The 57,671-nt window shown below is 72.7% G+C and carries 43 protein-coding genes and 1 pseudogene (1 of these 44 only partly in view); 22 read left to right on the top strand and 22 right to left on the bottom strand.

The window, feature by feature from the left end; genetic code table 11:
* Window positions 1-1,969, bottom strand: a 1,969-nt coding sequence (locus EAO73_RS03160) for a nitrate- and nitrite sensing domain-containing protein (protein WP_147970006.1), incomplete at its 3' end; no start/stop codon positions are given.
* 318 nt (window positions 1,970-2,287) lie between these two features.
* On the opposite strand from EAO73_RS03160, the gene EAO73_RS03165 reads away from it, so the two are divergent.
* The 7 genes and pseudogenes from EAO73_RS03165 to EAO73_RS03195 all read left to right on the top strand — a co-directional run.
* Window positions 2,288-5,200 (top strand): Na+/H+ antiporter subunit A, encoded by a 2,913-nt coding sequence (locus EAO73_RS03165; protein ID WP_147969909.1) that lies wholly within the window; start codon window positions 2,288-2,290, stop codon window positions 5,198-5,200.
* Window positions 5,197-5,817 (top strand): Na(+)/H(+) antiporter subunit C, encoded by a 621-nt coding sequence (locus tag EAO73_RS03170; RefSeq protein WP_147969910.1) that lies wholly within the window; start codon window positions 5,197-5,199, stop codon window positions 5,815-5,817. Before EAO73_RS03165 ends, EAO73_RS03170 begins: the two co-directional genes overlap by 4 nt.
* Window positions 5,814-7,469, top strand: coding sequence for a Na+/H+ antiporter subunit D (locus tag EAO73_RS03175; protein WP_147969911.1), 1,656 nt, complete (start codon window positions 5,814-5,816; stop codon window positions 7,467-7,469). The genes EAO73_RS03170 and EAO73_RS03175 overlap by 4 nt, the downstream gene beginning before the upstream one ends.
* Window positions 7,466-8,110, top strand: a complete 645-nt coding sequence (locus tag EAO73_RS03180) for a Na+/H+ antiporter subunit E (protein ID WP_147969912.1) — start codon at window positions 7,466-7,468, stop codon at window positions 8,108-8,110. The genes EAO73_RS03175 and EAO73_RS03180 overlap by 4 nt, the downstream gene beginning before the upstream one ends.
* Window positions 8,107-8,427 (top strand): monovalent cation/H+ antiporter complex subunit F, encoded by a 321-nt coding sequence (locus EAO73_RS03185; protein WP_147969913.1) that lies wholly within the window; start codon window positions 8,107-8,109, stop codon window positions 8,425-8,427. The genes EAO73_RS03180 and EAO73_RS03185 overlap by 4 nt, the downstream gene beginning before the upstream one ends.
* A complete protein-coding gene (gene mnhG, locus EAO73_RS03190; RefSeq protein WP_147969914.1) occupies window positions 8,424-8,777 on the top strand; it encodes a monovalent cation/H(+) antiporter subunit G in 354 nt (117 codons plus the stop codon). Before EAO73_RS03185 ends, mnhG begins: the two co-directional genes overlap by 4 nt.
* Window positions 8,778-8,987: 210 nt before the next feature.
* Window positions 8,988-11,756, top strand: a pseudogene (locus EAO73_RS03195) (molybdopterin-dependent oxidoreductase); the annotation flags it as partial.
* 108 nt (window positions 11,757-11,864) lie between these two features.
* Here EAO73_RS03195 and EAO73_RS03200 read toward each other — a convergent pair.
* From EAO73_RS03200 to EAO73_RS03210, 3 genes are all read right to left on the bottom strand, one after another.
* On the bottom strand, window positions 11,865-12,836 hold the full coding sequence (locus tag EAO73_RS03200) for an aldo/keto reductase (protein ID WP_147970007.1): 972 nt from the start codon (window positions 12,834-12,836) through the stop codon (window positions 11,865-11,867).
* A gap of 307 nt (window positions 12,837-13,143) precedes the next feature.
* Window positions 13,144-13,758, bottom strand: coding sequence for a DUF4232 domain-containing protein (locus EAO73_RS03205; RefSeq protein ID WP_147970008.1), 615 nt, complete (start codon window positions 13,756-13,758; stop codon window positions 13,144-13,146).
* 220 nt (window positions 13,759-13,978) lie between these two features.
* Window positions 13,979-15,451 carry a hypothetical protein gene (locus EAO73_RS03210; protein ID WP_224756154.1) on the bottom strand — a complete coding sequence of 491 codons (1,473 nt, stop codon included), beginning with the start codon at window positions 15,449-15,451 and terminating at the stop codon, window positions 13,979-13,981.
* Between the two features lie 228 nt (window positions 15,452-15,679).
* Here EAO73_RS03210 and EAO73_RS03215 point away from each other — a divergent pair, with 228 nt between their 5' ends.
* Window positions 15,680-16,453, top strand: a complete 774-nt coding sequence (locus EAO73_RS03215) for a VOC family protein (RefSeq protein WP_224756155.1) — start codon at window positions 15,680-15,682, stop codon at window positions 16,451-16,453.
* Window positions 16,454-16,486: 33 nt separating this feature from the next.
* Here the strand turns inward: EAO73_RS03215 and EAO73_RS03220 are convergent, their stop codons facing one another.
* Complete coding sequence (locus EAO73_RS03220) at window positions 16,487-17,257, bottom strand: uracil-DNA glycosylase (protein ID WP_147969915.1); 771 nt, start codon at window positions 17,255-17,257, stop codon at window positions 16,487-16,489.
* Between the two features lie 131 nt (window positions 17,258-17,388).
* Here EAO73_RS03220 and EAO73_RS03225 point away from each other — a divergent pair, with 131 nt between their 5' ends.
* Both EAO73_RS03225 and EAO73_RS03230 read left to right on the top strand, forming a co-directional pair.
* Window positions 17,389-17,595 (top strand): DUF2945 domain-containing protein, encoded by a 207-nt coding sequence (locus EAO73_RS03225; protein WP_147969916.1) that lies wholly within the window; start codon window positions 17,389-17,391, stop codon window positions 17,593-17,595.
* A gap of 12 nt (window positions 17,596-17,607) precedes the next feature.
* Window positions 17,608-18,132, top strand: a complete 525-nt coding sequence (locus EAO73_RS03230) for a DUF488 family protein (RefSeq protein WP_147969917.1) — start codon at window positions 17,608-17,610, stop codon at window positions 18,130-18,132.
* Here the strand turns inward: EAO73_RS03230 and sigJ are convergent.
* Window positions 18,114-19,082 carry an RNA polymerase sigma factor SigJ gene (gene sigJ, locus EAO73_RS03235; protein WP_147969918.1) on the bottom strand — a complete coding sequence of 323 codons (969 nt, stop codon included), beginning with the start codon at window positions 19,080-19,082 and terminating at the stop codon, window positions 18,114-18,116. The genes EAO73_RS03230 and sigJ overlap by 19 nt on opposite strands.
* 168 nt (window positions 19,083-19,250) lie before the next feature.
* On the opposite strand from sigJ, the gene EAO73_RS03240 reads away from it, so the two are divergent.
* The 3 genes from EAO73_RS03240 (at window position 19,251) to EAO73_RS03250 (ending at window position 23,128) form a co-directional block, all read left to right on the top strand.
* On the top strand, window positions 19,251-19,682 hold the full coding sequence (locus tag EAO73_RS03240) for a hypothetical protein (RefSeq protein WP_147969919.1): 432 nt from the start codon (window positions 19,251-19,253) through the stop codon (window positions 19,680-19,682).
* Between the two features lie 63 nt (window positions 19,683-19,745).
* Entirely contained in the window at window positions 19,746-21,059 is a 1,314-nt protein-coding gene (locus EAO73_RS03245) for an ATP-grasp domain-containing protein (RefSeq protein WP_147969920.1), read from the top strand.
* A gap of 35 nt (window positions 21,060-21,094) precedes the next feature.
* The gene (locus EAO73_RS03250; RefSeq protein ID WP_147969921.1) at window positions 21,095-23,128 is read left to right on the top strand and encodes a CocE/NonD family hydrolase; all 2,034 of its coding nucleotides are present in this window, start codon (window positions 21,095-21,097) and stop codon (window positions 23,126-23,128) included.
* Window positions 23,129-23,149: 21 nt separating this feature from the next.
* Here EAO73_RS03250 and EAO73_RS03255 read toward each other — a convergent pair whose 3' ends face one another.
* On the bottom strand, window positions 23,150-24,343 hold the full coding sequence (locus EAO73_RS03255; RefSeq protein WP_147969922.1) for a PP2C family protein-serine/threonine phosphatase: 1,194 nt from the start codon (window positions 24,341-24,343) through the stop codon (window positions 23,150-23,152).
* 179 nt (window positions 24,344-24,522) lie between these two features.
* Entirely contained in the window at window positions 24,523-24,876 is a 354-nt protein-coding gene (locus tag EAO73_RS03260) for a PRC-barrel domain-containing protein (RefSeq protein WP_147969923.1), read from the bottom strand.
* A gap of 238 nt (window positions 24,877-25,114) precedes the next feature.
* On the opposite strand from EAO73_RS03260, the gene EAO73_RS03265 reads away from it, so the two are divergent.
* Both EAO73_RS03265 and EAO73_RS03270 read left to right on the top strand, forming a co-directional pair.
* Window positions 25,115-25,717, top strand: coding sequence for a flavodoxin family protein (locus EAO73_RS03265; RefSeq protein ID WP_147969924.1), 603 nt, complete (start codon window positions 25,115-25,117; stop codon window positions 25,715-25,717).
* A 147-nt stretch (window positions 25,718-25,864) separates the two neighbouring features.
* Complete coding sequence (locus tag EAO73_RS03270) at window positions 25,865-26,746, top strand: RNA polymerase sigma factor SigF (RefSeq protein WP_147969925.1); 882 nt, start codon at window positions 25,865-25,867, stop codon at window positions 26,744-26,746.
* Window positions 26,747-26,761: 15 nt separating this feature from the next.
* On the opposite strand, the gene EAO73_RS03275 is transcribed toward EAO73_RS03270, so the two are convergent.
* From EAO73_RS03275 to EAO73_RS03325, 11 genes are all read right to left on the bottom strand, one after another.
* Window positions 26,762-27,217 carry an Asp23/Gls24 family envelope stress response protein gene (locus tag EAO73_RS03275; RefSeq protein WP_147969926.1) on the bottom strand — a complete coding sequence of 152 codons (456 nt, stop codon included), beginning with the start codon at window positions 27,215-27,217 and terminating at the stop codon, window positions 26,762-26,764.
* A gap of 142 nt (window positions 27,218-27,359) precedes the next feature.
* Window positions 27,360-27,638 carry a gas vesicle protein K gene (locus EAO73_RS03280; protein ID WP_147969927.1) on the bottom strand — a complete coding sequence of 93 codons (279 nt, stop codon included), beginning with the start codon at window positions 27,636-27,638 and terminating at the stop codon, window positions 27,360-27,362.
* Complete coding sequence (locus EAO73_RS03285; RefSeq protein WP_018524463.1) at window positions 27,635-27,862, bottom strand: gas vesicle protein; 228 nt, start codon at window positions 27,860-27,862, stop codon at window positions 27,635-27,637. The genes EAO73_RS03280 and EAO73_RS03285 overlap by 4 nt, the downstream gene beginning before the upstream one ends.
* A gap of 2 nt (window positions 27,863-27,864) precedes the next feature.
* Window positions 27,865-28,659 (bottom strand): GvpL/GvpF family gas vesicle protein, encoded by a 795-nt coding sequence (locus tag EAO73_RS03290; protein ID WP_147969928.1) that lies wholly within the window; start codon window positions 28,657-28,659, stop codon window positions 27,865-27,867.
* Between the two features lie 29 nt (window positions 28,660-28,688).
* Window positions 28,689-29,054: a gas vesicle protein gene (locus tag EAO73_RS03295; RefSeq protein ID WP_147969929.1), complete on the bottom strand. Its 366-nt coding sequence runs from the start codon at window positions 29,052-29,054 to the stop codon at window positions 28,689-28,691.
* Window positions 29,047-30,105 carry an SRPBCC family protein gene (locus tag EAO73_RS03300; RefSeq protein WP_147969930.1) on the bottom strand — a complete coding sequence of 353 codons (1,059 nt, stop codon included), beginning with the start codon at window positions 30,103-30,105 and terminating at the stop codon, window positions 29,047-29,049. The genes EAO73_RS03295 and EAO73_RS03300 overlap by 8 nt, the downstream gene beginning before the upstream one ends.
* Before the next feature lie 6 nt (window positions 30,106-30,111).
* A complete protein-coding gene (locus tag EAO73_RS03305) occupies window positions 30,112-30,951 on the bottom strand; it encodes a histone protein (RefSeq protein WP_147969931.1) in 840 nt (279 codons plus the stop codon).
* Entirely contained in the window at window positions 30,944-31,213 is a 270-nt protein-coding gene (locus tag EAO73_RS03310) for a gas vesicle protein GvpG (protein ID WP_147969932.1), read from the bottom strand. Before EAO73_RS03310 ends, EAO73_RS03305 begins: the two co-directional genes overlap by 8 nt.
* Before the next feature lies 1 nt (window position 31,214).
* A complete protein-coding gene (locus EAO73_RS03315; protein WP_147969933.1) occupies window positions 31,215-31,964 on the bottom strand; it encodes a GvpL/GvpF family gas vesicle protein in 750 nt (249 codons plus the stop codon).
* Between the two features lie 3 nt (window positions 31,965-31,967).
* On the bottom strand, window positions 31,968-32,411 hold the full coding sequence (gene gvpJ / locus EAO73_RS03320) for a gas vesicle protein GvpJ (protein ID WP_147969934.1): 444 nt from the start codon (window positions 32,409-32,411) through the stop codon (window positions 31,968-31,970).
* Window positions 32,412-32,444: 33 nt separating this feature from the next.
* Window positions 32,445-32,765: a gas vesicle protein gene (locus EAO73_RS03325; RefSeq protein WP_147969935.1), complete on the bottom strand. Its 321-nt coding sequence runs from the start codon at window positions 32,763-32,765 to the stop codon at window positions 32,445-32,447.
* Window positions 32,766-32,890: 125 nt separating this feature from the next.
* Here EAO73_RS03325 and EAO73_RS03330 point away from each other — a divergent pair, with 125 nt between their 5' ends.
* From EAO73_RS03330 to EAO73_RS03340, 3 genes are all read left to right on the top strand, one after another.
* Entirely contained in the window at window positions 32,891-33,607 is a 717-nt protein-coding gene (locus EAO73_RS03330; RefSeq protein ID WP_147969936.1) for a TetR/AcrR family transcriptional regulator, read from the top strand.
* A complete protein-coding gene (locus EAO73_RS03335; RefSeq protein ID WP_147969937.1) occupies window positions 33,604-34,974 on the top strand; it encodes an MFS transporter in 1,371 nt (456 codons plus the stop codon). The genes EAO73_RS03330 and EAO73_RS03335 overlap by 4 nt, the downstream gene beginning before the upstream one ends.
* A gap of 117 nt (window positions 34,975-35,091) precedes the next feature.
* Window positions 35,092-36,213 (top strand): lipid II:glycine glycyltransferase FemX, encoded by a 1,122-nt coding sequence (locus tag EAO73_RS03340; RefSeq protein ID WP_147969938.1) that lies wholly within the window; start codon window positions 35,092-35,094, stop codon window positions 36,211-36,213.
* 13 nt (window positions 36,214-36,226) lie between these two features.
* Here the strand turns inward: EAO73_RS03340 and EAO73_RS03345 are convergent, their stop codons facing one another.
* Window positions 36,227-37,774 (bottom strand): FAD-dependent oxidoreductase, encoded by a 1,548-nt coding sequence (locus EAO73_RS03345; protein ID WP_147969939.1) that lies wholly within the window; start codon window positions 37,772-37,774, stop codon window positions 36,227-36,229.
* A 174-nt stretch (window positions 37,775-37,948) separates the two neighbouring features.
* On the opposite strand from EAO73_RS03345, the gene EAO73_RS03350 reads away from it, so the two are divergent.
* Complete coding sequence (locus tag EAO73_RS03350) at window positions 37,949-38,476, top strand: hypothetical protein (RefSeq protein WP_147969940.1); 528 nt, start codon at window positions 37,949-37,951, stop codon at window positions 38,474-38,476.
* Window positions 38,477-38,492: 16 nt separating this feature from the next.
* Here EAO73_RS03350 and EAO73_RS03355 read toward each other — a convergent pair whose 3' ends face one another.
* On the bottom strand, window positions 38,493-39,053 hold the full coding sequence (locus EAO73_RS03355; RefSeq protein ID WP_147969941.1) for a hemerythrin domain-containing protein: 561 nt from the start codon (window positions 39,051-39,053) through the stop codon (window positions 38,493-38,495).
* Window positions 39,054-39,204: 151 nt separating this feature from the next.
* Entirely contained in the window at window positions 39,205-39,822 is a 618-nt protein-coding gene (gene thpR, locus EAO73_RS03360) for an RNA 2',3'-cyclic phosphodiesterase (RefSeq protein WP_147969942.1), read from the bottom strand.
* Window positions 39,823-40,377: 555 nt separating this feature from the next.
* On the opposite strand from thpR, the gene EAO73_RS03365 reads away from it, so the two are divergent.
* The 3 genes from EAO73_RS03365 to EAO73_RS03375 all read left to right on the top strand — a co-directional run.
* On the top strand, window positions 40,378-40,596 hold the full coding sequence (locus tag EAO73_RS03365) for an MbtH family protein (protein ID WP_147969943.1): 219 nt from the start codon (window positions 40,378-40,380) through the stop codon (window positions 40,594-40,596).
* A 398-nt stretch (window positions 40,597-40,994) separates the two neighbouring features.
* On the top strand, window positions 40,995-55,292 hold the full coding sequence (locus tag EAO73_RS03370; protein WP_147969944.1) for a non-ribosomal peptide synthetase: 14,298 nt from the start codon (window positions 40,995-40,997) through the stop codon (window positions 55,290-55,292).
* A protein-coding gene (locus tag EAO73_RS03375; RefSeq protein WP_147969945.1) for a non-ribosomal peptide synthetase crosses the window boundary here: on the top strand, window positions 55,289-57,671 show its 5' end (the start). Its footprint extends 5,147 nt past the window's final position; only the first 2,383 of its 7,530 coding nucleotides appear in the window; its start codon is at window positions 55,289-55,291; the stop codon falls past the right edge of the window. The genes EAO73_RS03370 and EAO73_RS03375 overlap by 4 nt, the downstream gene beginning before the upstream one ends.

Here is a 57,671-nt window from a genome sequence, read left to right on the forward strand (position 1 = left end):
GGGCCGGTGCCGGGGCGGTGTCCTCGGCCGCGGGGGCCGGGACGGCGACCGGACCGGAGTGCGGGCCCGGGACGGTGAGCGCGTCGGGGACGAGCACGACGACCCGGGTGCCGCCGAAGGCCGAGTGGCGGAACTCCACCCGCAGCCCGTGCTGGGCGGCGAGGCGCGCGATCACGTACAGGCCCAGCCGGATGTCGTCGGCGTGCGCCAGCACGTCCATCCGGGGCGGCCGGCTCATCAGCTCGTTGGCCGCGGCGAGCTGGTCCTCCTCCATGCCGAGCCCGCGGTCCTCGACCTCGATGGCCAGGCCCCGGCTCACCTGGGCCGCCCTGACCTCGACGGGGCTGGGCGGCCTGGAGAAGGTGAGGGCGTTCTCGATCAGCTCCGCCAGGACGTGCGAGACCGGGCCGACGGCCCGTGCCGCGATCCACGGGGCACCGTCCAGGTCCAGCACCACGCGCTGGTAGTCCTGCACCTCGCCCTGGGCGGACCGCATGACGTCCAGCAGCGGTACGGGCTTGCGCCAGCGCCGGTGCGGGGAGCCGCCCGCGAGGATCACGAGGTTCTCCTCGTAACGCCGGAGGCGGGCGGTGAGGTGGTCGAGGTCGAAGAGGCCGTCCAGGATCTCCGGGTCCTCGTGCTTGCGCTCCAGCTCGTCCAGCTTCTTCAGCTGCTGGCCGATCAGCTGCTGGGTGCGGCGCGCGATGCGCTGGAGCAGCCGCTCGAAGCCGCGGTGCTGGTCGGCCTGTTCGACGGCGGCGCGCAGGGCGCTGGTGCGGGCCAGGTCGAGCGCGTTGCCGAGCTGGGCCAGTTCGTCCGACGTACCGCTCTCGCCGTCGTTCCCGATGGCGCGGGCCTCGGACTCGACGTCGATGCGTTCGCCCCTGCCGAGCCGTTCGACGACGTCGGGCAGCGCGCGCTCCAGCTCCTCGGCCCGCTCCTGGAGCCGGCTGATCCGGCGTCGCAGGGTGCGGGAGAGGCGCCAGGTGAACCAGATGACGGCGATGACGGCGGCGAGGCCGACGACCGTGGTGACGACCACCTTGATCAGCAGCGAGATGACGCTGTCCTTGCCCGCCGCGACCACACCGTCGGTGCGCTGCTCCATCAGCTTCACCAGCTGGGGCGTCACCTCGTCCATGGCGCCGCGCCAGTCCGCCTCCTTCGCGCCCAGCGTGACGAAGCCGGCCCGGTCCGGGTCGGCCGGCCGCAGCACCTGGTTCTCCACCCGGGTCTTGGCCTTCCAGGCGGAGCCGGCGAAGACCTCCTGCCACCTGGCCCGCTCGTCCGCCGGAAGGAAGGGGACGATCTGCGTCGAGTACTGGAGCGACTGGCCGGAGACGGCCTGCCGGACCTCCCTGAGATCCGCGGTGCTCAGCTTTCCACTGGTCCAGCCGCGGGCGAGCAGGGCGTCCGAGCGGGAGATCATCTCCTTGGCCCAGAAGAGGCCGACCAGGGGCTGCGAGAGCGTGGTGATCCGGCCGTTGTCCACGTGACTGAGCGCGGTGAACAGCTTCAGGTCCACGGCGATCAGGTCCGTGTAGTAGCCGTACACGGCCTTCTGCTGGTCGTTGTCGCCCTCGTCGACGAGCGTGCGCTGCGCCGGGAGTTGGGTGATCGCCGTACGGGCCGAACGCACCGCGTCCCGCACCTCGCCGGGGGCGTCGTCGGTGGCGATGTCCGAGAGGGACTGGAAGCCGTCGATCGCCTTGTCGGTCAGCTTGCGCTGCTTGCGCAGCGCGTCGGTGGGACCGCCGCCACGGGCCAGCGCCTCGGCGCTGAGCCGGCGCTCCTCCTGGAGGTTGTAGTACACGATGTTGGACGGCTGGCCGGCCTTCTGGGCCAACTGCCCCTGGGCCGCCTGCCTCTGGAAGTCGAGCAGGGTCTGACCACTGGTGACGGCCCAGAGGGCTGCCAGGGCTACACCGGGGACGACGGCCAGTACGAGCAGGGCCGTCCGCAGCGACATGGTGGTCGAGCTGCTACGCCGTGACGCGCGCGTGCGCAGGGCATGCTCCTTGACGTGATGCCAGCCTCATGACTGGTCAAATCCGTTGAGAACCAGGACGGATAGATATTAGTCACAGTGCAAAAACGGAGTGGAACTGGGCTCACATGTGCAACACCGGTCACACACAGGTTGATCACGGACCCGCCGTTCGGCCCCGGTCGCGGCGCGCCGTACGGGTGAAGCGCGACCGGGGATATATCTGTATTCAGTGCTCCTTGTCCGTTCCGCAGTCCCGCGCACCCCGTCACCCGCCGCCGCGCCCCGCCGCGCCGTCGTATGACCGCGCTCATCGTCTGCCACTTCGTCCTCGCGGCCTTCGCGCGTCCGCTGGTGCGACGGCTGGGGGTGCGCGCCTTCCTCGTCCTCGCGCTGCCGCCCGCCGCCACCACCTGCTGGGCCTTCGCCCAGTGGGACACGGCCGCCGCCGGCTCCTCGGTCGACTGGTCGTGGGCCTGGATGCCCGACTACGGCGTCTCCGTGGACCTGCGCCTGGACGCGCTGGCCGAGCTCATGGTGCTGCTGGCGTCCGGCATCGGCACGCTCGTCCTGCTGTACTGCGCCTCCTACTTCAGCGACGCGACCCCGAACCTGGCCGGATTCGCCGGGAACCTGCTCGCCTTCGCCGGGGCCATGCTCGCCCTCGTCCTCAGCGACGACCTGATCTCGCTCTACGTCTTCTGGGAGCTGACCACCGTCTTCTCGTACCTGCTCATCGGGTACGACAGCGAGCAGCGGCACAGCAGACGCTCCGCGCTCCAGGCGCTGACGGTCACCACGCTCGGCGGCCTCGCCATGCTGGTCGGCTTCCTGATCGTCGGTCAGGAGGCCGGGACCTACCGGATCTCCGCGATCCTCGCCGACCCGCCCCCGGCGACCACCGCCGTCCAGGTCGCCGTCCTGCTGATCCTGTGCGGGGCCCTGTCCAAGTCGGCCGTCTGGCCCTTCAGCCTCTGGCTTCCCAACGCCATGGCCGCGCCCACCCCCGTCAGCGCCTATCTGCACGCCGCCGCGATGGTCAAGGCCGGGGTCTACCTGGTCGCCCGGCTCGCCCCCGCCTTCGCCGACGTGCCCGGCTGGCGGCCCGTGGTGATGGTCCTCGGCGCGGCGACGATGCTCCTCGGCGGCTGGCGTGCCCTCAGACTCCACGACCTCAAGATCGTCCTCGCCTACGGAACCGTCAGCCAGCTCGGCTTCCTCACCCTGCTCGCGGGCGTCGGCAACCGCGACGCCGCACTGGCCGCCGCCGTCATGATCCTCGGCCACGCCCTCTTCAAGGCCCCGCTGTTCCTCGTCACCGGCATCGTCGACCACGCGGCCGGCACCCGCGACCTGCGCAAGCTCTCCGGTGTGGGACGCGCGCTGCCCCACGTGTGCGCCGTCGCCGTGCTCGCCGCCCTCTCCATGGCCGCCCTGCCCCCGCTGCTCGGCTTCGCGGCGAAGGAGGCGGCGTTCGAGGCGCTGCTGCACGGCGACACGGCGGACCGCTGGGCGCTCGGCATCACCGTGGCGGGCTCGGCGCTGACCGTCGCGTACACCGCCCGGTTCGTCTGGGGCGGCTTCTTCCGCAAACCGGGGGTCGCGGACACCCCGGTGCACCGGGTCGGCCCGGCCTTCCTCGCCGCGCCCGCCGCGCTCGCCGTCTGCGGCCTGGTGCTCGGGCCCGGCGTCGGATGGACCGACCGGCTGCTCAGCGCCTACGCCGACGCCTTCCCCGCCCCCGCCCACCCGTACCACCTCGCCCTCTGGCACGGCTGGGGCACCGCCCTGCTGCTCTCGGCCGTCGCCACCCTGGGCGGCGCGGTCCTCTTCGCCGCGCGCGACCGGGTCACCCGGTTCTCGCGGCGCGTCGCCTGGCCCACCGCCGACGGCGTCTTCGGCCAGTTGCTCCTGGGCCTGGAACGCCTCTCCCTCCAGGCCACCGGCTTCGTCCAGCGAGGCTCGCTCTCCGTGTACCTCGCCACCACCTTGCTGGTGATGCTCGCCGGACAGCTCTCCGTCTTCGTCGTGGACCAGCCCTGGCGTGGGGCGGCCGCACCCCGGCTCTGGGACGTCCCGCTCCAGGGTGCTGTCGCCGCGCTCACCTGTGCGGCGGCCATCCTCTGCCTCACCGTCAGACGGCGCATGAAGGCCGTGGTGCTGGCCGGACTCACCGGATACGGCACCGCGCTGCTGTTCGTCGTCCAGGGCGGTCCGGACCTGGCGCTCACCCAGTTCTGCGTGGAAACCGTGTCGATGATCGTCTTCGTGCTGGTGCTGCGGCGCATGCCGGTCCACTTCCAGGAGTCGGTGAGCCCGTGGCGGCGGGCCGTGCGCATCCCGGTCGCCCTGGCCGCCGCGGCCACCCTCGGCGTGGTGGTCTGGGTCGCCGCCGCAGCGCGCACCGCGCCCCCGGCGGGAGCCTCCATGGTCGAGGAGACCGCGCACCACGGCCTCAAGGACGTCGTCGCCACGATCCTGGTCGACCTGCGCGCCTGGGACACGATGGGGGAGTCCGCCGTCCTCGCCGCCGCCGCGGTCGGCGTGACCAGCCTCATCTACCTGCACCGCCGCGCCGAGGGGACGGCGGCGCCCGCGGAGGTACGGGGGCACACCGCCTGGTCCGTGACCGCCGAACCGCTGACCGGGGTGCCGCAGGGCGACGAGGGCGCGCCCGAACGCGGCTGGCTGGCGGCCGGTGCCACGCTGGCCCCCGAGCACCGGTCCGTCGTCTTCGAAGTGGTGACGCGGCTGCTGTTCCACCCGATCCTGGTGCTCTCGGTCTATCTGCTGTTCTGCGCCGAGAACATGCCGGGCGGCGGCTTCGTCGGCGGCCTGGTCGCGGGGCTCGCCCTGATCACCCGCTACCTCGCGGGCGGCCGCTTCGAACTCGCCGAGGCCGCGCCCCTGCAACCCGGCCTGTTCACCGGGCTCGGCCTGTTCATCTCCACCGGCGTCGCGCTGTTCGGCCTCTCCGACGGAACGGTCCTGCACGCCTGGACGTACCACGGCCACTGGCCGCTCGTCGGCGACTTCGAATTCGGCACCCCGGTGATCTTCGACTGCGGGGTGTACCTGCTGGTCCTCGGCGTCGTCCTCGACATCGTGCGGGCCCTCGGCGCCAAGATCGACCGGCAGATCGAACGGGCCGCCGCCGAGAAGGCCGCCGCCGCCCGGGGCGCGGGACCGGAGACGGGGGAGGCGACCCCGTGACCGTCAGCGTCTCCCTCCTGGCCACCGCGGCGGTCCTCTGCGCGGTCGGCGGCATCCTCATGCTGACCCGGCCGCTCACCCGCATCCTGCTCGGCGCGGTCATCGCGGGGAACGGCATCAACCTGTTCATCCTGTCCGCCACCGGGTCGGCCGGCCGCGAACCGCTGCTGTACGGCGTCGACCTCGCCCGGGTCACCGACCCGCTTCCCCAGGCCATCGCCCTCACCGCCATCGTCATCACCCTCGCCACCACCGCGTTCCTGCTCGCCATGGCCTACCGGGGCCACCAGCTGACCGGCACCGACGAGGTCCACGACGACCTGGAGGACCGGCGCATCGTCCTGCGCGCCGAGGTGCTGGACGAGCGCGACGAACTGCGCGCGCGCTTCCGGGCCGACGGCGACCGCAGCGCCGAGGCCCGCCGCGCCTACCGCGAGGAGCGCCGCCGCCTGCGGGCCCGGCTGCGCGCCGACCGCGCCCTCCAGGCCCGGGGCCGCGACGCCACCGGCGACCTGTGGCACGACGTCCTGGGCGCGGACCCGGAGGACTACGCGAAGAGCGCCGAGGACCCGCACAGCACGGGCCCCGGCCCCCAGAACCCAGGAGACACCGGATGAACGCCCTCGTCCCGCTGCCGGTGCTGCTGCCGCTCTGCGCGACCGGTCTCAGCCTCGCCTTCGGCACCCGGCTCAAGCGGTTCCAGCGCTTCATCAGCGTGGCCGTGCTCACCGCCGTCCTCGGACTCTCGGTCGCCCTGATGATCGCCGCCGACCGCGACGGCCCGCTCTCCGTGCACCTCGGCGACTTCGCGCCCCCGCTCGGCATCACCCTGGTCGCCGACCGGCTCTCCGGGCTGATGCTGACGGTCTCCTCGGCCGTCACCCTGTGCGTGCTCGTCTACTCCCTGGGCCAGGGCATGGCCGACCGGGACGAGGAGACCCCGGTCGCGGTCTTCCACCCCGCCTACCTGATCCTTGTCGCCGGCGTCTCCTGCACCTTCCTCGCCGGTGACCTGGTCAACCTGTACGTCGGCTTCGAGATCATGCTCGTCGCGAGCTTCGTCCTGCTGACCCTCGGCGGCACCGGACCGCGCATCCGCGCGGGCTCCACGTACGTGATCATCTCGCTCTTCTCCTCGATGCTCTTCCTGACCGCCATCGCCATGACGTACGCGGCGACCGGCACCGCCAACTTCGCCCAGCTCGCCGAACGCCTGGGCGCACTCCCGCTGGGCGTCCAGACCCTGATCCAGGCGATGCTGCTCACGGTCTTCGCGATCAAGGCCGCCGTGTTCCCGCTCGCCGCCTGGCTGCCCGACTCCTATCCCACCGCCCCCGCCCCCGTCACCGCCGTCTTCGCCGGGCTGCTCACCAAGGTCGGCGTCTACTGCATGCTGCGCACCGAGACCCTGCTCTTCCCCGGCAACCGGCTCGGCGACCTGCTGATGGCGGCGGCGCTCGCCTCGATGATCGTCGGCATCCTCGGGGCCGTCGCGCAGACCGACCTCAAGCGGCTGCTCTCCTTCACCCTCATCAGCCACATCGGGTACATGGTCTTCGGTATCGGCCTCGCCACCCGGGACGCGTACGGCGGCGCGATCGTCTACGTTGTCCACCACATCACCGTCCAGACGACGCTGTTCCTGGTCGCCGGGCTCATCGAACGCCGGGGCGGCACCACCGAACTCACCCGGCTCGGCGGCATCGCCCGCGCCGCCCCCGCACTCGCCGTCCTTTTCTTCGTCCCCGCGATGAACCTCGCCGGCATCCCGCCGCTCTCCGGCTTCATCGGCAAGCTCGGCCTCATGCGCGCCGGTGTCGCCGACGGCGGGGTGTGGGCCTGGATCCTCGTCGTCGGGGCGACCGTGACCAGCCTGCTCACGCTGTACGTGATGGCCAAGGTCTGGAACCTGGCCTTCTGGCGGGCAGCCCCACCGGGCCAGGCCGCCGCCGGCACGGTCCTGGAGTCCGACGACGACAGCGACGACGACGATGCCGACGAGGGGCCGGACCGGATGCCCGGCACCGGCGACGAGGGCATCCGCCTCCGCCACCAGCCGGCCGGGCTCGCCGTGGCGGCCACCCTGCACGGCCACGCCGTCACCACCACCAGCGTGCTGCCCCGCCCGATGACCTGGGCGACGGCCGCCGCGGTCGCCCTGGGCCTCGCCTTCACCGTGTTCGCCGGTCCGCTGACCTCGTACACCGACCGCTCGGCCGCCGAACTCCTCGCCCGCAGGCCCTACATCGAGGAGGTGCTCGGCCGGTGAAGCGCCTCGTCACCTTCTCCTTCCGGAACAAGGACCTGCCGCCGTTCAGCGCCGCGTTCGGCAGCCGGCGCCGACGGGTGCTGGACCTGCCGCTGATCGCCTGGCTCACCGTCATCTGGGTGCTGCTCTGGTCCAGCCTGAACTGGGCCAACCTGCTGACCGGGGCCGTAGTCGCGGTGGCGGTCTGCCTGGCCTTCCCGCTGCCCGAGGTCGACCTCGGGCTGCGGCTGCACCCCTGGGGCATCCTGCGGCTGGCCGGCTATCTGCTCTACGACATGTACACCTCCGGCGTGAAGGTCACCCGGCAGATCCACGGCCGGCAGCCGCGCCGGGCCGCCGTCATCGCCGTACCGCTGCGCTGCCGCTCGGACCTGATGCTCACCGCGACCGCCGTCACCGTGTCGAACGTGCCCGACGGATCGGTCGTCGAGGTGCGCCGGGCCACCGCCACCGTCTTCCTGCACGTCCTGGACGCGGGCGACCCCGCCGAGCTGGAGGCCGCCCGGCGCTCCGTCTGGCGCCTGGAGGAGCTGACCGTCCGGGCCTTCGGCACCCGCGACGAGATCGAGCGGGTCGCCACCCTGCCCCCGGACACCCCGCACACCGGCGCACGGCCGGGAGACCAGGAGGAGCGGCCATGAGCGCGCCCCAGACAGTGGACCGGGTGCTGCTCGTGGCAGCCGTCGTCCTGATCCTCGTCGCGGGCGCGCTGCTGCTCGCGCGCATCTGGCGCGGGCCCTCGATGCTGGACCGCGCCATCGCTCTGGACGTCTGCGCCGCGCTCATCATCGCCGGGCTCGGCGCCAAGTCCGCCTTCGCGCGGGACCCGTTCTACTTCCCGATCATGCTGGTGCTGGCCTTCCTCGGCTTCACCGGCTCGGTCGGCATCGCGCGCTTCATCGCCGTACGCGACCGGCCGCCGGGCCGGCCACACGACCACGGGGGCGGGACCTCATGACCGTCTGGCTCCAGATCCTCGACACGGCGGGCGCGGCGCTGGTGCTGATCGGCGCCGCGATCTGCCTGCTGGGTGTGGTCGGCATGCTGCGCCTGCCGGACGTCCTCTCCCGCAGCCACGCCGCGACCAAACCGCAGGCGCTCGGCATGCTGATCGTGCTGGCCGGGGTGGCGCTGCGGCTGCGCAGCGGCATGGACCTCGCCACGCTGGGCCTGATCGGCTTCTTCCAGCTGATGACGGGCCCGGTCGCCGCCCACCTGGTCGCCCGCTCCGCCTACCGCACCGGCCAGGTGGACCACGCGGAACTGCTCTTCGACGACCTGGACGAACAGCTCACCGAGGAGACCTGACCGGGCCGTCTTCTCACACCCGCGGCCCGCCCGGTGTGCGGCGAGCGTTACCGCCCATGATCCGCCGGGGCCACACCGGCGTAACGGCCGCTTCCTACCGTCGGAGCACGATCCGATTCACGGAAGGTCTCCCCGGTGCCCCCACAGAGCTCGTCGGCCGACGCCACTCAGGTCCGTACGGTCTGCTCGTACTGCGGGGTGGGCTGCGGAGTGGTCCTCGACATCGCGTCCGGGCCCGACGGGCGGCGTACGGTGAGCAAGGCGACCGGAGACAAGGCCCACCCCTCCAACGCCGGCCGGCTCTGCACCAAGGGGGCGACGACCGCCGACATGCTCGCCGCGCCCGGCCGGCTGACCACCGCCCTGATACGGCCCGAGCGGGGCGCGGAGCCGGTGCCGGTCGCCGTGGACGAGGCCGTCGCGTCCACCGCGCGGCGGCTGCGGGCGATCGTCGACGAGCACGGGCCGGACGCCGTCGCGTTCTACGTCTCCGGGCAGATGAGCCTGGAGGCGCAGTACCTCGCCAACAAGCTGGCCAAGGGGTTCGTCCGGACCAGCCGCATCGAGTCCAACTCGCGGCTGTGCATGGCGAGCGCGGGCAGCGGCTACAAGCTGTCGCTGGGCGCCGACGGCCCGCCCGGCTCCTACGACGACCTCGACCGCGCGGACGTCTTCCTGGTCATCGGCGCCAACATGGCCGACTGCCACCCCATCCTCTTCCTGCGCCTCCTCGACCGGGTCAAGGCCGGCGCCAAGCTGATCGTCGTCGACCCACGGCGCACCGCCACCGCCGACAAGGCCGACCTCTTCCTGCGCATCCGGCCCGGCACCGACCTGGCCCTCCTCAACGGCCTCCTGCACCTGCTCCACGCGAACGGGCACACCGACCCCGACTTCGTCGCCGGGCACACCGAGGGCTGGGAGGAGATGCCGGAATTCCTCGCGGACTACGCGCCCGAGGCCGTCGCCGAGATCACCGGCATCCCGGAGGAGGACATCCGCCGCGCGGCCCGGTGGATCGGCGAGGCGGGCGAGTGGACGAGCTGCTGGACGATGGGGCTCAACCAGTCCACGCACGGCACCTGGAACACCAACGCGCTGATCAACCTGCACCTGGCGACGGGCGCGATCTGCCGTCCGGGCAGCGGCCCCCTCTCGCTCACCGGCCAGCCCAACGCCATGGGCGGCCGTGAGATGGGCTACATGGGACCGGGACTGCCCGGCCAGCGCTCACTTCTGGACGATGAGGACCGGGCCTTCACCGAGGAGCTGTGGGGCCTGGAGCCCGGCACCCTGCGCAAGGACGAGTGCGGCCGGGGCACCGTCGAGATGTTCGAGCGCATGGCGGCCGGCGACATCAAGGCGTGCTGGATCATCTGCACCAACCCGGTCGCCTCCGTCGCCAACCGCCGCACGGTCATCGAGGCGCTGGAGGCCGCCGAACTCGTCATCACCCAGGACGTGTTCGCCGACACGGAGACCAACGCCTACGCCGACGTCGTGCTGCCCGGCGCCCTGTGGAGCGAGGCGGAGGGCGTCCTCGTCAACAGCGAACGCAACCTGACCCTCGCCCGCCCGGCCGTCGAGCCGCCCGGCCAGGCCCTCGCGGACTGGCGGCTCATCGCCCGTATCGCCTGTGCCATGGGGTACGAGGACGCCTTCACGTACGACAGCGCCGAGGAGGTCTTCGAGGAGATCAAGCGGGCGGCGAATCCCCGGACCGGCTACGACCTGCGGGGTGTGACGTACGAGCGGCTGCGCGACGCCCCCGTCCAGTGGCCCGCTCCCACCACCGACGGGCCCGGCCGCAACCCCATCCGCTACCTCGCCCCGGACGGCGCGGGACCGGTCTTCCCGAGGCCGGGCGGACGCGCCCGCTTCTTCGCCCGCCCCCACATACCGGCCGCCGAGATGCCGGACGACGACTACCCCTTCCTGCTCAACACCGGCCGGGTGCAGCACCAGTGGCACACGCTCACCAAGACAGGCAAGGTCGCCAAGCTCAACCGGCTCAACCCCGGCCCGTTCGTCGAGGTGCACCCCGAGGACGCGGCGCGGCTCGGGATCGCGGAGGGCGACTCGGTGGAGGTCGAGTCGCGGCGCGGCCGGGCCGTGCTGCCCGCCGTGGTCACCGACCGGGTGGCCCCGGGCTGCTGCTTCGCCCCCTTCCACTGGAACGACCTCTTCGGCGAATACCTCAGCGTCAACGCGGTGACCAGCGACGCCGTGGACCCGGTCTCCTTCCAGCCGGAGTTCAAGGTGTGCGCGGTGACCCTGACGAAGGTGGCGGCCGCACCTCTTCCCGTGCCGGCCCCTGTGGAGACGGCGGCCCGGACGCCTCCCGAAACCGCGGCCCAGGCGTCTCCCGAAACCGCCGCCGTCTTCGGCCTGGAGACCACCCCGCCCCCGGTCCTCGCCGAGCACGAGCGCCAGTACCTGGTGGGCTTCCTGGCCGGACTGCCCCTCGGCGCACCCGGCGTCCCCGTCCTCCCGCCCGGCGCGCCCTTCAGCGACGAGCACGCCCGCTGGGTCAACGGCGTCCTGGCCGGCATGTACTCGCGCACCGGAGAGCCCGCCCCGGCCCCGGCGCCCGCCGCCGGGGCCCCCGGCCGCGAGGTGGTCGTGCTGTGGGCCTCGCAGACCGGCAACGCCGAGGAGTTCGCCCTCGCCACCGCCGACCGGCTCACCGCCACGGGCCACCGCACCCGGCTCCTCGGCATGGACGAGGCGGACCCGCGTGCCCTGCCGCCGGCCGCCGACCTGCTCCTGATCACCAGCACCTTCGGGGACGGCGACGCCCCCGACAACGGCTCCGGGTTCTGGGAGGCCCTGACGGCCGCCGACCTCCCGCCCCTGGACGGCAGGCGGTACGCCGTCCTGGCCTTCGGCGACTCCTCGTACGACGACTTCTGCGGGCACGGACGCCGGCTCGACAGCCGCCTGGACGAGCTGGGGGCGGTCCGCCTCGCCCCGCGTACCGCGGCAACCGCACGGACGAGGACATCGCGAAGCTCCTCATCAAGGAGTGACACCGCAGCGCCGGGGCGGGGCACGCGAGTTTCCGTGCCCCGCCCCGGCGCTGCGGTGTCACTCCTTGATGAGGAGCTTCGCGATGTCCTCGTCCGTGCGGTTGCCGTGGATCTCGATCCCCGCGAGCGCCGACTCGATCCGGCCGAACTCCTCGCCGGTCAGCTCCACATCGGCGGCGGCGAGGTTCTCCTCGACCCGGTCGATCCTGCGCGAGCCGGGAATCGGGACGATGAAGTCCTTCTTGTGCAGCATCCACGCCAGGGAGATCTGCGCGGGCGTGGCCTTCTTCTCGGCCGCGAACTCGGTGAGCAGGTCCAGGAGGGGCTGGTTCGCGCGGATGTTGTCCTTGGCGAAGCGGGTGATGACCCGGCGGACGTCCGCTCCGGGGTAGGTGTCGTCGGAGGTGATCCGGCCGGTGAGGAAGCCGGTGGCGAGCGGGCTGAAGGCGACGAAGCCGATGCCGAGTTCCTCGCAGGCCGGGATGACATCCTGCTCGAACATGCGCTCCATGATGGAGTATTCGCTCTGGATGGCCGTCAGCGGTGTGACCGCGTGCGCGCGGCGGATCTGCTCCTCGGTCGCCTGAGACTGCCCCCAGCCGAGGATCTTGCCCTCGGCGATCAGCTCGCCCATCACCCCGGCGACATCCTCGACGGGGATCGAGTCCGGCACCCGGTGCTGGTAGTACAGCTCCACGTGGTCGGTACGCAGACGGGTCAGCGAGGCGTCGATCTTCTCCCGGATCTGCTTGCCGAGTTCGGCGGGGGAGAGCGGGCCGCCCAGGTAGAACTTGGTGGCGAGGACGACCTGGTCACGGATCGGGGCCAGGGCGGGGCCGACCAGCTCCTCGTTGGCACCCGCGGCGTAGCCCTCCGCCGTGTCGAAGAACGTGCACCCCAGATCGAACGCCTTGCGGATGAGCCCGGTGCCCTCCTCGGCGCTCACGCCGGAGCCGTAACCCTGGCTGAGGCCCATGGCCCCCAGGCCGACGGCGGAGACATCGAGGTGCCCGATGGTCCTGGTCTTCATGTGCGGTGGTCCTCTCTGACGGCAACGGGACGACCCCACGCGGAAGGGGAGGATCGCGTGGGGTGGTTCCGTCCGGTTCGGCCGGGGCGGAGCGATGCCGCGAGCCCGGCCGCCGCCGGACCCGTGCACCGCCCCGATGGTGTTCCCACGCACCGGAGCGCCGCTGGAGAGCGGGTCGCGAAGCCGTGCCGCCGCGCCTCCGGCGGGTACTCCACCCACCGGGCGAGGGCCATGCCTGCCTCTTTCCACCGTCGGTCTGCCGAAGGCAGTCTTCGGGCGGAACCCTCGGGGCCGGTTCCGGCCGAGGTCAGCGCTCGACCGATGTGGTCGTGAACCGGCCGCCGCAGATGCGGACTTGCGGCTCGCGCAGGGTGAGCGCTTCCTTGGAGCCGGGCGGGTAGACGCGCAGATAGTCGGCCCGCTTCCAGCAGCCGCCGTCCGCGATGCCCTGGTTCAGCGTGTGCAGGACGACGTGCGCCGTCTTCCCCGGGGCGATCACCGTCGACCCGTGCGCGGCGCCGTCCCGCTTGGCCGGTGCGCCGATGACGCTGCCGTCCCGCTGGATCAGGGAGACGCCGGGGAAGCCGTTCAGGACGCAGGAGCGGGAGGACTTGTTGACGAAGCCCAGCTCGTAGTAGACCTGCCCGGCACCTCCGTCGCCCTGCTTGACACCCATGCCCAGGTCCTTGGCCGTGCACCGGCCGGGACCGGCCGCGTCGGCGTCGGAACCGCTGCTCGCCCGAGGTGACGAGGCCGGCGGTGCGGAGTCCGAGGGCGCGGGGTCCGAGGGGGCGGGGGCGGAGGGCTGCGCCGACGTCTGCGAGGGGGCCGTCGACCCGGCGTGCGCCGCGGGCGAGGCCGAGGTGTCCGACGCGGAGCCGTCGTCGTTGCAGCCGGCCGCGACGAGGGCGAGCGACATCATCGCCACGGGTACGAGGAGGCGCCGGCGGAGCCCGCGCCCTCTCCCGGCTGTCCCGCGGCCTCGCGGACGAGGCGCGTGCGCGAACGGTTCAGGGGCGGCGGTGGTGCGAGATAGTGAGCCCATAACGGACGCCTGCTCGATTTCCGGCGCTCCGAACCTGATGAATTCGCAAAATCGTCGTCGAGAGCGGACCTCTACGCTCGCCCCCGGCGCCCCGCCGTCACTCATCCTCACCCTCGTCCTCGCCCAGACCCTCCAGGTCGCCGACGCACTCCTCGGCCACTGCTCCCGCGAACCCCGGGCACATCCATGCCTCCGGGCCGAGGAGTTCACCCTCGGGCGGGAACGCGTCCGGCGCGTAGAAGTGCGGCAGGCCGGTGCGGAACGCCGCGCCCCGGAACGCCGGGTGCCCGCCGTCGTGGCCGCACTCGGCCGGCCGGGGCGCGGCGGCCACGGACCGCAGCAGCGCCAGGACCTCGCGGGCCACCGGCACGGGCGGGGCCGGGTAGGCGTTCGCGAGCGCCCGGCAGGCCGTGAGCAGCAGCACCGTGCGCTCGCGCCCCTCGGCCCGCGCGTACCGCCGGGACGCCCACAGCCCGAGATCGTTCGCGTACGTCTTGTTCCGGCTGCCCGGGGCGAGCCGGTCCACGATCTTCTCGATGTCGAGCCGTCCGTCCGGTCCCAGGTACTCGGTGTCGAGCCCCGAGGTGTCCCGCTCGCCGAACAGGATCTCGCGCCGCTCGCGCAGCAGCTTCAAGGACTCCTCGGCGACCTCCGCCATGAACACCGGGCACACCACCGTGTCCAGCGCGGCCGTGCGCCCGGCCACGTGCCGCCGCTCGTACAGGCGGCGCCCGCCGTGGCTGCTCAGCATGACTCCCAGCTCCGCCGCGTCGGGTCCGCTGCGCGGCAGTTCGGCGTGGTGCCCGTGCGCGCAGGAGGCGCCGGCGAAGAACGGCAGGGCGTTCTCCAGCGCCTCCACCAGGTCGTCGAGCACGGACTTCTTGCGGACCATGCCGGAGACGGCGTACCAGGTCACGGCCCTGACGGTCAGGAGGTGTCCGGCGCGGTCCTCGGGGGCGGCGGTGGTGAGGCCCCACGCCTGCCAGGCTACTTCGTCGTTCACGTCCGTCCACGGCTTCGGGTAGCCGTGCAGCAGGGCCGAGAGTTCCGCCGTGGTGCTCACGGCCTCCAGCGGCAGGCGCGGCGGTACGTCCGCGACCGAGCCGGGTTCGATGATGTCCAGGGCGATCCGGGCGAACCCGGCCGCGTTCCACGGGCACAGCCACTCCTCGCGCGGCCGGTCCTCCTCCCACTCCCGCGAGGGGTCCCCGATCAGGCCCGCCAGCTCGGCCAGGTACTCGTCGCCGTCCGCGTCATGGTCCCGGTACGGGTGGGAGTCGTGCGGGCACGGCCGTTCGCGCAGCGCCGCCTCGGCGGACCGCAGCGCGGCCGTCACCCGGGGCGCGACCCCGTCGCCCGGCCTGGTCGCGAGGTAGGGGGCCAGCAGGACCAGCCCGAGCGTCCACACCGAGGCGGTTGTGCCGGCGGGGTCGCCGGCGAGACGGGCCGCGCAGTCCAGCGCGGCCTCGTCGTAGCGGTCGTTGCGGGCGTCCTGGTACTCCTCGCGGATCTCGTCCCACAGGGAACCGAGGGCGTCCAGGTCCGTGACGTCGATGTTCGGCATGATCATGGTGACGCACCGGACCGGGCCCGGGGTTCCCTCCCGCTCAAGGGCTGCTCCATCGGCACACCACCGGCACCGCGCACCGTGCCCTCTACCGGCCGTCGGCCTCCCTGGGCGCCGTGGCGGGAGGGGCCGTCCCTGCCCACCGCAAGCTCACCCGCGCGCACGGGCCGCCGTCCGGGCTCACGCCGCCGGGCCGGGCGCGGTGCGGAACGTGGCTGTGGAGGAGAGCTGATGTCTGCGTCTGCCGCGGAGCATGTGGTGCCCGCGCCGGGTGTTCCGTGCTGGGTCAACCTGATGGTCGGTGACCTGCCGACCGCCACCGCCTTCTACACGGCCGTGCTCGGCTGGGAGTTCCGGCCCAGTCTGCTGGGCGGTCAGTTCCTCGTCGCGTCGCAGGACGGTTCCCCGGTGGCCGGCATCGGGGCCCGCCGGCCCGGCCTCGCGCCCGCCTCGGTGTGGACGCCGTACTTCGCCGTACGGGACGCCGATGTGACGGCGGCCCGCATCAAGGAGCGCGGCGCCACTCTCGCGGTGGGCCCCATCGCGCTCGGCGACGGGCGCGCGGGCCTCGCGGCGGACCGGGACGGGGCGGCCTTCGGCTTCTGGCAGGGTCCCACGCTCGCCTGGGTGTACGGGCAGGCGGGCGCCGCCCCCTCCAGGCTCGACCTGCGGACCCGGGACGTGTCCGAGGCGGCGGTGTTCTACGCGCAGGTCTTCGGCTGGGCCGCCGAGCCGGAGATCGCCGTCGCGTACGGCCCCGGCCACGTCCTGGTCGAGCGGGCCGGACGCGAGGCCGTGTCGCTGCGCGGGGGAGCGGCCCACACCTCCCCGCACGCCCACCTGCGCCCGCGCTGGCTGGTGAACTTCGCCGTGGACGACGTGGAGCGGGCGGTCGCCGCCGCCCTCGCGGCGGGCGGCAGCAGCCCCGGGCCGGAGCAGGGGCCCTCGCGGACCCTGCGCGACCCGGACGGCGGGCTGTTCACCCTCAGCCCGCGGGCCGGCTGACACCGGCGCGCGGTATGCCGCCGTGCGGCCGGGTCACTCCGGTCCCGGCCGTCGGACGGGCAGCCCCGCCGTCCGTGCCGCCTCGGCCAGCACCTGGCGGAGCATCGTCGGCGTGAGCCGCCCGGTGAAGACGTTGCGTTGGCTGACGTGGTAGCACCCGAACACCGTCAGCGGGTCGTTCGCCCCGTCGGCCGGTGCCAGTACCGTACGGGCGCCGTGGCCGAACACCGGCCTCGGCCGGTCCACCCGCCGACCGGCCCGCTCCAGGGCCGCGAGGGTCGCCTGCCAGCCGAAGCCGCCGAGCACGACGACCGCCCGCACGGTGGGCCGCAGCAGCTCCAGTTCCCGGGCCAGCCAGGGCCGGCAGGTGTCCCGCTCGCCCGGCGTGGGGCGGTTGGCGGGCGGTGCGCAGTGCACGGGGGACGTCACCCTCACCCCGAACAGCTCCAGACCGTCGTCCAGGTCCGTCACCGTGGACCGCGAAGCCAGCCCGAGTTCGTACAGCGTGGCGTACAGCAGGTCGCCGGCCCGGTCGCCGGTGAACATCCGGCCGGTCCGGTTCCCGCCGTGCGCGGCGGGCGCCAGTCCCGTGATCGCCAAAGAGGCGTCGGCGGGCCCGAATCCGGGTACGGGGCGCGCCCAGTACTCCCAGTCGCGGAACGCGGGGCGCTTGACGCGGGCGGTCTCCTCCCGCCACTCCACCAGGCGCGGGCAGGCGCGGCACCGGACCAGCCGCTCGTCGAGGCCGGCGAGCGTACGGGCACGGGCAGCGGACCGTACGGGGTAGTCCTCGGCGGTACACATGCGCGACCCGCTTTCACGTCCCGGCCGACGTATGGAAGGTGCCGTCCGCCCCGGCGGCGGACGGTTCGAAATGAGCGTACCCAGGGCGGATGGCACCATGGCCACGACGAGAAATGAAGGGAAGCCGGACCATGAAGGATTTCTCCGTCGGGGACCATGTGCGATGGAACTCCGAAGCGGGCCACGTCGAAGGCGTCATCACCGGGAAACACACCCACGACGTCGAATTCAAAGGGCGCACCCGGCACTGCAGCAAGGAGGAACCGCAGTACGAGATCAAGAGCGACAAGACCGGTCACCTCGCCATGCACAAGGGCAGTGCGCTGAAGAAGGTCTGACAGGGCGGCGCGGTGAACCGGATCTGCACGATCGGCCATTCGACGCGGGAGTTCGGCGAACTGGTGGACCTGCTCCGCCGGAACGACGTCACCCTGCTGGCCGACGTGCGTTCGTACCCGTCGTCGCGGAAACTTCCGCAATGGAATCAGCGGCACATCATCGATTCCCTGCCTTCCGATATCGGATACCGGTGGCTGCCGAAGCTCGGAGGCAGGCGCCACACCCCGAAAGGTGTGGAGAGCCCGAACGGTTTCTGGCGGGTCAAGGCCTTCCGTGATTACGCCGATTACATGGCGACCGACGCCTTCCGGGAAGGGCTGGACGAGTTACTGGAACTCGCCGGGCACGAACGTCCGGCGATCATGTGCAGCGAGGCCGTGCCGTGGCGCTGCCACCGCCGGCTGATCACCGACGCACTGATCGTCGCGGGCGCCGAGCTCGTCGACATCATGTCGCACACGTCGACCCGGCCCGCGGTCCTGAACGGGGACGCGCGGGTCCGCGACGGCCTGCTGACCTATCCGCCCCACGACTGAGCCCCGCCCCGACCGGGCCAGGGCCGGAGCTTCTCCGGGTTGCGCACCGCCCAGATGCGGTGGACCCGGTCCCCCGCGAGGCCGAACGCGGCCACGGTGACCGTGACCCCGGCGTGCTGGGCGACCAGCCCCGGCCTGCCGTTCACCGTCCGCTCCAGCAGCACGAGGCCGTGCGCCTTCTCCGCGAAGTGGCAGAGGTACTGGGCGACGCGCTCGCCGCCGTCCACCGGACGCAGCGCCGCGCCGGCCAGGCCACCCCCGTCGGTGATCATCGATGCCTCGGGGTCCAGGAGGCCCACCAGCGCACGGATGTCCTTCGCCTCCCACGCCTCCTTGAATTCCCGCACCAGTGCCGCCTGCCCGGCCGCCGGGCCCGTCTCGGCCCGCGCGTCCCGCAGGCGCCGGCGGGCCGACGCGGCGAGCTGCCGACACGCGGGGGTGCTGCGGCCGACGATGTCGGCGACTTCCGCGAAGGGGTAGCGGAAGACGTCGTGCAGGATGAACGTCACCCGCTCGGCCGGTGTCATGGACTCCAGTACGACCAGGAAGGCCATGTTCACGGACTCGTCCAGGGTGACCCGGTCGGCAGGGTCCGCGGGTTCGTCCCGGCCGCCGTCGGTGTGCCCGCCCACCCACTCGGAGCGCTCGGGCAGCGGCTCCGGTATCCACTCGCCGACGTAGCGCTCGCGCCTGACCCGCGCCGAGCCCAGTACATCGAGGCAGACCCGGCTGGCCACCGTCGTCAGCCATGCCCCGGGCGACTCGATCGCCTGCTGCCGCTCCGGTGACATGGCGTACCAACGGGCGTACGTCTCCTGTACGGCGTCCTCCGCCTCCGCGACCGAACCGAGCATCCGGTAGGCGAGGTTCATCAGCTGCCGGCGTTCGCCGATGACCGCGCTCAGGTCCGGTTCGGACCGCTCGTGCTCCGCTTCGGAAGGTGTGCTCATCCGCGTGACCGTCCCTGGTTCTCGTCGTCCGATTCCCCTGTTGACGGTTCGACGGAGCAGCGCGCCGGAATGTGAGGCGGACCCGGCCTCACATTCCGCGGAGCTGCGTCGTCGGACCGTCGAGACAGTACCGATCCACCGCCGTGAGGCATAAGAGAGGACCGCGCCATGGCCGCACCGACGACGGCAGCACCGACCAGGCCCGTACCCGGCACGGCGGCGGTACCGGGCCGGACCACGTTCGTCGAGGTCTCGCTCGCCCTGCAGACCCTGGCCATCTTCTTCCAGGCGGTCACCGCCGGGCTCCTGCTCTCGGCCCACGGCGAGCTGCTGCACAGCATCGGGGCCCGCGTGATGTACGGCGCGTCCATGCTCTATGTGCTCGCCGCGGTCCTGGCCTGGCGGCCGGGCGGCGGCTCACCCCGCCCGATCCTGTACGCGACCGGCTTCCTCGTACTCGCCTCGGTCCAGGTGGTGCTGGGCATCGCGCACGAGGCGGCCTGGCATGTCCCCCTGGGCGTCCTGATGTTCGGCCTGAGCACGGTCGCCCTGGGCCACGCGCTGTTCGTCCGGATGCTCCGGCGGGCGGCACGGGGGTAGCGGGCCGGCCATTGATCCTGTCGATGTCGGGTACGCGTCGTGGACCCCACGAAAGGACGACGCGTGTCCCCCCAGCGCAAGAACGTTTTCGTGCTCGGCCTGGACGAGGCCAACCTGCCGACCCTGAACGCCGTCCCCGACGCGGACACCTACCGCTTCCACCCCCTGCTGACCATCGAGGAGTTGCAGGGCGGTGAGGTGTCGGTCGACGAGCTGATGGACCGGGCCCGCGCGGTCCTCGACGCGCACGAGGGCAGCATCGACGCGATCGTCGGCTACTGGGACTTCCCCGTCAGCACCCTCGTACCGATGCTCGGCCGCGCGTACGGCACCCGCACCACCAGCCTCGAATCCGTCGTCAAGTGCGAGCACAAGTACTGGAGCCGACTGGAGCAGCGGAAGGCCGTCGACGCCCTGCCCCGCTTCGGCCGGGTCGACCTCGACACCGACGACCCGCGGCCGCCCGAGGGCGTGGGCTTCCCCATGTGGCTCAAGCCCGCCCTCGCGTACTCGTCGGAACTCGCCTACGGGGTCGAGGACATGGCGGAGTTCCGTACCGCCGTCGAGAAGATACGCGCCGGGATCGGCCGGGTCGGCAAGCCCTTCGAGGCGGTCCTCGGACTCCTCGACCTCCCACCGGAGATGCGGGGCGTCGGCGGTCAGGTGTGTCTTGCCGAGGAGGCCATGACCGGCATCCAGGTCGCCGTCGAGGGCTACGCGAACAACGGCGAGGTCACCGTCTACGGGGTACTCGACTCCATCAACTACCCCGACTCGCCATGCTTCCTACGCCACCAGTACCCCAGCACCCTGCCCCCGGCGGTCATCCACCGGCTGCACGAGGTGAGCGAGCGGACCATCCGGCAGATCGGGATGGACGCCGCGACCTTCAGCATCGAGTACTTCTACGACCCGAAGACCGGGAAGGTCAGCCTGCTGGAGATCAACCCCAGGCACTCCCAGTCCCACGCGGAACTCTTCCACTTCGTCGACGGCGTCCCCAACCACCACCGGATGATCCGCCTCGCCCTCGGCGAGGACCCGGTGGTGCCCGGCGGCGGCGGCCCGTACCGCATGGCCGCCAAGTGGTACTACCGCTGGTTCGGCGAGGGAACGGTCCGCGAGGTCCCCGGCCCCGAGCGGATCGCGGCCATCGAACGGGAGAACCCCGGGGTGCGCATCGACATCGTGCCGTCCGAGGGGCAGAAGCTCTCGACCGTTCCCCAGCAGGACAGCTACAGCTACGAGATCGCGCACATCTTCACCGGCGCGGACGACGAGGAGGGCCTGCGGCGCAAGTTCGACCGGTGCGTCGCCGCACTCGGCCTCGCCTTCGACGACACCGCACCGGGCGGCCACGACGTCAAGGCGTCGTGAACAGGGCCGCGAAGAGGAAGGAGCAGTACACAGGTATGCGACATGTCGACCGACTGCCGTACGAGGTAGGCCAAGAGGACCACGTCACCATCAGCATGTCGGACGGGGTCCGGCTGTCGGCCAGGATCTGGCGCCCCATCACCTCCGACCGCCAACCGGTCCCGGCCATACTGGAGGCCGTCCCGTACCGCAAGAACGACCTGACCTCCACCCGCGACGCCATTCACCATCCGTACATCGCCGGCCACGGCTACGCCTGCGTACGCGTCGATGTACGGGGGACCGGCGAGTCCGAGGGCGTCCTGCTCGACGAGTACCTGGAACGGGAGCAGCGCGACGCCGAGGAAGTGCTCGCCTGGCTCGCCGAACGACCCTGGTGCGACGGAAACACCGGCATGATGGGCATCTCCTGGGGCGGGTTCGCCGCACTCCAGGTCGCCGCCCGCCGCCCGCCGAGCCTGGGCGCCATCGTCATCGCGTCCTTCACCGACGACCGGTACGCGGACGACATGCACTACGTCGGCGGCGCGATGCTCTCCGACAACCTGGCCGAGGCGGGCACCATGTTCGCCTACTCCACCTGCCCGCCCGACCCCGCCGCCGTCGGCGGACGCTGGCGGGACATGTGGCACGAACGGCTGGACTCCGCCCGGCCCTGGGTCCTCGAATGGCTGCGCCACCAGGAACGCGACGACTACTGGCGGCACGCCTCGCTCAGCGAGGACTACGGCGCGCTGCGCTGTCCCGTACTCGCCTCCAGCGGCTGGGCCGACGGCTACTCCAACGCCGTCACCCGGCTCCTGAGCCGCGTCGACGTCCCCCGCAAGGGCCTCATCGGGCCCTGGTCGCACAAGCTGCCCCACCTGGGCGAGCCGGGCCCGGCCATCGGCTACCTCCAGGAGGTCGTCCGCTGGTGGGACCACTGGCTCAAAGGCGTCGAGAACGGCGTCATGGACGGGCCGATGATCCGCGCCTGGATGCAGGAGAGCGTGCCGCCCTCCACCTCCTACGAGGAACGGCCCGGCCGATGGGTGGGCGAGCCCAGCTGGCCCTCCCCGCACATCGAGGAAGTGCCGCACCCCCTCCGCGACCGCGGCATCGTGTGCGGCGAGGCAGCGGCGACCGGGACGGAGGAACGCGTCCACACCGTGCAGTCACCGCTGTCCGTCGGCCAGTTCGCCGGAAAATGGGCCTCGTACAACGCCCCGCCGGACCTGCCCTACGACCAGCGTGAGGAGGACGGCGGCTCGCTGGTCTTCGAGACCGGTCCGCTGGAGGAACGCGTCGAGATCCTCGGCGCCCCCTCGGTGGAGCTGCTGGTCTCCTCGTCCCGGGAGACCGGACAGGTGGCGGTGCGGCTGTCCGACGTGGCCCCCGACGGCCGGGCCACCCGGGTCACCTACGGTGTGCTCAACCTCGCCCACCGCTCAGGCGCCGACCGGCCCGAGCGGCTGGAGCCGGGTGAGAAGTACGCCGTGCGGGTTCCGCTCAACGGTGTCGCACAGGTCTTCCCGGCGGGGCACCGCATCCGGCTCTCGCTCTCCACCTCGTACTGGCCGCTGGTCTGGCCCGCCGCCGCACCCGCCCGCCTCAGCGTGTACGAGAGCGGCAGCCGCCTCACACTGCCGGTCCGCCCGGCAGAGGCGCCCGACGCGGTGCCTCCGGTGCCGTTCGGCGAGCCGGAGGGGTGCGCGCCGCCCGAGGTCACCCAGCTGACCGAGCCCGAGCAGGCGTGGAACGTGTCGAGGAACCTGGTCGACTACCGGTCGGCGCTCGACATCGTGAAGGACCGGGGACTCCAGCGGTTCGAGGAGAACGGCATCGAGGTGGGGCTGCGGGCCTGCGAGAGGTACACGTCCGTCGCGGACGACTTCGGCTCGGTGGGCGGCGAGTCCGCCTGGACCATGCGGTTCCGGCGTACCGGCTGGGATGTACGCGTGGAGACCCGCACCCTGCTGACCTCGGACGACACCGCGTTCCACGTGGATGCCACGCTCGACGGCTACGAGGACGGCCGCCGGGTCTTCTCCCGCACCTGGAACGAGAGCGTGCCGAGGGCGAGCCTCTGAGCCCCGTCCGCCGGGCGGCCGCTAGGCCGTAGGCGGCCCGGGGCGCCACTCGAGCATCATGATCGTGGCGTCGTCGCTCAGCCGGTCGTGCTGGTACTCCCGGATGCTGTGGATGAGCTGCCGGAGAGCCTCGGACGCGGGTTCTCCGGCAGCCGTGGCCCGGATGATCGAGGCGGTGAACCGGTTCAGACCGAACTGGGTGCCGTCCGCCATCCGGGCCTCGGTCACGCCGTCGGTGTACAGCAGGATGCGGTCCCCCGGCTCCAGGGGCACCTCGTGGAGCACCCGTTCCGCGCCGCAGATCATTCCCGGGGTGCCCATGGGCGGTTCGCCGGGGCGGTCGAGGGCGTTGTCCAGGACGCGGTTGTCCCGGATCAGCAGCGGCGGCGGGTGACCGCAGTTGATCCAGCTCAGAATGCCGCTGGACATGTCCAGTTGCAGCGCGATGCCGGTGCAGAACTGGTCGGGCAGCCACTCGGCCAGCACATGGTCGACCGTCTTGACGAGCTCCCGCAGCCCCGACCCCTTGCGCCGGGCACTGCGGCAGCCGGCCATCGCGATCGCGCTGGTCATCCCGGACGCCAGGTTGTGGCCCATCGCGTCGAGGATCACGGCGTGCAGCGTGGACTCCGTCAGCGAGTGGTCGAAGGCGTCGCCGCCGAGCTCGTACGCCGGCTCCAGCACCGCTGTGGACAGCGCGCGGTCCTCGCCGACCGCGCGCGGCGGCAGCAGGGCCCGAACCATTTCGGCGGGCAGCGTCATCGTCTCGGTCCGGGCCCGCTGCACGAAGCGGTCACTGAACGCGCGCTTCGACGTGATGGCCATCGCCAGGACGGACGCCAGGCTGCCGCACCGCTCCAGCAGCGTCCTGTCCAGTGTGTCCGCCTGGACACCGATGACCCCCAGCCGCTCCACCCCGTCCACCAGCGGCAGCCAGGCGATCAGCGTCTCGGTGTCCGTCGTCTCGACGCGCAGCGCCAGGGAGCGGTAGGCCGCCCCGGCCAGGGACGCGTCCACACGCAGCTGCGCCTCGCCCGAGAGCGGCGTCAGGCGCTGCTGCTGGAGGTCGACGATGTAGATCTCGACCCGGCGCAGGCCCAGCAGTCCCGCATACCGGTTCACCAGAGCCGGCAGATCGGTCGGCGCCGTGGCGTGCACCTCTGCCAGGAGCCCGTGCAGCAACCTCTCACCGTCACTGGTGGGGGAGTGTGTCATGGGGGTATCACCCGTCCGGCAGAGGTCTGCGCACTGGGAAAGAGCCAACCGCCCCGTCCCTGTGGGGCGCCAGTTCAGGGCGCCATTCGGCTGACCGGGCCGCTCGGTCCCGGAACGGGGCAAACGGAAAGGTGGTCCGGCCGGGAATTCCCGGCCGGACCACCTTTTTGTACCGTGGCTCAGATGCGACGGTGGCCGTGGTAATAGCCACCGATCTCCTCGTGATACCCCGGGTCGTCCGTGTGCTTGTCCTTGTCGAACTCGGGAGAATTCTTGATCTGTTCCTTGGTGAGGCCGACGAAGACCTTGCGCTCGTCCAGGTCGACGCTGCGCACGGTGCCGGCCGGCAGCAGCACGTGCTTGCCGAAGATCCAGACACCGGTATCCACCACGAGGTACGAGGAGTCGACTTCGTCCGAGTGCTTGTCGACCTTGCCGATGCTCCCGTCGGCGGCTTCGACCTTGAAACCGATCAGGTCGGTACCGGCGGTGTGGCCCGAGGTCGGCTGGTAGCCCCAGATGTTGTCACTCATAAAACGCTCCTTCGTCGAGATCGACTGCTTCTCGAAACTCCGCGTGCCCCACCTCCGGCCCGGTATTCACGGAGAATCCGCGACTTTCTCGGCGAAGGCAGGGAAGGCGGTTCCGTATCCCATTGCACCGGGCGCACTCCACAGGGAACACCCATAGTGGAAAGTGCGCCGGACCGGGTGGGGGAACGGCCCGAGCCGGATCTCCGAACATCAGCCCCGCACCGTCAGGAGCCCTCCCATGACCCGAGCACTCGCGCTCGTCTGCACCCTCTCCCCGTCACCGAAGCCGTCGAGCAGCCAGCTCCTGGCCGACCAGATCATGGCCGAACTCACCGATCTGGGAGTGCGGGGCGAAACGGTGCGGATCGTCGACCACGAGGTGCGGCCCGGGATCGCCCAGGACATGGGCGACGGTGACGAGTGGCCCCGGCTGCGCGAGAAGGTACTGGCGGCGGACATCCTGCTGCTGGCCACCCCGATCTGGCTCGGGCATCCGTCGAGCCTGTGCCAGCGCGTGCTGGAACGGCTGAACGCGGACATCTCCGAAACCGACGGCCAGGGACGGCAGTTGCCCTACGGCAAGGTCGCCATGGTGGCCGTCGTCGGCAACGAGGACGGCGCCCACAAGGTGAGCGCCGATGTCTTCCAGGGGCTCAACGACCTCGGCTTCACCCTGGCGCCCGGAGCGGTGAGCTACTGGGTCGGGGAGGCCCAGCACGGGACCGACTACCAGGATCTGGAGGAGACCCCCGAGGCCGTCAGGTCCACCACCCACACCATGGCCGTAAACGCCGCGCACCTCGCCCGGGTCCTGGCCGACGCGCCCTACCCCCCGCGCTGACGGGGTTCCTCTCCCTCTCGGCCCCTTGTCGCCGCCGCGTCAGGGGGCTTCGGCGGTACGGCTTTTGTCGCGCGTGTGTGGAACGCATGGCTCCGGGTAGTCGCAGTTTCGCGCACGCGTAAGCAGCCGACGTCCGATGAAAGGGGAATGATCGCCATGTCGACATCCGTATCCGTGCAGGTGGCGGGGTCCACGACCGATGCGCCGGCAGCACTTCCGGAGATAGCCGACCCGCTGAAGGTCGCGCCCAAGGACGCCCGTGCACTCAGCAAGCTGTTCTTCGACCGGTTGCAGACCCTCGAAGAGGGCACGGCCGAGTACCAGTACGCCCGCAACACGCTCATCGAGATGAACCTCACCCTGGTGCACTTCGCGGCCGCCCGCTACCGCAACCGCGGCAACGGCCAGATGGAAGACATCATCCAGGTGGGGACCATCGGGCTGATCAAGGCCATCGACCGCTTCGAACTCAGCCGCGAGGTCGAGTTCACCTCATTCGCGATCCCCTACATCGTCGGTGAGATCAAGCGCTTCTTCCGGGACACCACCTGGTCCGTCCACGTGCCCAGGCGGCTCCAGGAACTCCGGGTCACCCTCGCCAAGGCCAAGGAGGAACTCGCCACCACCCTCGGGCGCGAGGCCACGGTCGCCGAACTGGCCGAACGCCTCGACCTCAGCGAGGAGGACGTCATCGAGGGACTGGTCGCCTCCAACGGCTACACCGCGCACTCGCTCGACGTACCCCTCGACGGGGCGGAGACCGACAGCCCCAGCGGAGTCAGCCGCACCCACGCGGACATCACCGGCGAGTGCGACCCCGGAATGGAGCTGGTCGAAAACCTGCACGCCCTGGCGCCCCTGCTGGAGACGCTGGACGAACGGGAGCGCGCCATCGTCCAGATGCGCTTCGGCGAGGAGATGACGCAGTCCCAGATCGGTGAACGCCTCGGCCTGTCCCAGATGCACGTCTCACGGCTCATCGCCCGCATACTCGGCAGGCTCCGCGAAGGCATCCTCACCGAGGACTGAGCACTGTCCCTCGGTTCACCGGACGCGCGAGGAACTGCCGGACGTCTCGTCCTCGTCCTCGTCGTCGTCCGAACCCGGGACATGCACGTCCGTGACGTTGATGTTGATCTCGACGACATCGAGACCGGTCATCGTCTGCACCGCGTCCGTGACGTTCGTACGGATGTTGCGTGCGGTCTCCACGATGGGGGAACCGTACTCGACGACGATGTCGAGGTCGATGGCGGTCTCCTTCTCGCCGACCTCCACCTTGACACCCCGTCCGGGGTCGCTGGAGCGGGAGACCCTGTCCTTGACGGCGCCGAGCGCGCGTGAAGCGCCCTTGCCCACGGAGTAGACGCCGTCGGTCTCGCGTACCGCGATTCCGGCGATCGTCGACACCACGTTGTCCGCGATGGTCGTCGTGCCTCGTGTACCGCCCGCCGCGCCGCCTTCCAGCCGGGTGCCGCTGACGCTTTCGTTGGTCGCCATGAGTTCCTCACACGGAAGCTTGTCGGGGGAGAGGGGGCCTGCCGACGGAAGTCGTTCCGCCGTTCCGCCCCCTCTCCCACTGTCCTCCGGGTCCCGCACCCCCGCCATTCGGGTGGCCGCCGGCGGGGGAGCATCCCTCCGGTCAGTCGCGCGGCAGCAGCGACCCGAGCGGCCCGAGGTCGAGGTTCAGATCCTCGGGCCGCACACCGTGCTGCTCGCACAGCTCGGTCATCCGCTGCTCCAGCAGCATCAGCGTGGTACCGATCTCCTCGGTCTGCTCGTCCGTGAGATCACCCTCGTCGATCCGCCGGATCGCCTGCCGTTCCATCAGCTGGCGCAGCAGCTCCACCACCGTGAGCACCAGCGTGACCAGGTCCTGGCCCACCTTGCCGGAGTCCAGATCGACCCGCGCGTCCGTCACAACGGCCCCCCGTCCGCCCAGGGCGCCGGCACACGCTCGCTGACCGACGACAGCAGAGCGTGCAGCGACAGGCGTACGAGCGGCACGTCGGCGATCGCGATGACCAGGTCCCCGCTGATCACCACACCGGTCGCCAGCACCCGGTCCAGCAGATCGACCAGCGGCACGCCGATCGGCCCGCTCAGCGGCTCGGGCCCGTCCCACGGCACGACAGCGCGCTCCACCCCTACACCTCGCCCACGAAGGAGTACGGAACCCAGGGCCCCGACAGCTCGACCTGCGCCCCCGTCCCTTCCCGGAGGCTCTGGGCCAGCCGAGCCAGCTCCGCCGCGCGGTCCTCGGCCACCAGATAGGTGGCGTTGAGCACCTGGGTGCGCCGTTCGTCCGGTACGCGCGCGCCGTGCGGCGGGAGCCTGCGCGACGCCGTGGCCAGACCGCTCACGCCCGCGTCCACGACCTCGGCGATCCGCAGCCCGTCCGTCCGCTGCTGCTCGCGCCGGTCCCGGAGGCCCCGTTTCCGGTCGAGATAGGCCCGGCCGGCCCCGGAGGAAGGGCGCTGCGGGGCGGCCTCGGCGGCCCGCCGGCCCGGTGCGTCGGCCACGTACACCTTCACGCCCCACTCGGAGTGGCCCGCCGTACGCTCCAGGGCCGCGTGGAAGCGCTGCGACTCCCGGACCAGCGAGGCCCGCGCCCGCTGCTCGTCGTGGTACAGCGTCGCCAGCGGGAGAGGCACCGTCGGGTACCGGTCCGCCACCGCGCACACGACGTCGTGATGGGCCCGCGCGTACCGTTCGAGCTCGGGCTCGTCCGCGAGGCGCGCCTGCCACGCCTCGTCGGTGAAATCCGCCGCCCGTACGGTCTGCACCACCGCCGTGAGCGCCGGGCCCACGGCCAGCGCGCGCAGGGGGCTCTCGCACGTGACGCCCGACGGCCCGGCGAGGACGGGTGGCTCCTCGGCACGGCACACCGCGTAGACGTAGACGGCCTCGGCTCCGGCGGGCGCGGGGGTGTCCTCGGTCATGTACTCGGTTCTCCTCGGTTCGCCTCGGTTCATCTCCGGGACGAGGGCTTCGTTCCGGACTCCTGCGGCTCCTGCGCGTCGGACGTCCCCGACTCCAGGGCTTCCAGACGGGCGCGCAGCTCCCGGTTCTCGTCCTGGAGGGCGTTGCGCGCCGCGTGCGAACTGAGCGCGGGGTCGGTCTCCCACCAGTCGATGCCGGCCTTCTTCGCCGTGTCGACGGAGGCGACGAAGAGGCGCAGCCGGATGGTGAGCAGCTCGATGTCCAGCAGGTCGATCTTGATGTCGCCGGCGATGACGATGCCCTTGTCCAGGACGCGTTCGAGGATGTCGGCGAGGTTGGTGGTCTGCGGACCGGAGGGCGCGTAGGCGTCCTGCCGGAAGTCGAGGTCAGTCACGCCGGGACCTCCGCCCGTGCCGCCTGGCGGGAGCGGGCTCGGGCTCCTCGTCCTCGTCGTCCTCTTCCTTGCCCTCTTCTTCCTCGTCGTCCTCCGGTTCCTCGTCGTCCTCCCACTCGTCCTCGTCGTCCCCCTCGCCGTCCTCGTCCTCGTCCTCGTCCTCGTCCTCGTAGGCCTCGTCGTCCTCCGGCTCCTCCTCGTCGCCCTCGGACTCCTCCTCCTCGGCCACGGCGTCCTCGTGGGAGACGACGACCTCTCCGTCGCGGATCTCGCCGCGCCAGCCGTCGGGCTCCTCGTCGGTGAGCGTGACGTACCGCTGGAAGTGCTTGAAGTCCAGGCGGATACGGCGCCCCTGGACGCGCCAGAGGTTGCCCGTCTTCTCGAAGAAGCCCGACGGGTAGTACTCGACGACCAGCACGATGCGCGTCAGGTTCGGCGTCAGCTCGTGGAAGCTGACGGCGCCGCGCGTGGTGCCCTTGGAGCCCTCCGACGTCCAGACGATGCGTTCGTCGGGGATCTGTTCCTGGACGGTCGCCTTGAAGCTGCGCGAGGACGGCCCGATCTTGACCTTCCAGTCGCTCGTGGCCTCGTCGCTCGTCGATACGTCCTGGACGCCCTTCGCGAAGCTGCTGAAGCGGTCGTACTGGGTCCAGTAGTCGTACGCGGTACGCAGCGGCACACCGACGTCGAGCACCTCGACGATGTTCATCGACTTGCCGCCGCCGCCCGACTTGCTCTTGCCCTTGCCGCCGCCGAACGCCTCCTTGGCCTTCTCCGTGACGTTGTCCTTCACACCCTTGGCCTTCTCCGAGACGAACGACTTCAGCGGGGACTCGCCCTGGAGGACACGGGAGGCGACGGCGGGCAGGGAGCCGCCGCTGTCCGCGGAGTCGGTGAGCTGCTGCGCGACATCCGTCAGCTTGCCGCTCGCCTTGCCCGCGAGGTCCTCCACCTTGGCGCTGAGGAAGCCCGACAGTTCCTCCCGGAGTCTGTCGAGACCCGAATCCTGTGTCCCGGACTCGTCGCGCTCGTCCTGTTCTGTCCTGGCCATGACTCGCTACCTCCGACGATCGGTGCGCTTGGAAGCGGTCCGCTTGGACGACGACGTCTTCTTCGCGGCGGTCTTCTTCGCCGGAGAGGTCTTCTTGGCCGCGGCCTTCTTAGCGGGAGCCGTCTTCTTCGGCGCCGCCTTCTTGGCCCGAGCCGCCTTCCTGGCGGGAGCGCTCTTCTTCGCCGCCGGCTTCTTCGTGGCGGCCTTCTTCGTGGCGGACTTCTTGGCGGGTGCCGCCTTCTTGGCCGGAGCGGTCTTCTTCGCGGTCTTCTTCGCGGCCTTCTTGGCCGGTGCCTTTCCGGCGTCGCCCTTGCGGGCCGGCCGCCGGCGGGGAGGCGCGTGCTCTTCTTCCGGTTCCGGCTCCGGTTCCTCTTCTTCTCCCTCTTCGTCTTCTTCCTCGTCCTCGTAGCCCTGGTCCTCGTCCTCGTCCTCGTCCCAGGGCTCGTCCTCGTCCTCGTACGGGGCGTCCCCGCCCTCCGGCTCCTCTTCGTCCTCGTCGTACTCGTCCTCGTACACGTCCTCCTCGCGCGGACCCTCGATGAGGCGGGCGGTGCGGTCGCTGATCGTGTCGGCCACTGACGCCATGCGGCGGTTGGCCGCCGCCGTCACGGCCTTGCGGCCCGCGTCCATCACCTCGCCCCTCAGCTGCTCCTGGAGCTCGGCGAACTGGGGGACCTCGCCGAGGCGGCGCACGCCCTCCGCGGCGAGCTGGCGGGGTTCGAGCCCGAACCGTCTGCCCGCCAGGTACGTCGCCACGGTCAGGGCCATCCGGCCCTTCTTGGTCCGGCCCAGCACGTAGCCGCCCACTACCGCGGCCGCGAGTGCCACTTTCGCCTGGTCATCCATGAGTACGCCACCTTCGATCGTTTGGCTCTCGGCCCGTCCGAGCGGCGTGCAGCCGGTCGAGCAGCCGCTCCTCTTCCCGTTCGAATTCCTCCGGCGTGATGTCCCCGGCCTCCAACTCCTGGTTGAGTACGGCCAGTTGCGTGCGCAGGACGTGGGGATCGTGAAGCTCCCGCTCCGCCGCGTCGTGAAGCTTCTCCGCCACCCAGACCACCCCCCGGACAGGGGCGACGGGCAAGGTGAGCAGTCCGGTGATCAGGCCCATCTCAGCCACCGCCCACAGACGCCGGGCGGGCCTCGGCGGCCACGAAGCTGTAGCACGGCAGCGGCCCGGCCAGACGGACCTGCACATGGCTCCGGTGGGCGCCCGCGAACCGGTGCGCCTCGGCCATGAAGTCCTCACCGGCACCGCGTTCCACCAGGAACGAGACGTTGAGGGCGCACCCCTGGACCTCCGGGCCCGCCGCCACCGCCCGCGCCCTCGGCGTCAGTTCCCGCAGCAGCCGTCGTCCCGCCTCGGACGCCCGGCGTGCGAGGGCGGCGGCCACCGCTTCGCCCAGCCGCAGACTGGCCTCGTACCCCGGACGCCGGCGCGCGGTGTCACGGAGCCTGCGTACGGTGCTGTCCTCGGCGACGACATCGGCGAGCGCGTCCTCGGCCGCCAGCGCCTTGACGTTGATCTCGTGGCAGCCCGCGAGCCGCTCCAGGGCCTTCGTGTGAGCCGCCTCGTCGGCCGCCAGCTGCCGCAGCACGGTGTCCCGGCCGGGAGCGACCATGCCGAACCGCATGGGCAGTACGGGCCCCTCGTCCATGAGGCGCAGCAGCAGGTCCTGATGAGCCAGCAGATCGCGGCGACGTGCCCGGAGATCCGGGGGAGCGTCGCTGACGACGGCGGCCAGCCGGCCGTGCCGGAGGATCCGGAGGCGGGCAGGCGGGCCGCCCACCCCGCCCTGCCCGTCCGGCAGGGTGATGTCCGCCCGGGTGATCGCGTAGACGTACACCCCGTCGGCTGTCACGGCTCAGGCCTCCACACGGCGGCGCCGGCTCTCACTGCTGCGCGCCGGGGCACGCCGCTTCCTCGGCCGCTCCTCCGGCTCCTCCTCCGCTTCGTCACCGCCGACCGCCTTGCGTACGGTGTCGCCCACCGACTCGGCCGCCCTGCGCACCTTCCGCTTGCCGATCGACTTGGCGGCACCGCCGCCGATCAGCTCCGGAACCGTGGTGCTGCCGGAGTCCCGCTCCAGGTCCAGCCGGTTGCACGCCTCGGCGAACCGCAGATAGGTGTCCACGCTCGCGACGACGATGCGCGCGTCTATCTTCAGGATCTCGATGCCGACCAGGGAGACCCTGATGAACACATCGATCACCATGCCCCGGTCGAGGATCAGCTCCAGGACGTCGTACAGAGTGCCGGCGCGCGGCGGGCAGGCGACGACTTCGTCGGAGTAGGTGGTCGCGGTCATGGAATGTCCTTCCGGCAGGGGAGTGGACGCGGCTCACTCGTCGGCGGCGCCCCGGCGGTACCGGCGGACCCTGCGGTACTCCAGGAGCTCACCGGACCGGTCCAGCTGCACCTCGTAGGAGGCGAGGAGGCTCGTCGTGTCCGGAATCCGGGGCACTTCGAGAACGTCCACGACGACGCACCAGCCGTCGTCGGTGCGCCGGACGGCGGACACGCCCTCCGTGTGGTGGTCGATGAGACCCGCCAGGCTCTGGCAGGCAGCGCGGGCCGCATGCTCGGGGCCCCGTGCGGACGAGGCGCGACGAGTGGTCGCCGTTTTCGTGGTTCCGGCATGGGAGCGCCGCTGGTCTGCCATGGCACCCAGTCTGCTCACTCTCGCCGCCCCCGCATCTTGGGCGAGGTCATTGGGACGTGCGCTGCGCGGTGCCCACACGCACGGCCCCGTAGACAGTGTCTACGTCCGCCTGGTAGACACTGTCTATGGATCACTCGAACCCCCTGCGGGAACGCCTGGTCGACGCGGGCGTCGACCTCGTCATGACCGAAGGCTCCGCCGCGCTCGGACTGCGCGAGATCGCCCGCCGGGCGGGGGTGTCCCACGGGGCGCCACGCCGCTACTTCCCGACGCACCACTCCCTGCTCTCCGCCATCGCCCGGCGGGGCTTCACCGACCTCACCGCCCGGCTGGCGGCGGCTACGGAGGGAGTACGGACCCCGCGCGACCGGCTGCGGGCCCTCGCTGAGGCGTTCCTGGTCCACGCTGCGGAGCACCGCGGCATGTTCGAGCTGATGTTCCGCCACGACCTGCTCGACAGCGAGGCCCATGCGGGTGACGCGCGGCCGGCCGGGGCACAGGAGGGCGGGGCGCGGTCCGAGGCGGCCCCCGCCGACGCCGGGACGACGGACCGGCCGCGGCTGCGCGACTCGACCCTCCCGCTGTTCGCGCACCTCGTCGAGCTCGTCGCCCGGGACCGCGACCACTGGAGGGCGCGCTGCACGGGCCCCTCGTACGCATCCGCCCCGCCGCCCGCCGTGACCGCGGCCGCCCTGTGGACCAACCTGCACGGCATCGCCGTACTCCGGGCGAGCGGAGCCCTCCCGCTCGCCCTGGGCACCTCGCTTCCCGAGGGCGCCGATGGGCCGGACCCCCTCGTCACGGCGGTGCTCGACGGCCATCTCGGCCGGGTGAACCCGTGACGACCACCGCGGTGCGGCCCCACGCCGCGCTCCTGGCCTCGGTGGCGGGCGCGATGATCGTGGCCCTGGACGGCACGGTGCTGCTCATCGCCCAGCCGGAGCTGCGACGCGATCTCGGGGCGACGGTGACCCAGGTCCAGTGGACGAGCACCGGCTACCTGCTCGCCGTCGCCGCCCTCCTCGTCGTCGCCGGGCGGCTGGGGGACCGGTACGGGCACCGGAGGCTGCTGTGCGTCGGGGCGCTCGGCTTCGGCGCCGCGTCGGCGGGCATCGGGCTCGCTCCGGGCATCGGCTGGGTCATCGCGTCGCGCGCCGCCCAGGGCGTGTTCGGCGCCCTCCTGCAACCGGCGACGCTCGCCCTGCTCCGGCTCGTGTACCCGGCGGACCGGCTCGGCGCGGTGGTCGCCCTGCGCACCAGCGCGATCGGGGTGGCCGCGGCGGCCGGCCCGGTGCTCGGCGGAGTGCTGGTCACGCACTGGGGGTGGCGGGCCGTGTTCCTGATCAACATCCCGGCCGCCCTCGCCATCGCCGCCCTCACCCTCGCCGTACGCGTCCCGGACGTGCCGCGCGTCGCGTTCCGCCGGTTCGACCTCGCCGCCGGCGCCCTGCTGGCCGCCGCGCTCGCCGTCCTCGTCCACACCCTGGCAGGTATCCCGGAGGAGGGCTGGACCGGCGCCGGGACCGGGCTCGGTCTTCTGCTGAGCGCGCTGCTCGGGGCGGCACTGATCGGCTACGAACGCCGCAGCGCACAGCCGGTCGTGCCGCCGGCGGTGACGCGCTCGGTGCCCGTGATGGCCTCGATGGCGCTGCTGCTCACCACCTCCGGCGGGCTGTTCGGCGCGCTGTTCGTGGTCACCTTCTTCCTGCAGCAGGGCCTCGGCCTCGACCCGCTCGCCTGCGGACTGCGCTGCCTGCCGCTGACCCTGCTCATGATCGCCGGAGCGCCCGTCGCATCGGCCGCCCTGACCCGGTTCGGGCCTCGCCGCACCGCGCTCACGGGCCAGATGGGCGTCGTGGCCGCCGTCCTGGGCCTCTCCCAGCTGTCCCCCGGGGCCTCCTGGACCGGGACGGGCCTGGTCCTCGCGCTCCTGGGCGCGGGCTTCACCGCCGTCATGGTCACCGCCACCGGCACCGTCGTCGGGGACGCGCCACCCGGATACGCGGGGGTGGTCGGGGGCCTCAAGCAGACCGCCATGAACGTGGGTCCGACGCTCGGGATCGCCGTCGCCGCCGGGCTGATGCCCCTCACCGCACCGGCGCAATCGGCCCTCGCCGGTCCATGGCCCGGCATGGGGCAGGCGCTGCCGGCGGTCGCCGCCCTCGCCGCGCTCGGCCTGCTCCCGGCGTCGCTGCTGCCCCGGCGCTGATCCCGACCCGGCAGGCGCCTCGCCCGAACGCCTGCCCCCGGAGCGCTCGCCTCGTGGGTCACGGCGGCCGCCAGTACGCTGCCAGAGGATCACGACCGGTGAACGAGGAGCAGACCGATGGACCTCCGCCTGAGGACGATCAGCCGGGACGAGCACCTGGCGTTCGTCGACAGCCTGCCGTCGGCGAGTCACATGCAGGTCCCGTCCTGGGGCGAGGTGAAACCCGACTGGCGGGCGGAGAGCCTCGGCTGGTTCGACGACACCGGCCGGATCACCGGCGTGGCCCTGGTCCTGTACCGGCCGCTCCCGAAGCTCAAGCGCTTCCTCGCCTATCTCCCCGAAGGGCCCGTGATCGACTGGTACGACGACGACCTCGACCGGTGGCTGAAGCCGCTCCTCGACCACCTCAAGGGGCAGGGCGCGTTCACCGTGAAGATGGGCCCGCCCGTCGTCGCCCGCCGCTGGGACGCGGCCACCGTGAAGGAGGCCGTCGCCGACCCGGAGGCGCACCGCCTCGGCGAGGTCGCCCCCACGGAACAGGACCCACGCGCCTTCGCGCTGATGGACCGTCTGCGGGCCGCGGGCTGGCAGCAGTCCGGCGGCGACAGCGAGGAGGGCTTCGCCGCAGGCCAGCCGCGTTACGTCTTCCAGCTTCCCCTCGCGGGCCGCTCGCTCGACGAGATCCTGAGCGGCTTCAACCAGCTGTGGCGCCGCAACATCAAGAAGGCGGACAAGGCCGGCGTCAAGGTCGTCCGGGGCGACTACGCCGACCTGGACACCTTCTACGCCCTCTACACCGAGACCGCAGAACGCGACCGGTTCATCCCCCGCCCCCTGGAGTACTTCCAGCGCATGTGGAAGGCGCTCACCGCCGAACACCCGGACCGGATGAGGCTCTACCTCGCGGCGCACGACGGGGACGTACTGGCCGCGGCCACCATGCTCACCGTCGGCGGCCACGTCTGGTACTCGTACGGCGCCTCCACCAGCCGCAGGCGCGAGGTCCAGCCCAACAACGCCATCCAGTGGCAGATGATCCGCGACGCCCACGCCCTGGGCGCGCACGTCTACGACTTCCGGGGCACGACCGACACGCTCGACGAGAGCAACCATCTGCTGGGCCTGCTCCGCTTCAAGGCCGGCACCGGGGGACAGGCGGCCGAGTACGCCGGCGAGTGGAACTACCCGCTCAACAAGGTCCTGCACAAGGCGTTCAACCTGTACATGGCCCGGCGGTAGCGCCCTGCGGGATTCACCCCTCGCCGGGGTCCAGCACCTCCAGCGGCCGGACCGCCGGGCCCTGGAGGACCGTCCCGTCGACAGCGAAACGCGATCCGTGGCACGGGCACTCCCACGCCGTCTCGGCCTCGTTGAACGCCACCAGACACCCCAGATGCGTACAGCGCGCGGACACCGCACGCACGCTGCCGTCCGGTTCCCGGTACACGGCGCAGCGACGGCCCTTCACCCGGACCACCGCCCCCGTGCCCGGCGGGACCTGGCTCACCGAGTCCAGGTGGCTGACGCGCAGCCGGTCGCCGACGAAGTGTTTCGCCACCTCCGCCTGCGCTCCCAGCAGCGACCCCGCCTCGCGCACCGCGCTGCCCAGCCGACGCGGGTCGTACAGCTCCGCCCACGGCAGCGCCGGGGTCCCCTCGGAGATGAGTGAGGTCAGCAGGCGGCCGGCGAGCACCCCACCGGTCATGCCCCAGCCGCCGAAACCGGTCGCCACATACGTATGACGGGCCCCGATGTGGAACGGCCCGATGAGCGGCACCGTATCGCTGGGATCGTTGTCCTGCGCCGCCCACCGGTACGCCGTCGGGCCCACCGGGAACCGTTCGTGCATCCAGCCGTCGAGCCGGCGGAACCCCTCCGCGGGGTCCCCGGTGCCCGGTGTGAAGCTCTCCCCGGTCACGATCAGCAGACGCCTGCCGTCGTCGAGCGGGGCGGAGCGCACCGAGCGCTTCCCCTCGTCCTCCGTGATGTACATGCCCTCAGGCGCCTCGTCCGCCGCGATCGGCGCCGCGACGACCAGCTCCCGCCGGGGCGAGAGCCGGGCGAACAGCATCGCGCGGTCGAAGACCGGGTAGTGCGTGGCCACCACCACGTTCCTGGCCGTCACTGTCCGCCCCGACTCGCTGGTCACCCGGCACGGTGTGCCCTCCGCGAGACCGGTGACCCGGCTGCGCTCGAAGACGCGGCCCCCGCGCGCGACCAGGTCCCCGGCCAGGGCCAGCAGGTACTTGCGCGGGTGGAACTGGGCCTGGCCTCCGGCCCGTACCGCCCCGGCCACCGGGAACGGCAGGTCGGTCCCGGTGACGTACGCGGCGTCGAGACCCGCCTCTACGGCGGCGCGCGCCTCCGCCTCGATCAGCGGCCGTGACGCCTCCGATGCCGCGTAGGCGTACGCGCTCACCCGCTCCAGGTCGCACGCGATCCGCAGCTCCTCGACGATGCCGGCCACCCGGTCCACCGCATCCTGCTGCGACGCCGCGTACAGCCGGGTGGCGTCCACGCCCCTGGTCCGCCGCAGCCTGTCGTACACCAGGGACTGGAGCGCGGAGACCTTGGCCGTGGTGTAGCCGGTGACTCCCGCCGCGATGCGGTCCGCCTCCAGCACCACCACGCTGCGCCCCGTCCGGCTCAGCTCCCATGCCGTGCTCAGGCCCGCGATCCCGCCGCCGATCACGACGACGTCCGCATCGGTGTCCGAGGCCAGGGACGGGTGGTCCGGCGCGGCGGTGGTGTCCATCCAGAAGGACTCGTCCAGTCCGGGCAGGGGGCGGGGGTGGGTCATGGTGTGCTCTCCCGATCGTTCCGGGCCGGCGGGCCCGCTGCTTCCTGGTCCGGCCGCCGCCGGCGACGGCGGCCCATGACGCGGGCCACGGCCGGGACGTGCCCTGGGTCATACGGGGAGCGAGGGCCGGCGCAGTAGTCTGCACGGCGATCCAGCACCCGAGGGGACGCCCCGATGCCCGCAGACCTTTCCCCGCTCATAGCCGCCACCACCCGGTGGCTGACAGGTGCCTTCCCCGCCGGCGGGGGCCCGCTCACCGCTGCCCTGGCCGAGGCGCAGGCCCGCCAGGCCGTCACCGTGGCCACGTGGCTGCGCTACCCCACGGACCTGGACGCCGCCCTGGTGGTCCTGACCGGCCCCGGCGGTTCGGCCCGGCTCGACGCGCTCACCGGCGCCGAAGGCCACGCGGCGTGCAGTCCGCAGGATCTGGCCTGGCGCAGCTGGGTGGACGAGGTCGTCGCCAGCTGGGCCGCCCATCTGCTCACCGCGTCCGACGCGGCGAGGGAGGCGGTGCGGGCACTCGACCGGTGCGAGCACATCGTGGCCGGCCCCGCGGAATTCCGTCGCCTGACCGAACCCGGCGCGCACGATCTGGCGGCCACCGCGCTGCTGCGCCACCCCGATCTGCTGGAGCCGATAGCCCGCCTCCACCAGGCGGACCTGCTCGACCGGCTGCGCCTCGGTCCTGCCCGCGCCCGCTGAGCGCGCGGCGGACGGCTCAGCTCCTGCCGCGGCCGCTCAGCAGGTCGCGGGCCCGGTCGACCAGCCCGGCACCGGGGCCGAGGATCTTGTTGCCGGGCGGGGTGTCGGGGACGGAGGGGTGCGGACGGGTCGGGGCGGTCTTCTTCGCCGCCCGGATCCTCTCGCCCAACTGGTCCAGGGTCTCGGGGGAGACGGCCGCCGCGAGCAGCGGGAAGAGCCGGTTCTCCTCGTCGCGCACGTGCTCGCCGACCTCCAGTTTCAGCGTCGCCACCAGGTGGTCGAACTGCGGATCGTCCGCCGGCAGCCCTTCCAGCTCCTTGAGGTGCCGCTCCACCTTCGCGTGGTCCTCCAGCTCCTTGTCGGCCATGTCGTCGCCGTCGTCCACGTACCGCCGCACCACCGGGTACAGGTGCATCTCCTCCGCCACGGAGTGACGGACCAGTTCGATCGTCAGCTCGTCGGCGAGCTTCCTGCGCTGCTCGTCGCCGACCGGCTGGGCCTCGATCTTCGCGAACAGTTCGTCGACCTCGCGGTGGTCCGTGGTGAGCTCCGCGATCACATTTCCGCCGTGTCCCATCAGTGAGATCCCTCTCCGCTTGAGCGGTGTCCGCTGGTGTGGTGCGAGCCGAAGTCAGCCCACCGTTCCACAGGGGTACCCCCGAACCCCACCAACACACGGAGCCACGCCCCACGCTGCGCAGGCTGGCGTAACGGCCTGCCGCGACGCCTCACGACCGGGCGCCGGGCACCGCCGCGGCGAGCGGCCACGCCTCGATGTCGCGGTAACGGATCTGCCCGGGGCTGCGTCCCGCGTTGCTGCCGACCAGGTGCAGGCGCTCGGCAGGCCAGGAGTGGCCGCGGAACTCCGTGAGCCGTGCCGCGATCTCGCCGGCCGACGTGTGGTCGCCCCGGCGGACCCGGGCCAGGGTGAGATGGGGGCGCAGCGGCCGGTTCTCCAGGGCGATGCCGCGGTCCGCCACCACCGACCGGACGCCGGCGGCGAGCAGATGCAGTCCGTCGAGGTCCCCGGTGATCCCGCTCCACGCCACCCGTTCGTCGAACGTGCCGCTGCCGTGCAGGGCCAGGCGGGGAGCCGGGTGGGACGAGGCGAGTTCGGCGAGCGGCGGGCGCAGCAGCGGGACGGCCGCCACCGGGATCTCACCGAGGAACGCCAGGGTGATGTGCCAGTCCTCGACGCGGTTCCACCGCACCTGCGGATGCGTGTCGTACACCGGGCGCAGTTCCCGGGCCAGTTCGTCCTTCGCGGTGTCGGGCGGGGCCAGGGCGATGAACACGCGAACGGTCGCGGGCGGGTTCTCTTCGGTCACACGGCATTGGTATCGCATACGGACCGGGCCGCCTCCGCCGGGTGGGTGGGCCGCGCCCGAGGAAATGTTACTCAGGGTGAGAGAAAAGGCCATGGGTTGGGTATGGGGCGCGCACCCGGCGCACGGGAGCGCGGCGCGATCGGTGCGTGCCCGCGGCTGAAGGGGCGTACGCCGGCGGTTATCCGGATTTGCGCGGGTCGTATTCAGCGAAACGTGCACAATCGGGACATTGTGTGGCCGGATATTTCCGGGGGAGTGGGCCTGGCATATGTCGCGGGCCGGCCTTCGTCCGGATCGCGGCCGTGCGCCTCCATAAGTAATGGGCCGAATTCGTCTCTTCGGCTGTCGGAGGTCATCTATGGTGATTGACGTGAACGGGCGAAGCCGGAAGACCGGCCGGCCATCGGCGTCACGTCGGTATCCCGAGGCGTAACGTATCTCCGTCCCGTGTGGCCGAGGTCGCGCGGAAGGGGTGGGCGGCTCGGTGGTGGGGGTGCGGTGATTCCGCGCGGCGGGCCCGCATATATCTGAAGAACATGCGGTGGCATGTGAGAAAACAAGTGGGGGACGGTCGTGACCAATCCTTTCGATGACGAGTCGGGGCGGTTCGTGACGCTGGTGAACGGCGAGGGGCAGTACTCGCTGTGGCCCGCGCACATCGAGGTTCCGGGCGGATGGAGCGTCGGCGGCCCGGAGGGTTCGCGACAGGAATGTCTCGACGCGATCGAGGCGGCGTGGACGGACATGCGGCCCGCCGGCCTGGTACGGGCCATGGAGTCGGACGCCGGATAGGGCGGCGCGGAGGCCGTCGGGTCGTGCGGGCCGCCCGGTCCGGGCGGCCCGCCACTCCTGCCTGAACTGATCAATTGTGTTCCAGTCCGAGCGTAATTGATCAGTTCGGAGTGGTGATCGAGCGGGCGCCGACTGAAAGTGTTCATGCCGCCGTCACGCGGCTTTCTCAGCTCATTGATGGACTGCCCAGGAGCATGTCCGCTCTACGCGAAGAAAACGAGTGCGCTCCCGGATTTTGAACGGGTGGCACCGAGCCGATACCCGCTGCCTCGGGGCCCGGTGATGTCCCTCTTCGTCTTTACCCGCCCGTTGTCGGCCATGGACGCCGCACCGGCATGACCGGCTCCGTCCTGCCCACTTCGTCCCCCCGAAAACTCTCCCCGAAGGTGTGTCCCGGCATGCGCGAAAACGGCTCTGTCCCCACGGAATCCGTTCCCGAAGAGTTCTTCGGGACGACCGCAGCCCAACAGGGCGTCTGGTACGGGCAACTCGTCGACCCCGACAGCCCGAAATACAACATCGGGGAATGCTTCGAGATCCGCGGTGACCTCGACGGGACGTTATTCGCCGCAGCGGTCGACCGGGCCGTCGAGCTGTGCGACAGCCTCAACCTCGAGTTCGTCACGCAGGGCGACGACCTCCTCCAGCGCGTCGTCCACCACCCCGGCGACGGCCCCGGCCGGCTCCGTACCGCGGACCTGTCCCACGCCGCGGACCCGGCGGCCGAGGTCGAACGCTACATGGCCGAGGACATGGCCACGGCCGACAGCCTGCACCGCCCCCGGCACCACTTCGCCCTGCTCCGCGCCGGCAGCCGGTTGCACTACTGGTACGTCCGCTTCCACCACATAGCCGTCGACGGACTCGGCGGCGCCGTCTTCACCCGCGTCGTGGCCGATCTCTACGGGCGCGCGGTCCGGGGCGAGGACCTCGCCGAGGTCACGCTGCCCGCCGCCCCCCTGCGCGACCTGGTCGCCGACGAGGCCGCCTACCGTGCCTCGGGCCGCTACGAGGCCGACCGCGCCTACTGGACCGGCAAGTTCGCCGACCCGGCTCCCGGCACCGCCGACGACGCGCACGGCGGCAGGACGCTCATCCGGCGGCGCACCGATCTCCCCGCACCCGGGTCCGAAGGGCCGGGCATCCGCCTGCACACCGGCGAATCGCTGCCCGTGAACGTGTTCGACGACCTGCGCCGGCTCGCCGCCGCCCACCGCACCACGTGGAGCGCCGTGATGGTCGCGGCGGTCGCCGCCTACACCGCCCGGGTCACCGGTACATCCGACATCACCGTGGGCCTCGCCTCCAACGGCCGCCACGGCGGCCTGCGGCACATCGTCGGCATGACCGCCAACATCCTGCCGCTGCGCCTGAGGCTCACCTCCGGCATGACCGTCGCGGCCCTCGTCCGCGAGGTCGCCGACGAGATGCGCGCGGCCCTGCGCCACCGCCGCTTCTCGCGGGAACAGCTCGCCCGTGAACTGAACACGGGCGACGACGCCGCCCGCCTCACCGGCATCGTCGTCAACATCATGGGCTACGACTACGACCGCGACTTCGGCGGCATCCAGGCGCCCTCCCGGGTGCTGTCCGTCGGCGAGATCGACGACGTATCCCTCTTCGTCTCCGAACGGGCCGAGGGCAAGGGCCCGTTGATCGGCTTCGACGCCCGGTCGGACCTCTACCGCCCCGAGGACGTACGGCTGCACGAGCAGGCCGTCGTCTCCTTCGTCTCCGCCCTCGCCGCCGCCGACCCCGGCCTGCCGCTGCACGACCTGCCGCTCGTGGACGAGACCGCTGCCACGGCTCTGCATGCGCAGGGACACGGCACCGCGCTGCCCGCGACGGCCGTCGCCACGACCCTCCCGGAGGCGTACCGGGCCCAGGCGCGCCGGACGCCGGACGCCCCGGCCGTCGTGGACGGCGACCGCACCCTCTCGTACCGGCAACTGGACCGCGCGGCCGACGATCTGGCGAGCGCGCTGACCGGCTGGGGGATCGGCGCCGAGGACGGCGTCGGGGTGCTCCTGGGGCGCTCGGCCGCCGTGCCGGCCGCCACCCTCGCGGCGGTCGCCGCGGGCGCCGCCTACGTCCCGATGGACGCCGCCTGGCCCGCCGAACGGCTCGGCCGCGTCGCCGGGGCCGCCCGCGTCCGCGCCCTGATCGCCGACGAGGCGACCGCCCGTGAACCCTGGGTCCGGGAGGCCGCCGCGCAGTTGCCGCTCCTCGTGGTCGACGCATGCGGCCGGCTGCTCCACGGCGCCCCGGAGCGGCCCGGACCGCTGCCCCGCACCACCAGACCCGACCGGCTCGCGTACGTGATGTTCACCTCCGGCTCCACCGGTCTGCCCAAGGGCGTCGGCGTCACCCACGCCGACGTGCTCGCCCTCGCGGCCGACAGCACCTGGACCGACGGTGTGTCCGACGCCGTGCTCATGCACTCCGCGTACGTCTTCGACGCCTCCACCTTCGAGATCTGGGCGCCGCTGCTCAACGGCGGCCGGGTGGTCGTCGCCCCCGGCGGCGTCCTGGAGGCGCGGACCCTGCGTGAGGCGGTGGAACGGCACGGGGTCACCGCGCTGTTCCTGACGACGGCTCTGTTCAACGTGATGGCCGAGGCGGACCCGGCGGTGTTCTCCGGGCTGCGCGTGGTCGCCGCCGGCGGCGAGGCCGCAACCCCCGACCTCATGCAACGGGCGGCAGCCGCCTCGCCCCGCACGCTCGTCCTGCATGTGTACGGCCCCACCGAGACCACCACCTTCGCCGCCCGCCACCCCGTCACCGCCGGCAGCACCGGTGTGCCGCCGATCGGCCGCGCCCTGGACGGCATGAGCCTGTACGTCCTCGACGACACCCTGGGGCTGGTGCCGCCCGGTGTGGTGGGTGAGCTGTACGTGAGCGGCCACGGCGTCGCCCGCGGCTACCAGGCCCGTGCCGCGCTCACCGCCACCCGCTTCGTCGCCGACCCGTACGGCGCGCCCGGCACCCGCATGTATCGCACCGGCGACCTCGTCCGCTGGACCGCCGACGGCGACATCGAGTACGTCGGGCGGGCGGACGGACAGGTCAAGCTCCGCGGATTCCGCATCGAACCTGCGGAGACCGAACACGTCCTGCTCACCGACCCCGAGGTACGCGGCGCCTGCGTCGTCGTCCGCGAGGACACACCCGGCGACCGCCGCCTCGTCGCCTACGTCGTGCCCGCACCCGGGTCCCGCCCGGACGTCGCCTCCCTCGCCCGCCGCGTCGGCCGCACGCTGCCCGCGTACATGGTGCCCTCCGCCTTCGTCGTCCTCGACGCACTGCCCCTCAACCCCAACGGCAAGGTCGACCGCCGGGCCCTGCCCGTCCCCCGGACCGCCACCGGCGCCGGCCGCGCACCGCGCACCGCGTACGAGGAGGTCCTGGCCGGGCTGTTCGCCGACGTCCTCGGTGTCGGCGCGGTCGGCGTCGACGACAGCTTCTTCGCCCTGGGCGGCCACTCGCTGCTCGCCACCCGCCTCACCGGCCGGGTCAGGGCGGCCCTCGGCGTCGAACTCGGCCTGTCCACGCTCTTCGACCACCCCACGGTCGCCTCCCTGGCCGCGGCACTGGACACCGCCGGGGCGGCCCGGCCCGTCCTCGTACCGCAGACGCGGCCCGACGTGCTGCCGCTGTCCTTCGCGCAGCAGCGCCTCTGGTTCCTGAACCGGGCCGGGGGCTCCGGCGACACGTACAACGTGCCGCTCGTCCTGGAACTCGACGGCCCCCTGGACACCGGGGCGCTGCGCGGCGCCCTGGCCGATGTGGTGGCCCGGCACGAGAGCCTGCGCACCCTCTTCGCCGAACACGACGGCGTCGCCCGCCAGCGGATCGCCCCCGCGGACGAAGCCGCGTCGCTCGTCCCCCTCACCCTCGAACACCCGCCGGCGGACCGCACGGAAGACGACTGGGAGCGGGAGACGGTGCGCCGTCTGAGCACCGCCCCCTTCGACCTGAGCCGGGACGCGGCCGTCCGCGCCCACCTGCTCCGCCGGGGGGCCGCCCGGCACACCCTGGTGCTCGTCCTGCACCACATCGTCGCCGACGGCTGGTCCCTCGCCCCGCTGAGCCGTGACCTCACCGCCGCCTACGTGGCCAGGACCGAGGGCACGGGCACACCGGACTGGGCGCCGCTGCGGGTGCAGTACGCCGACTACACGCTCTGGCAGCGCCGACTCCTCGGCGACGACGGCGATCCGGACAGCCTGACCGTCCGGCAGACCGCCTTCTGGCAGGAGGCGCTGCGCGGCGCCCCCGGCCTGCTCGACCTGCCCCTCGACCGGCCGCGCCCGGCCGTGCCCAGCAACCGGGGCGCTTCCGTCCCCTTCGAGCTGCCCGCACCCGCGCACGCCGCGCTCGTGGGGCTCGCCCGGGAGGCCGGCTGCACCCCGTTCATGGTGCTCCAGGCCGCCCTGGCCGTGACGCTCGGTTCCCACGGCGCGGGGACCGACATCCCGCTGGGCACCGCGCTCGCAGGGCGCAGCGACGAGGTGCTGGACGATCTGGTCGGCTTCTTCGTCAACACCGTCGTCCTGCGCACGGACCTCGCGGGCGACCCGACGTTCCGCGAACTCATCGACCGTGTGAAGCAGTTCGACATCGCGGCCTTCGGCAACAGCGACCTGCCCTTCGAGCGGATCGTGGAGGCCCTGAACCCGGAGCGGTCCGGCGACCACCACCCGCTCTTCCAGACGATGCTGGTCCTCCAGAGCCAGGACCGGGCCGAACCGGCCCTGCCCGGCATCACCGTCCACGACCGGTCGGCCCACCCCGGGGGCAGCAAGTTCGACCTGACCTTCTCCCTGACCGAAACCGCGGGGGAGGCCGCGGGCATCGGCGGCTATCTGGAATACGCCACCGACCTCTTCGACGCCGCCACCGCCCGCACCCTCTGCGACCGCTTCGCCCGCGTCCTCACCCTGGCCGTGACCGAACCCGGCCGCGCCATCGGCGACCTGGACCCGCTCACCCCCGGCGAACGGGACGGCCTGCTCACCCGGGGACGCGGCACATCGCGGCCCCTGCCGGAGCGGACCGCTCCCGAAGTCGTCCGGGAACAGGCCCGGCGGACGCCCGACGCCGTCGCCGTACGTGACGCGCACACCCACCTCACCTACGCCGAGATGGACGCGCGGGCCGATCTCCTCGCCCAGGCGCTCCGCGAGCGCGGCGCGGGCCGGGAGACCAGGGTCGCCATCGCCGCGCCGCCCTCCGTGCACACCGTTGTCGCCATGCTGGCCGTGCTCCGGTCCGGCGCCGCCTACCTGCCCGTCGACCCGGGGTACCCGCACGCCCGCATCCGGCACATGCTGGACGACGCCCGGCCCGTCCTCGTCCTCACCACCGAGGACGTGCGGGCGGACCTGCCCACCGGCGACATCCCGCTCCTCGCCCTGGACGCCCCGCCGCCGGAGCCCGTGCACCCCGGCACACCGCTCCCGGACGCACCGCACCCGGCGGATCCCGCATATGTCATCTACACCTCCGGGTCCACCGGCCGGCCCAAGGGGGTGGTCGTCACCCATGGCTCCCTGGCCAACCACATGGCCTGGATGGCAGGGCATCTGACGGTCACTCCGCAGGACCGCGTCCTCGCCAGGACCTCCACCAGCTTCGACGCCTCCGTGTGGGAGGTGTGGCTTCCGCTGATGACCGGGGCCGAGGTGTGCGTGCTGCCGTCCGGGGCCAACACGGAGCCGGACACGCTCGTCAACTGGATGAGCGAATGCGGCGTCACCGTCGCCCAGTTCGTGCCCTCGCACCTCGCTCTCGTCCTGTCCGAGGCGGCCCACGCGGCGCCCCTGCCCGGCCTGCGCGCAGTCCTCTGCGGCGGAGAGCCCCTGCCGCGCGCCCTCGCCGAGGAGACGGCCGCGCTGTGGGGGGCGGAGGTGCACAACCTCTACGGCCCGACCGAGGCCACCATCGACGCGACCGCCCACCGCGTCCCCGCCACGCCGGACACCCCGCACGAGACGGTGCCGATCGGCCGCCCCGTCGACACCATGCGCGCCTACGTCCTGGACCACCGGCTGCGGCCCGTGCCGCCCGGGGTCACCGGCGAGCTGTACCTCGCGGGCCCCAACCTCGCCCGCGGCTACCTGAACCGGCCCGGCCTGACCGCCGCCCGGTTCGTCGCCGACCCTTTCGGCGGCACCGGCGCCCGCATGTACCGGACCGGCGACCTCGTCCGCTGGAACGCTGCCGGGCTCCTCGCCTATGTCTCCCGCGCCGACGACCAGGTCAAGCTGCGGGGCTTCCGCATCGAACCCGGCGAGATCGAGGCCGCCCTGCTCGCGCGGCCCGGGGTCACCGCTGCCTGCGCCGTGATCCGGGAGGATGCGCCGGGGGAGCGCCGCCTCGTCGCGTACGCCGTCACCACGGACCCCGGCACCCGCCCGGCCGGCCTGCGCGAAGCCCTCACCGAGACGCTGCCGCACTACATGGTGCCCACCGCCGTCGTCCTCCTGGGCGAACTGCCGCTGCTGCCCAACGGCAAGGCGGACCGGCGCGCCCTGCCCCGGCCCGACGACGAGGCAGAGCACACCGGCGGAGCGACCGGTGCGCTCGGCCCGCGCGAGGACCTGCTCACCGGGATCTTCGCCGAGGTACTGGGCCGCCCGGGTGTCGGACCGCACGACAGCTTCTTCGACCTCGGCGGGCACTCGCTCCTCGCCATGCGCGTGGTCAGCCGCGTCCGTACGGTCCTCGGCGCCGGCATCGCCGTGCGCACCCTGTTCGAGCACCCGACCGTCGCCGGGCTCGTCCGGGTCCTCGACAACGAGGAGCGTTCCCGCCCGCCGGTGCTGCCCGTCGCCGAGCGGCCCGACCCGCTGCCCCTGTCGTACGCGCAGCAGCGGCTCTGGTTCCTGAACCGGCTCGAAGGGCCCAGCTCCTCCTACAACATCCCGCTCGTCCTCGACATCGAAGGACCGCTGGACACCGACGCCCTGCGTGCCGCCCTGCGGGATGTCGTGGAGCGGCATGAGGCGCTGCGCACGGTCTTCCCCGAACGGGACGGTGTGCCGCACCAGCTGATCCTGCCCGCCGAAGCCGTCACGCCCCGGCTGCCCGTGGAGAGCACGGCACCCACCGCGCTGGAGACGGCCGTCCTGGACGCGGTGAGCGAGCCCTTCGACGTGCTCCGCGATCCACCGCTGCGCGGCAGGCTCCTGCGCACCGCGCCCGGCCGCCACGTCCTCGTGCTGGTCCTGCACCACATCGCGGGCGACGGCTGGTCGCTGGCCCCGCTCGCCCGCCACCTCGGCGACGCCTACCGGGTCCGCCTCGCCGGGCGTGAGCCGGAGGCCGGCGGCGCACTCCAGTACGCGGACTACACCCTGTGGCAGCACGCCGCCCTGGGCGACGCGGACACCGCCGGAAGCGTCCTGCGGGAGCAGCTCCACCACTGGCACACCGCGCTGGCCGGACTGCCCGGACTCATCGACCTCCCGCTCGACCGCCCGCGCCCCGTCACCACCGACCCCGCGGGCGACGTCCACGCCTTCGACGTGACGCCCGAGCTGCACGCCCAACTCCTGCGCGTGGCACGGGAGTCCGGCACCACGTTGTTCATGGTGCTCCAGGCGGCCGTGGCCACCCTGCTGCACCGGCACGGCGCGGGTGACGACATCCCGCTCGGCACGCCCGTCGCGGGCCGCACGGACGAGGCGCTGGACGACCTGGTCGGGTTCTTCGTCAACACCCTCGTCCTGCGCACCGACCTGTCCGGCGCGCCCACCTTCCAGGAACTCCTGGCGCGGGTGCGGGAGTTCGATCTCGCCGCCTACGCGCACCAGGACGTGCCGTTCGAGCGGCTGGTCGAGAGCGTCAACCCGGTCAGGGCCCGCAACCACCACCCCCTGTTCCAGACCATGCTGGTCCTCCAGAACCAGGAGGCCGTCCGCCCCGACCTGCCGGGACTCACCGTCGAGGACCGGCTCGTCCACAACGGCCTGAGCAAGTTCGACCTCACCTTCGCGTTCGGCGAGGAGCGCGGCGCGGGCGGACTCACCGCCGGCATCGAGTACGCCGCCGCGCTCTTCGACCGTGTCACCGTGCGGGCCCTCGCGGCGCGCCTGCTCCGGCTCCTCGAACAGGTGGCGGCCGACCCCTCCCGGCCCCTCGCGGACTACGACCTGCTGACACCCGAGGAGCGGGCCCGGACCGTCGCCCGGGGCACCGGCCGCGAACTGCCCGCCCCCGCACCGGACACCACCCTGCCCGCGCTCTTCGCGGCGCAGGCCACCCGCACCCCGGGCGCCGTGGCGGTGGCGGGTGGCGACACCACCCTCACGTACGCCGCGCTCGACACCGTCTCCGCCGACCTCGCCCGTGCCCTCGCCGGTCTCGGGGCGGGCCCGGAGACCGGCGTCGGCGTTCTGCTCTCCCGGTCACCGGCCGTCGTGACCGCCTCCCTCGGCGCGGTCCGCGCCGCCGCCGCGTACGTCCCGATGGACGCGCGCTGGCCCCGGGAACGGCTCGACCAGGTCGCCGAGGTGGCGGATGTGCGGGTCCTCGTCGTCGACGAGACGGCCGCCGGCTCCGCCTGGGTGGCCGAGACGGCCCGCCGGATTCCGGTCCTGGTCGTGGACCGGACCGGCCGCATCCTGCGCGGCGCGCCCCCGGCCCCCGGACGGCCCGCAGCCGTGCCGGGCCCCGCCTCACTCGCGTACGTGATGTTCACCTCCGGCTCCACCGGCCTGCCCAAGGGCGTGGGGGTCACCCACGCCGACGTGGTGGCGCTGACCGAGGACGCGGCCTGGCAGGGCGGCGCGGCCGACGCGGTCCTGATGCACTCGGCGTACGTCTTCGACGCGTCCACCTTCGAGATCTGGGCGCCGCTCCTGCGCGGCGGCACGGTCGTCGTCGCACCCGACGGCGTGCTGGAGGCCCGCACCCTGCGCGACGCCGTCCGCGAACAGGGCGTGACGGCGGTCTTCCTGACGACGGCCCTGCTCAACGTGATCGCGGACACCGACCCCGGCGCCTTCGCCGGCCTCCGGCTCGTCTGCGCCGGCGGCGAACTCGCCTCGCCGGACGCCATGCAGCGGGTCGCCGGCGCCGCTCCGGGTGTGCGCGTCCTGCACGTGTACGGCCCGACCGAGACGACCACCTTCGCCACCCGCTACGAAGTGGCCGCCGACCTGCCGGCGGGCCCGCCGCCCATCGGCCGGCCCCTGGACGGCATGCGGCTGTACGTGCTCGACGGCTCGCTGGGCCCGGTCCCCGCGGGCGTCACGGGCGAGCTGTATCTCGCGGGGCGCGGCGTCGCCCGGGGGTACACCGGCCTGCCCGCCCTGACCGCCACCCGGTTCGTGGCCGACCCCTTCGACGCGGACGGCGGGCGCATGTACCGCACCGGCGACCTCGTCAAGTGGACGCCCGACGGGCACATCGCCTACGTATCCCGCGCCGACAGTCAGGTGAAGCTGCGCGGCTACCGCATCGAACCCGGCGAGATCGAGTCCGTCCTCGCCTGCTGCGAAGGCGTCGCCGACTCCTTCACCGTCGTGCGCGAGGACGTGCCGGGGGACCGGCGGCTCGTCGCCTACGTGGTGCCCGCCGGGACCGTCCGCCCCGACCCGGCCGACCTCGCCGAAGCCGTCGGGCGGTCCCTGCCCGCCTACATGGTGCCCTCCGCGTTCGTCCTGACCGACGCGCTGCCGCTGACCGTCAACGGCAAGGTGGACCGGCGTGCCCTGCCCGCGCCCGAACAGCACGCCGCACCACGCGGGCGCGCCCCCCGCACCGCGCGCGAGGAGATCGTCTGCGGGCTCGTCGCCGATGTCCTCGGCCTGCCGGCCGTGGGCGCCGACGACGACTTCTTCGCGCTCGGCGGCCACTCCCTGCTGGCCACCCGCCTCGTCGCCCGCGTCCGGACCGCGCTCGCCGTGGAGGTCCAGGTCAAGGCGGTCTTCGAGCACCCCACGCCCGCCGCGCTCGCCGCCGCCCTCGACGGTGCCGAAGCCGCCGCCCTGCCGCTGGAGCGCGCCCCGCACCGGCCCGACCCGCTGCCGCTGTCCTACGCCCAGCAGCGGCTGTGGTTCCTCAACCGGTTCGAGGGGCCCAGCCCCACGTACAACGTGCCGCTGGTGCTGCGGCTGGAAGGACCGCTCGACGCGCAGGCCCTGGAGAGCGCCCTCGTGGACGTCGTGGAACGCCACGAGAGCCTGCGCACCGTCTTCCCGGAAACCGGGGGGGTGCCGCGGCAGCTCGTCCTCGGTGCCGACCACGCCGATCTGGACCTGACGCCCCGGGACACGCGCCCGGACGGCCTGGACGCGGCGCTGGCCGCCGAGGTGGCGCACGCCTTCGACGTCACCGGCGACCTGCCGGTGCGGGCCCGGCTGCTGAGGCTCGGCGCCGAGTCCCACGTCCTGGTGCTCCTCGTCCACCACATCGCGGGCGACGGCTGGTCGCTCGCCCCGCTCGCCCGCGACCTCGGCGACGCCTACCGCCTCCGCAGCCGGGGCAAGGCGCCCGACTGGCCGGAACTCCGCGTCCAGTACGCCGACTACACCCTCTGGCAGCACGCCCTCCTGGGCGACGAGAACGACGCGGACAGCAGGGCCGCCCGCCAGCTGGAGTGGTGGCGCACCGCCCTGGCCGGCGCCCCCGGACTGCTCGCCCTGCCCCTGGACCGGCCGCGCCCCGCCGTCCTGACGTACCGGGGCGACGCCTTCGCGTTCCCCGTCGACGCGGACACCCACCGGGCGCTCGCCGAGCTGGCCCGCGCCCGGGGATGCAGCCTGTTCATGGTGCTCCAGGCGGCCCTGTCCGTCCTGCTCTCCCGGCACGGGGCCGGCGAGGACATCCCCCTCGGCACCGCCGTCGCCGGACGCACCGACGAAGCGCTCGACGACCTGGTGGGCTTCTTCGTCAACACCCTCGTCCTGCGCACCGACCTGACGGGCGACCCCACCTTCACCGAAGTCCTCGACCGGGTCCGGGCGTTCGACCTCACCGCCTACGCCCACCAGCACCTGCCGTTCGAACGACTGGTGGACGCCCTCGCCCCGAGCCGCGCCCAGGACCACCACCCGCTCTTCCAGACCATGATCGTCCTCCAGAACCAGGCGGACACGGCGCTCGGCCTGGACGGTCTCGCCGTGACCGAGCAGCCCGTGCGGACCGGCATCAGCAAGTTCGACCTCACGTTCACCTTCACCGAGACCCGCGACGACGCGGGCCGGCCCACCGGTCTCGACGGGAACCTGGAGTTCTCCACCGACCTGTTCGACCCCGCCACCGCGCACGCCCTGGCCGCGCGCCTGACCCGTCTGCTCGCGTCGCTCGCCGCCGACCCCGACGGGCGCGTCCGCACCGCGGCGTTCCTGGACGCGGCCGAGCGGACCGAGCTGGACCGGGCCGCCCCGGGACCCGTGCGGCCGGTGCACGCGCGCACGGCGCCCGAGGCGTTCCGTGCCCAGGTGGCCCGTACTCCCGGGCGGACCGCCGTCCGGGCCGGCGCCCAGCGGCTCACCTTCGCCGAACTCGACGCCCTTTCCGACAGCCTGGCCCGTCACCTGCACGACCGGGGCGTCGGGCGGGGTGACCTCGTGGCCCTGGCCGCCGAAGGCACCGCCGACCGGGTCGTCGCGATGCTCGCGGTGGCCAAGGCGGGGGCGGCCTGCCTGCCCGTCGACCTGGACTACCCCGAGGCACGCGTCGCCCACATGCTGGAGGACGCCCGCCCGGCCCTGTTCCTGGTCCACGACCCGGCACGCGCCGCCCGGTTCACGACCGTGCCCCTTCTCGCGCTGGGCGACCGGAGCGCCTGGCCGGCCGGACGCGCCGTGCTCCCCGACGCCGAGCCCGGCCCGGACGACGCCGCGTATGTCATCTACACCTCCGGCTCCACCGGCCGGCCCAAGGGTGTCGTCGTCACCCACGGAGCGCTCACCAACCACATGGCCTGGATGGCCCGCCACTTCGGCCTCACCGACGACGACCGGGTCCTCGCCCGCACCTCGCCCAGCTTCGACGCCTCGGTGTGGGAGACCTGGCTGCCCCTGCTGCACGGCGGCGCCACCTGCCCCGTACCGCCCGCCCTCAACCACGACCCGGCGGGGTTGCTTGCCCGGATGCGCGACGAGGGCGTGACCATCGCCCAGTTCGTGCCCTCGCACCTCGGACTGCTGCTCACCGAGACCGGGCCCGAGGCGGCGCCCCCGGCACTCCGCGCCGTCGCCTGCGGCGGCGAGCCCCTGACCGGGGCCCTGGCGGCGCGGGCCCGCCGTATCTGGGCGGCCGAGGTGCATAACCTCTACGGCCCGACCGAGACGACGATCGACGCCACCGCCCACCACATCCGTGCCGACGAAGCGACCGAGGAGGGCGGCATCCCGCTCGGCCACCCCGTCGACAACACCCGCGCCTACGTCCTGGACACCGCGCTCCAGCCCGTGCCCGTGGGCGTGACCGGCGAACTCCACATCGCCGGCGACGGCCTTGCGCGGGGCTACCTCGGCCGCCCCGGCCTGACCGCCACCCGCTTCGTCGCCGACCCCTTCGGCCCGGCCGGCAGCCGGATGTACCGCACGGGCGACCTCGTCCGCCGGGACACGAACGGGCTGCTGCACTACGTCTCGCGCGCCGACGACCAGGTCAAGCTGAACGGCTTCCGCGTCGAACTCGGCGAGATCGAGGCCGCGCTCACCGGGCTGGACGGCGTCACCGCCGCCTGCGCCCTCGTCCGCGAGGACCGGCCCGGCGAACGGCGCCTGGTCGCGTACACCGTGGGCGCAGCACCCCTCACCGAAGGCGAACTGCGCACCCGGCTCACCACCGCCCTGCCGCCGTACATGGTGCCCGCCGCCTTCGTGGCCCTGGACTCACTGCCGCTCCTGCCGAACGGGAAGACGGACCGGGCTGCCCTGCCCGCACCGGCGCGCCCCACCGCCGGCCGCCCCGGCCGGGAGCCGCGCACCGCGGCCGAACGCGTCCTGAGCGAGGCGTTCGCCTCCGTGCTGCGCGCTCCCGCCGTCCGCACCGACGACGACTTCTTCGCGCTCGGCGGCGACAGCATCCTGTCCATCCAACTCGTCAGCCGTGTCCGGGAAGCCGGACTCGGCGTCACACCGCGCGACGTCTTCGTCCACCGCACCCCGGAAGCCATCGCCGCCGTCGCCGCACCACTCGACGACAGCACGAGCGAACCGGCCGGCCACGGCACCGGCGAGATGGCGCCCACCCCCATCGCCGCCTGGCTCCTGGAACGCCCCGGCACCATCGACGGCTACAACCAGTCCGGCGTGCTCAGCACCCCCGCCGGGGCCACCGAGGACACCCTCGTCGCCGCCCTCCAGCTTCTCGTCGACCACCACGACATGCTCCGCCTGCGGGTCACCCGCACCGCCGGGGGCGACCCCGTACTCGAAGCCCTGCCGCCCGGCGCCGTCACGGCCGGGCGCCGCTTCACCCGCGTCGACCTCACCGGACTCGATGCCGACGCCGCCCGCGCCGCCCTCACCGAAGCGGGCGAACGCGCCCGCAGGCGCCTGCGGCCCTCCGCCGGAGCCGTCTTCGAGGCCGTCTGGGGCGACGCGGGACCCGGCGCACGCGGACGGCTGCTCCTGGTCGTGCACCACCTGTCCGTCGACGCGGTCTCCTGGCGCATCCTCGCCGAGGATCTCGCCCACGCCTGGCGGGCGGCCACCGGGCCGGCCGGCCCGGCACCCGCGCTGCCCGCCGCGACCACCTCGTACCGGCGCTGGTCCCAGCTCCTGGCCGAGCAGGCCCACGCACCCGCACGCCTGAGCGAACTGCCCCTGTGGGAGGAGGTGCTGAGGACACCGGACCCCCAGCTCGGGTACCGGCCGCTCGACCCGTTCCTGGACACCGCCGACGGCACCCGCACCCTCACCACCCAGCTGCCCGCCACCTGGACGAAGCCCCTGCTCACCACCGTCCCGGGCGCCTTCCACGCCGGAGTCGACGACATCCTGCTCACCGCCCTCGCCCTCGCGGTCAACGCCCGGCGGGACCGCCGCACCCGCGGCCTCGACCCGGACACGGCTGTCCTGCTCGACCTGGAGAGCCACGGCCGGGAACAGCTCGCCGACCACATCGACCTGTCCCGCACGGTCGGCTGGTTCACCAGCCTCCACCCGGTCCGGATCGACCCGGGACCGCTCGACGTCCGCGACCCGGCACGCATCGACGCCGCGCTCGTTGAACGTGCAGTGAAGCGCGTCAAGGAACAGCTGCGCACCGTCCCCGACCACGGCGTCGGCCACGGCATGCTGCGCCACCTCAACCCCGCGACCGGCCCCCGGCTCGCCGCCCCCGCACCCCAGATCGGCTTCAACTACCTGGGACGGTACGCCGCCCCCGGCCGGGCGGCCGCGGGCGACTGGGAGGTCCTGCTCGACGCCGGCGGGCCGCGCAGCCAGGACCCCGGCATGGCCGTGCACCACGTCCTCGACATCAACGCGCACACCGAGGACCTGCCCGAAGGACCCCGCCTGGTGGCCCGCTGGACCTGGCCCAGCGACCTGCTCAAGGAGGAGGACGTGGGCGCACTCGCCGAGGCGTTCAACCGTGCGCTGCGCGCCCTCGCGGAACACGCCGGACAACCCGGAGCAGGCGGCTACACGCCGTCCGACCTTCCCCTGGTCTCGCTCAACCAGGCCCAGATCGACCGACTGCAGAACAAGTGGGGTGGACGCAAGTGAACGGGTTCCAACTGGAGGACGTACTCCCCCTGACGCCGCTGCAGGCCGGGATGTACTTCCACGCCCTCTACGACTCGCACGCCGTGGACGTCTACACCGCGCAGTTCGTCTTCGACCTCGAAGGCCCCGTCGACGTCCCCACGCTGCGCGCCGCCATCGCCGGCCTGCTGCGCCGCCACGCCAACCTGCGTGTCGGCTTCCTCCACGAGGAGCTGGACGAGCCCGTGCAGGCGGTCGCGGCCGAGGTCCCCGTCCCCCTGGAGGAACTGGACCTGACCGGCGCGGACGAGGTGCCGGACCGGCTCACCGCCTTCCTCGCCGCCGACCGCACCCGCCGCTTCGACCTGGCCACCCCGCCCCTGATGCGGTTCACCCTCGTACGCACCGCGCCCGACCGGCACCGGCTGGTCATGACCAGCCACCACATCCTGTTCGACGGCTGGTCGCTGCCGCTGCTCGTACGGGAGCTGTTCGAGCTGTACGCGGCCGGCGGCGACGACAGCGCCCTGCCGCGCGTCACCCCGTACCGCGCCTACCTGGTGTGGCTCTCCCAGCAGGACCGCGACGCCGCACTCGGCGCCTGGTCCGCCGCCCTGGCCGGCATCGAGACGCCGACCCTCCTCGCCGAGGACGGCCCGGACGGCGCCGTCGAACTGCCCGAGACCCTGGTGCTCGACCTGGACGCGGCCACGACGGACCGGCTGCGCGAGACGGCCCGCGCCCACCGGCTCACCCTGAACACCCTGGTCCAGGGCGCCTGGGGCCTGCTGCTCGGCCACCTCACCGGCCGCGACGACGTGGTGTTCGGCACCACCGTGTCCGGGCGCCCGCCGGAGATCCCCGGCGTCGAGTCCATGGTCGGCCTCTTCATCAACACCGTGCCCGTACGGATCGGCCCCGCACCCGGCGAGACCCTGGCCGAGCTCCTGACCCGGCTCCAGGCCGAACAGGGGCGGCTCCTCGGCAGCCAGCACGTCGGCCTCAGCGACATCCGGGGCGTCACCGGCCTGGACGAACTCTTCGACACACTCGTCGTGTTCGAGAACTACCCGATGGACGCCGAGGCCCTGCGCACCGCCCAGAGCGGACTGCCCGGCCTCGCCGTCACCGGATTCAGCGGCACCGACGCCGCCCACTACCCGCTCACCCTCACCGTCGCCCCCGGGGACACCCTGAGGATCACCTTCGGCTACCGGGCCGCCGTCCTCGACCGGCAGAAGGTCGCCGAAACCGTCTCCCGGATGCGCCAGCTGCTGACGTCCCTGGCGCAGGACCTCGGTCGGCGCGCCGACACAGCGCCCTTCCTCCTCGACGGCGAACGGGAGGAGCTGATCGCCCGGGGGACCGGCGCCCCCCTCCCCGAGGGCACCACGACCCTGAGCGTTCCGCGGGCCGTGGCCGAGCGGGCCGCCCGGTACCCGGACGAGGTGGCCGTCTCCGGCGCGGGCGAGCCGCTCACGTACCAGCAGCTCACCGGTCTCGCGGACCGGCTCGCCACCGCGCTGACCGGCCTCGGGACCGGTCCGGAGGAGGGCGTCGGCATCCTTGTGGCCCGCTCGGCGGCCACCGTCACCGCCTCACTGGCCGCCCTGCGCGCGGGCGGAGCCTACGTACCCCTGGACGCACGCTGGCCCACCGAACGCCTCAACCGGGTCACCGAGGTCGTGCCCCTGCGCGTCCTCGTCGTCGACGAGACGACCGCCGCCCTCCCGTGGGTGCGCCAACTCGGGCCGGAGACCGCCGTGCTGACCGTCGACGCGGCGGGCCGCGTCCTCGCCGGGGGACCGGCCGAGCCGGGCCCGCTCCCGGAGACACCGGGCGGCAGCCGGCTCGCGTACGTGATGTTCACCTCCGGATCGACCGGACTGCCCAAGGGCGTCGGCGTCACCCACGCCGACATCGCCGCGCTGGCGGCCCATCACGGCTGGGACAACGGCGCGGCCGACGCCGTCCTGCTGCACTCCGCGTACGTCTTCGACGCCTCCACCTTCGAGATCTGGACGCCGCTCCTGCGCGGCGGACGCGTCGTCGTCGCCCCCGAAGGACCCCTCCAGCCCGACGTCCTGCGCAACGTCGTCACCCGGCACGGCGTCACTGCCGCCTTCCTCACGACGGCCCTGTTCAACGTTCTCGCGGAGACCGACCCCGGCTGCCTCGGGCAGCTGCGCCTGGTCGCCGCCGGCGGCGAGGCCGCCGCCCCCGGCGTCATGCAGCGCGTCGCCGCCGCCCACCCCGCGACCACCGTCCTGCACGTGTACGGGCCCACCGAGACCACCACCTTCGCCACCGCCCACCACGTCGGCCCCGACCACCCGCCCGAGGGCGCGCCGCCCATCGGCCACCCGCTCGACGGCATGCGCGCCTACGTCCTGGACGCGG

Origin of the sequence: Streptomyces sp. col6 (assembly GCF_008042035.1) — a bacterium.
In the GTDB taxonomy this organism is placed as follows: domain Bacteria; phylum Actinomycetota; class Actinomycetes; order Streptomycetales; family Streptomycetaceae; genus Streptomyces.

Coding starts and splice junctions, on each gene's coding strand:
- EAO73_RS03165 (WP_147969909.1), top strand. CDS start 2,288: ATGACCGCGCTCATCGTCTGCCACTTCGTCCTCGCGGCCTTCGCGCGT.
- EAO73_RS03175 (WP_147969911.1), top strand. CDS start 5,814: ATGAACGCCCTCGTCCCGCTGCCGGTGCTGCTGCCGCTCTGCGCGACC.
- EAO73_RS03185 (WP_147969913.1), top strand. CDS start 8,107: ATGAGCGCGCCCCAGACAGTGGACCGGGTGCTGCTCGTGGCAGCCGTC.
- mnhG (WP_147969914.1), top strand. CDS start 8,424: ATGACCGTCTGGCTCCAGATCCTCGACACGGCGGGCGCGGCGCTGGTG.
- EAO73_RS03200 (WP_147970007.1), bottom strand. CDS start 12,836: ATGAAGACCAGGACCATCGGGCACCTCGATGTCTCCGCCGTCGGCCTG.
- EAO73_RS03205 (WP_147970008.1), bottom strand. CDS start 13,758: ATGATGTCGCTCGCCCTCGTCGCGGCCGGCTGCAACGACGACGGCTCC.
- EAO73_RS03210 (WP_224756154.1), bottom strand. CDS start 15,451: ATGATCATGCCGAACATCGACGTCACGGACCTGGACGCCCTCGGTTCC.
- EAO73_RS03215 (WP_224756155.1), top strand. CDS start 15,680: ATGTCTGCGTCTGCCGCGGAGCATGTGGTGCCCGCGCCGGGTGTTCCG.
- EAO73_RS03220 (WP_147969915.1), bottom strand. CDS start 17,257: ATGTGTACCGCCGAGGACTACCCCGTACGGTCCGCTGCCCGTGCCCGT.
- EAO73_RS03225 (WP_147969916.1), top strand. CDS start 17,389: ATGAAGGATTTCTCCGTCGGGGACCATGTGCGATGGAACTCCGAAGCG.
- sigJ (WP_147969918.1), bottom strand. CDS start 19,082: ATGAGCACACCTTCCGAAGCGGAGCACGAGCGGTCCGAACCGGACCTG.
- EAO73_RS03240 (WP_147969919.1), top strand. CDS start 19,251: ATGGCCGCACCGACGACGGCAGCACCGACCAGGCCCGTACCCGGCACG.
- EAO73_RS03250 (WP_147969921.1), top strand. CDS start 21,095: ATGCGACATGTCGACCGACTGCCGTACGAGGTAGGCCAAGAGGACCAC.
- EAO73_RS03255 (WP_147969922.1), bottom strand. CDS start 24,343: ATGACACACTCCCCCACCAGTGACGGTGAGAGGTTGCTGCACGGGCTC.
- EAO73_RS03260 (WP_147969923.1), bottom strand. CDS start 24,876: ATGAGTGACAACATCTGGGGCTACCAGCCGACCTCGGGCCACACCGCC.
- EAO73_RS03265 (WP_147969924.1), top strand. CDS start 25,115: ATGACCCGAGCACTCGCGCTCGTCTGCACCCTCTCCCCGTCACCGAAG.
- EAO73_RS03270 (WP_147969925.1), top strand. CDS start 25,865: ATGATCGCCATGTCGACATCCGTATCCGTGCAGGTGGCGGGGTCCACG.
- EAO73_RS03275 (WP_147969926.1), bottom strand. CDS start 27,217: ATGGCGACCAACGAAAGCGTCAGCGGCACCCGGCTGGAAGGCGGCGCG.
- EAO73_RS03290 (WP_147969928.1), bottom strand. CDS start 28,659: ATGACCGAGGACACCCCCGCGCCCGCCGGAGCCGAGGCCGTCTACGTC.
- EAO73_RS03300 (WP_147969930.1), bottom strand. CDS start 30,105: ATGGCCAGGACAGAACAGGACGAGCGCGACGAGTCCGGGACACAGGAT.
- EAO73_RS03305 (WP_147969931.1), bottom strand. CDS start 30,951: ATGGATGACCAGGCGAAAGTGGCACTCGCGGCCGCGGTAGTGGGCGGC.
- EAO73_RS03310 (WP_147969932.1), bottom strand. CDS start 31,213: ATGGGCCTGATCACCGGACTGCTCACCTTGCCCGTCGCCCCTGTCCGG.
- gvpJ (WP_147969934.1), bottom strand. CDS start 32,411: ATGACCGCGACCACCTACTCCGACGAAGTCGTCGCCTGCCCGCCGCGC.
- EAO73_RS03325 (WP_147969935.1), bottom strand. CDS start 32,765: ATGGCAGACCAGCGGCGCTCCCATGCCGGAACCACGAAAACGGCGACC.
- EAO73_RS03330 (WP_147969936.1), top strand. CDS start 32,891: ATGGATCACTCGAACCCCCTGCGGGAACGCCTGGTCGACGCGGGCGTC.
- EAO73_RS03340 (WP_147969938.1), top strand. CDS start 35,092: ATGGACCTCCGCCTGAGGACGATCAGCCGGGACGAGCACCTGGCGTTC.
- EAO73_RS03345 (WP_147969939.1), bottom strand. CDS start 37,774: ATGACCCACCCCCGCCCCCTGCCCGGACTGGACGAGTCCTTCTGGATG.
- EAO73_RS03350 (WP_147969940.1), top strand. CDS start 37,949: ATGCCCGCAGACCTTTCCCCGCTCATAGCCGCCACCACCCGGTGGCTG.
- EAO73_RS03355 (WP_147969941.1), bottom strand. CDS start 39,053: ATGGGACACGGCGGAAATGTGATCGCGGAGCTCACCACGGACCACCGC.
- thpR (WP_147969942.1), bottom strand. CDS start 39,822: ATGCGATACCAATGCCGTGTGACCGAAGAGAACCCGCCCGCGACCGTT.
- EAO73_RS03370 (WP_147969944.1), top strand. CDS start 40,995: ATGCGCGAAAACGGCTCTGTCCCCACGGAATCCGTTCCCGAAGAGTTC.